Annotated in this window: 48 protein-coding genes (2 of these 48 running past the window's edge); 29 read left to right on the top strand and 19 right to left on the bottom strand. The window is 62.7% G+C overall.

Features of this window, described 5'->3' with window-relative positions:
• The 14 genes from VVD49_RS02965 to VVD49_RS02900 all read left to right on the top strand — a co-directional run.
• A protein-coding gene (locus VVD49_RS02965; protein WP_327597636.1) for a phosphatase PAP2/dual specificity phosphatase family protein crosses the window boundary here: on the top strand, positions 1-233 show its end. It extends 1138 nt beyond the left edge of the window; only the last 233 of its 1371 coding nucleotides appear in the window; the start codon falls outside the window, past its left edge; the stop codon is at positions 231-233.
• Between the two features lie 2 nt (positions 234-235).
• Positions 236-691: a hypothetical protein gene (locus VVD49_RS02960; RefSeq protein WP_327597635.1), complete on the top strand. Its 456-nt coding sequence runs from the start codon at positions 236-238 to the stop codon at positions 689-691.
• 27 nt (positions 692-718) lie between these two features.
• A complete protein-coding gene (locus tag VVD49_RS02955) occupies positions 719-1405 on the top strand; it encodes a lysophospholipid acyltransferase family protein (protein WP_327597634.1) in 687 nt (228 codons plus the stop codon).
• 74 nt (positions 1406-1479) lie between these two features.
• Entirely contained in the window at positions 1480-2394 is a 915-nt protein-coding gene (locus VVD49_RS02950) for a phosphatidate cytidylyltransferase (protein ID WP_327597633.1), read from the top strand.
• A gap of 89 nt (positions 2395-2483) precedes the next feature.
• Positions 2484-3362 (top strand): phosphoribulokinase, encoded by an 879-nt coding sequence (locus VVD49_RS02945; RefSeq protein ID WP_327597632.1) that lies wholly within the window; start codon positions 2484-2486, stop codon positions 3360-3362.
• 86 nt (positions 3363-3448) lie between these two features.
• On the top strand, positions 3449-5266 hold the full coding sequence (locus tag VVD49_RS02940) for an ATP-binding protein (RefSeq protein WP_327597631.1): 1818 nt from the start codon (positions 3449-3451) through the stop codon (positions 5264-5266).
• Between the two features lie 268 nt (positions 5267-5534).
• Positions 5535-7571 carry a transketolase gene (gene tkt, locus VVD49_RS02935; RefSeq protein WP_416384880.1) on the top strand — a complete coding sequence of 679 codons (2037 nt, stop codon included), beginning with the start codon at positions 5535-5537 and terminating at the stop codon, positions 7569-7571.
• 144 nt (positions 7572-7715) lie between these two features.
• Positions 7716-8714 carry a type I glyceraldehyde-3-phosphate dehydrogenase gene (gene gap, locus VVD49_RS02930; RefSeq protein WP_327597629.1) on the top strand — a complete coding sequence of 333 codons (999 nt, stop codon included), beginning with the start codon at positions 7716-7718 and terminating at the stop codon, positions 8712-8714.
• A 39-nt stretch (positions 8715-8753) separates the two neighbouring features.
• Entirely contained in the window at positions 8754-9347 is a 594-nt protein-coding gene (locus tag VVD49_RS02925; protein ID WP_327597628.1) for a hypothetical protein, read from the top strand.
• 44 nt (positions 9348-9391) lie between these two features.
• Positions 9392-10576, top strand: a complete 1185-nt coding sequence (locus tag VVD49_RS02920) for a phosphoglycerate kinase (protein ID WP_327597627.1) — start codon at positions 9392-9394, stop codon at positions 10574-10576.
• 228 nt (positions 10577-10804) lie between these two features.
• Positions 10805-12235: a pyruvate kinase gene (gene pyk / locus VVD49_RS02915; RefSeq protein ID WP_327597626.1), complete on the top strand. Its 1431-nt coding sequence runs from the start codon at positions 10805-10807 to the stop codon at positions 12233-12235.
• Between the two features lie 230 nt (positions 12236-12465).
• Entirely contained in the window at positions 12466-13530 is a 1065-nt protein-coding gene (gene fba, locus VVD49_RS02910) for a class II fructose-bisphosphate aldolase (protein WP_327597625.1), read from the top strand.
• A gap of 362 nt (positions 13531-13892) precedes the next feature.
• Positions 13893-15272, top strand: a complete 1380-nt coding sequence (locus tag VVD49_RS02905; protein ID WP_327597624.1) for a GGDEF domain-containing protein — start codon at positions 13893-13895, stop codon at positions 15270-15272.
• A 251-nt stretch (positions 15273-15523) separates the two neighbouring features.
• A complete protein-coding gene (locus tag VVD49_RS02900) occupies positions 15524-16462 on the top strand; it encodes a hypothetical protein (protein WP_327597623.1) in 939 nt (312 codons plus the stop codon).
• A 33-nt stretch (positions 16463-16495) separates the two neighbouring features.
• On the opposite strand, the gene VVD49_RS02895 is transcribed toward VVD49_RS02900, so the two are convergent.
• The 3 genes from VVD49_RS02895 to VVD49_RS02885 are packed head-to-tail and all read right to left on the bottom strand — an operon-like array spanning position 16496 to position 19017.
• Entirely contained in the window at positions 16496-17647 is a 1152-nt protein-coding gene (locus VVD49_RS02895; RefSeq protein ID WP_327598936.1) for a discoidin domain-containing protein, read from the bottom strand.
• A gap of 2 nt (positions 17648-17649) precedes the next feature.
• Entirely contained in the window at positions 17650-18744 is a 1095-nt protein-coding gene (locus VVD49_RS02890; protein ID WP_327597622.1) for a WD40/YVTN/BNR-like repeat-containing protein, read from the bottom strand.
• A gap of 3 nt (positions 18745-18747) precedes the next feature.
• Positions 18748-19017, bottom strand: coding sequence for a MoaD/ThiS family protein (locus VVD49_RS02885; RefSeq protein ID WP_327597621.1), 270 nt, complete (start codon positions 19015-19017; stop codon positions 18748-18750).
• Positions 19018-19277: 260 nt separating this feature from the next.
• Between VVD49_RS02885 and VVD49_RS02880 the strand changes: the two genes are divergently transcribed.
• Complete coding sequence (locus VVD49_RS02880) at positions 19278-19928, top strand: response regulator transcription factor (protein ID WP_327597620.1); 651 nt, start codon at positions 19278-19280, stop codon at positions 19926-19928.
• On the opposite strand, the gene VVD49_RS02875 is transcribed toward VVD49_RS02880, so the two are convergent.
• The 3 genes from VVD49_RS02875 to VVD49_RS02865 all read right to left on the bottom strand — a co-directional run bounded on the left by VVD49_RS02875 (position 19899) and on the right by VVD49_RS02865 (position 30365).
• The gene (locus VVD49_RS02875; protein ID WP_327597619.1) at positions 19899-21923 is read right to left on the bottom strand and encodes an ATP-binding response regulator; all 2025 of its coding nucleotides are present in this window, start codon (positions 21921-21923) and stop codon (positions 19899-19901) included. The genes VVD49_RS02880 and VVD49_RS02875 overlap by 30 nt on opposite strands.
• 19 nt (positions 21924-21942) lie before the next feature.
• Complete coding sequence (locus VVD49_RS02870; protein WP_327597618.1) at positions 21943-28290, bottom strand: hemagglutinin repeat-containing protein; 6348 nt, start codon at positions 28288-28290, stop codon at positions 21943-21945.
• A gap of 305 nt (positions 28291-28595) precedes the next feature.
• Entirely contained in the window at positions 28596-30365 is a 1770-nt protein-coding gene (locus VVD49_RS02865) for a ShlB/FhaC/HecB family hemolysin secretion/activation protein (protein ID WP_327597617.1), read from the bottom strand.
• A 234-nt stretch (positions 30366-30599) separates the two neighbouring features.
• Between VVD49_RS02865 and VVD49_RS02860 the strand changes: the two genes are divergently transcribed.
• The 4 genes from VVD49_RS02860 to VVD49_RS02845 all read left to right on the top strand — a co-directional run bounded on the left by VVD49_RS02860 (position 30600) and on the right by VVD49_RS02845 (position 32695).
• Positions 30600-30872: an oxidative damage protection protein gene (locus VVD49_RS02860; protein ID WP_327597616.1), complete on the top strand. Its 273-nt coding sequence runs from the start codon at positions 30600-30602 to the stop codon at positions 30870-30872.
• A 119-nt stretch (positions 30873-30991) separates the two neighbouring features.
• Positions 30992-31888, top strand: a complete 897-nt coding sequence (locus tag VVD49_RS02855; RefSeq protein WP_327597615.1) for a phosphoribosylaminoimidazolesuccinocarboxamide synthase — start codon at positions 30992-30994, stop codon at positions 31886-31888.
• A gap of 61 nt (positions 31889-31949) precedes the next feature.
• Positions 31950-32333, top strand: a complete 384-nt coding sequence (locus VVD49_RS02850; protein WP_327597614.1) for a hypothetical protein — start codon at positions 31950-31952, stop codon at positions 32331-32333.
• Positions 32318-32695 (top strand): hypothetical protein, encoded by a 378-nt coding sequence (locus tag VVD49_RS02845; RefSeq protein WP_327597613.1) that lies wholly within the window; start codon positions 32318-32320, stop codon positions 32693-32695. Before VVD49_RS02850 ends, VVD49_RS02845 begins: the two co-directional genes overlap by 16 nt.
• Before the next feature lie 6 nt (positions 32696-32701).
• On the opposite strand, the gene VVD49_RS02840 is transcribed toward VVD49_RS02845, so the two are convergent.
• Together VVD49_RS02840 and VVD49_RS02835 are read right to left on the bottom strand one after the other, a co-directional pair.
• A complete protein-coding gene (locus tag VVD49_RS02840; RefSeq protein WP_327597612.1) occupies positions 32702-33028 on the bottom strand; it encodes an AzlD domain-containing protein in 327 nt (108 codons plus the stop codon).
• Positions 33025-33741 carry an AzlC family ABC transporter permease gene (locus VVD49_RS02835; RefSeq protein WP_327597611.1) on the bottom strand — a complete coding sequence of 239 codons (717 nt, stop codon included), beginning with the start codon at positions 33739-33741 and terminating at the stop codon, positions 33025-33027. The genes VVD49_RS02840 and VVD49_RS02835 overlap by 4 nt, the downstream gene beginning before the upstream one ends.
• 102 nt (positions 33742-33843) lie before the next feature.
• On the opposite strand from VVD49_RS02835, the gene VVD49_RS02830 reads away from it, so the two are divergent.
• Complete coding sequence (locus tag VVD49_RS02830) at positions 33844-34719, top strand: AEC family transporter (RefSeq protein WP_327597610.1); 876 nt, start codon at positions 33844-33846, stop codon at positions 34717-34719.
• A gap of 33 nt (positions 34720-34752) precedes the next feature.
• On the opposite strand, the gene VVD49_RS02825 is transcribed toward VVD49_RS02830, so the two are convergent.
• Both VVD49_RS02825 and VVD49_RS02820 read right to left on the bottom strand, forming a co-directional pair.
• Positions 34753-35784 carry an acyltransferase gene (locus VVD49_RS02825; protein ID WP_327597609.1) on the bottom strand — a complete coding sequence of 344 codons (1032 nt, stop codon included), beginning with the start codon at positions 35782-35784 and terminating at the stop codon, positions 34753-34755.
• Position 35785: 1 nt separating this feature from the next.
• Complete coding sequence (locus VVD49_RS02820) at positions 35786-37219, bottom strand: rhomboid family intramembrane serine protease (protein ID WP_327597608.1); 1434 nt, start codon at positions 37217-37219, stop codon at positions 35786-35788.
• 123 nt (positions 37220-37342) lie between these two features.
• Here VVD49_RS02820 and VVD49_RS02815 point away from each other — a divergent pair, with 123 nt between their 5' ends.
• The 3 genes from VVD49_RS02815 (at position 37343) to VVD49_RS02805 (ending at position 41134) form a co-directional block, all read left to right on the top strand.
• Positions 37343-38230: a DMT family transporter gene (locus VVD49_RS02815; RefSeq protein WP_327597607.1), complete on the top strand. Its 888-nt coding sequence runs from the start codon at positions 37343-37345 to the stop codon at positions 38228-38230.
• A 112-nt stretch (positions 38231-38342) separates the two neighbouring features.
• The gene (locus VVD49_RS02810; protein ID WP_327597606.1) at positions 38343-39824 is read left to right on the top strand and encodes a sensor domain-containing diguanylate cyclase; all 1482 of its coding nucleotides are present in this window, start codon (positions 38343-38345) and stop codon (positions 39822-39824) included.
• Between the two features lie 200 nt (positions 39825-40024).
• On the top strand, positions 40025-41134 hold the full coding sequence (locus VVD49_RS02805; protein WP_327597605.1) for a hypothetical protein: 1110 nt from the start codon (positions 40025-40027) through the stop codon (positions 41132-41134).
• A 24-nt stretch (positions 41135-41158) separates the two neighbouring features.
• Here the strand turns inward: VVD49_RS02805 and VVD49_RS02800 are convergent, their stop codons facing one another.
• From VVD49_RS02800 to VVD49_RS02790, 3 genes are all read right to left on the bottom strand, one after another.
• Positions 41159-42598, bottom strand: coding sequence for an MFS transporter (locus tag VVD49_RS02800; protein WP_327597604.1), 1440 nt, complete (start codon positions 42596-42598; stop codon positions 41159-41161).
• A gap of 144 nt (positions 42599-42742) precedes the next feature.
• Positions 42743-44752, bottom strand: coding sequence for a peptidase U32 family protein (locus VVD49_RS02795; protein ID WP_327597603.1), 2010 nt, complete (start codon positions 44750-44752; stop codon positions 42743-42745).
• The gene (locus VVD49_RS02790) at positions 44749-45378 is read right to left on the bottom strand and encodes a hypothetical protein (RefSeq protein WP_327597602.1); all 630 of its coding nucleotides are present in this window, start codon (positions 45376-45378) and stop codon (positions 44749-44751) included. Before VVD49_RS02790 ends, VVD49_RS02795 begins: the two co-directional genes overlap by 4 nt.
• Positions 45379-45669: 291 nt before the next feature.
• Here VVD49_RS02790 and VVD49_RS02785 point away from each other — a divergent pair, with 291 nt between their 5' ends.
• Positions 45670-45969 carry a DUF2325 domain-containing protein gene (locus tag VVD49_RS02785; RefSeq protein WP_327597601.1) on the top strand — a complete coding sequence of 100 codons (300 nt, stop codon included), beginning with the start codon at positions 45670-45672 and terminating at the stop codon, positions 45967-45969.
• Positions 45970-46091: 122 nt separating this feature from the next.
• Here the strand turns inward: VVD49_RS02785 and VVD49_RS02780 are convergent, their stop codons facing one another.
• The 3 genes from VVD49_RS02780 to VVD49_RS02770 all read right to left on the bottom strand — a co-directional run bounded on the left by VVD49_RS02780 (position 46092) and on the right by VVD49_RS02770 (position 49551).
• Complete coding sequence (locus VVD49_RS02780) at positions 46092-47519, bottom strand: DUF4832 domain-containing protein (protein WP_327597600.1); 1428 nt, start codon at positions 47517-47519, stop codon at positions 46092-46094.
• Positions 47520-47582: 63 nt separating this feature from the next.
• A complete protein-coding gene (fghA, locus tag VVD49_RS02775; RefSeq protein ID WP_327597599.1) occupies positions 47583-48425 on the bottom strand; it encodes an S-formylglutathione hydrolase in 843 nt (280 codons plus the stop codon).
• A 7-nt stretch (positions 48426-48432) separates the two neighbouring features.
• Entirely contained in the window at positions 48433-49551 is a 1119-nt protein-coding gene (locus tag VVD49_RS02770; protein WP_416384879.1) for an S-(hydroxymethyl)glutathione dehydrogenase/class III alcohol dehydrogenase, read from the bottom strand.
• Positions 49552-49853: 302 nt separating this feature from the next.
• Between VVD49_RS02770 and VVD49_RS02765 the strand changes: the two genes are divergently transcribed.
• Positions 49854-51131 (top strand): glycoside hydrolase family 43 protein, encoded by a 1278-nt coding sequence (locus VVD49_RS02765; RefSeq protein ID WP_327597598.1) that lies wholly within the window; start codon positions 49854-49856, stop codon positions 51129-51131.
• Positions 51132-51353: 222 nt separating this feature from the next.
• Positions 51354-51854, top strand: a complete 501-nt coding sequence (locus VVD49_RS02760) for a hypothetical protein (RefSeq protein ID WP_327597597.1) — start codon at positions 51354-51356, stop codon at positions 51852-51854.
• Positions 51855-51929: 75 nt separating this feature from the next.
• Here VVD49_RS02760 and VVD49_RS02755 read toward each other — a convergent pair whose 3' ends face one another.
• Positions 51930-52433, bottom strand: a complete 504-nt coding sequence (locus VVD49_RS02755; protein WP_327597596.1) for a ribonuclease HI family protein — start codon at positions 52431-52433, stop codon at positions 51930-51932.
• A gap of 140 nt (positions 52434-52573) precedes the next feature.
• Here VVD49_RS02755 and VVD49_RS02750 point away from each other — a divergent pair, with 140 nt between their 5' ends.
• A complete protein-coding gene (locus VVD49_RS02750; RefSeq protein ID WP_327597595.1) occupies positions 52574-54616 on the top strand; it encodes a site-specific recombinase in 2043 nt (680 codons plus the stop codon).
• A 104-nt stretch (positions 54617-54720) separates the two neighbouring features.
• Here the strand turns inward: VVD49_RS02750 and VVD49_RS02745 are convergent, their stop codons facing one another.
• On the bottom strand, positions 54721-55767 hold the full coding sequence (locus tag VVD49_RS02745; RefSeq protein ID WP_327597594.1) for an Ldh family oxidoreductase: 1047 nt from the start codon (positions 55765-55767) through the stop codon (positions 54721-54723).
• Positions 55768-55925: 158 nt separating this feature from the next.
• Positions 55926-56345: a hypothetical protein gene (locus VVD49_RS02740; protein WP_327597593.1), complete on the bottom strand. Its 420-nt coding sequence runs from the start codon at positions 56343-56345 to the stop codon at positions 55926-55928.
• Between the two features lie 323 nt (positions 56346-56668).
• Between VVD49_RS02740 and VVD49_RS02735 the strand changes: the two genes are divergently transcribed.
• Together VVD49_RS02735 and VVD49_RS02730 are read left to right on the top strand one after the other, a co-directional pair.
• Positions 56669-56860, top strand: a complete 192-nt coding sequence (locus VVD49_RS02735) for a hypothetical protein (protein ID WP_327597592.1) — start codon at positions 56669-56671, stop codon at positions 56858-56860.
• A gap of 55 nt (positions 56861-56915) precedes the next feature.
• Positions 56916-57671 carry the 5' portion of a DMT family transporter gene (locus VVD49_RS02730; RefSeq protein ID WP_327597591.1) on the top strand. The gene runs 171 nt beyond the window's last position, so only the first 756 of its 927 coding nucleotides appear in the window; the start codon lies at positions 56916-56918; its stop codon lies beyond the right edge, outside the window.

Here is a 57671-nt window from a genome sequence, read left to right as displayed (position 1 = left end):
AGCTTGAAGTCGGGGCTGACAAACTCGAGGCATTGCGCCGCAGGGGGACGGTGCTGGTGTGCTGCGCACTGGGCTTTTCGCGCAGCGCGGCCGTCATTGCCGCATGGCTGGTGCGTTACCGTCATGTCCCTGCTGCGGATGCCGTGCGCAGCGTGCAGGGGCGGCGTCCGCAGGTGGTGCTGAGTGCAGAAGTCATCGCGCGCTTGCAACAGGTTTCGGTAATCCAGGCATGAGCATGCAACCGCACAGCAGCACGCGCCTGAGCGACGCTGAACGCATGGCCTGCGCGACGACCGCAGCTTTCCTGCGGAGCGTGCTGGGCTTGCGACCGATGAGCCTTGGCGTTGCGGCACTGAGCTTCGCGGGCTTGTACCTTTGCAGCGGGGCGACGGTTACGCTGCTGTTTCTGGGCTGTTTCCTGGCGACTGTGCCAGTGCTGTACCTGCTGTTCCGCGTCGAACTGGATGCCGGCCTGTTCGAGCGGCTGGCAGCACCTGAAGCGGGGGAGGAGCCATTGCCGTCGATGGATCTGGCGCTGCTGAAGCTCGGCTTGTTGAAAGCCGTGGCGCCGCGTCCGCTCGATGACCGCCTGCGCGGCACGCGCCGGCTGGCGCTGCGCACGCTGAGCCTGATCGCCGCGCAACTGGTTGTGTTGTGCGTGGCGGTGATTGTCGTGGCATCGATGAAATAAGAGACAAGAAGTGGAGAAAGCCGAAGCATGACTTCCCGTTCAACCTCAGCCAGGCCGTCGCTGCTGTCGCGCTTCATAGCGCGCATCGTGGCCCTGTTCCTGATTGCACTGGTGCGCCTCGTCACTGGCGCACAGGCGCGCTGGACAGGTACTGCGCCGCTGCCGCAACAACGCCTCTACTACGCCAACCATTCCAGCCATCTCGACTTCCTGTTGCTGTGGGCCTTGTTGCCACCACGCCTGCGCTGGCAGACGCGGCCGGTGGCGGGCGCCGACTACTGGAACAAGAGTGCGGTGCGGCGTTACCTGATCCGCCATGTGTTCAATGGCGTGCTGGTCGAGCGCGGCGGTGACTCGAAGACGGGGCCGAATGGCGAACGCCTGAACGATCCGCTGGCGCCGATACTGGCCGCCGTTGCGGCGGGCGATTCACTGATCTTCTTTCCCGAAGGCACGCGCAACGCCAACGAGGAGATGCTGCCCTTCAAGAGCGGCTTGTTTCATATCGCGCGGCAGTGCGCGCAGCTCGAACTGGTGCCGGCGCGCATCGAGAATCTCAACCGCGTCATGCCCAAGGGCGAGCTGCTGCCGCTACCGCTGGTATGCACGATCAATTTCGGCGCGCCTGTCGTGCTCCAGGCGGATGAGCCGAAAGAGCAATTCCTGACGCGAGCCCGCGACGCCATCATCCAGATGATTCCGCGCGCGGCCTGACCTCCATCGACTATCCATCCGAACCCATGAGAATCGACTCCTACGTTCCTGAAGCCGCGCGTGAACAGACCCTCATGCTTTTCGCATGGATCGGCGGCGTGCTGCTTCTCGCCAGCCTGATCGGCGCCTTGCTGCGCTGGAAGCTCGGCGCGGAGAACAGCGTCGTCGCCAATCTGAATGCGCGCATCAATGCCTGGTGGGTGATGATTGCCGTCATCGGGCTCGCCCTGTTGGGCGGGCGCACCGGTGTGGTGGTGCTGTTCGGCTTCGTGTCGTTCTTTGCGCTGCGTGAATTCATCACACTCAACCAGACGCGACGTGGTGACCACCTCGCGCTGGTGACCAGCTTCTTCGTGGCCCTGCCGTTGCAGTACATCTATGTGGGCCAGAACTGGTACGGGATGTTCTCGATCTTCATCCCGGTCTATGGCTTCCTGTTCCTGCCCATCCTGGCCTGCTTTGGCCGTGATACGACGCGCTTCCTGTCGCGCAATGCGGAGACGCAATGGGGCTTGATGATCTGCGTGTACTGCATCTCGCATGTGCCGGCCCTTCTGGCGCTCGACATTCCCGGCTACGCCGATCGCAACATGCTGCTCGTCATCTTCCTGATCCTCATCGTGCAGTCGAGCGACGTGCTGCAGTACGTGTGGGGCAAATTGTTCGGCCGCCACAAGATCGCGCCGAACCTGTCGCCGTCGAAGACGGTAGAGGGCTTCGTCGGGGGTGTCGCAAGCAGTACGGTGCTGGGAGCCGCATTGTTCTGGATCACGCCTTTCAGCCCCTGGCAGGCCGCGCTGATTGCCTTGGTGATCACGCTGATGGGGTTCTTTGGCGGACTGGTGATGTCGGCGATCAAGCGTGATCGTGGCGTGAAGGACTGGGGCAACATGATCGAAGGCCACGGCGGGATGCTCGACCGGCTGGACTCGGTGTGCTTCTCGGCGCCGATCTTCTTCCATCTGGTGCGCTTCCACTTCGCCGTTTGAGCCTGTAGGACGCGGCGATTGATCGCGAGAGTGTCCGCCGTACGCGACTCAGGCTAAGATGGGCCTCACTCCCATGCACGAGGCCGCGCATGTCCATCCTGCATCCCATCATCGCAGTCACAGGCTCGTCGGGCTCCGGCACCACCACGGTGTCGAAGTCGTTCGAATGGATCTTCCGTCGCGAGAACGTGGTGGCTGCGCGCGTTGAGGGCGATGCGTTCCACAAGTACGACCGCGCAGCCATGCGTGTGCAGATCGAGGAGGCCGAGAAGCTCGGCCAGCGCGGGCCGAGTCATTTTGGCGTCGCCGCCAATCATCTGGACCGGCTGGAGGCCTTGTTTGATCAGTACGGGCGCCTGGGCACGGGCGAGCGCCGCCGCTATCTCCATGATGACGCCGAGGCGTTGGCCGCAGGCCTGGCGGGTGGCAGCTTCACGCCCTGGGAGCCTCTGCCGGAACCGACCGACCTCTTGTTCTACGAGGGCTTACATGGCGGCGTGGTGACCGGGTCGGTGGATATCGCGCGCCATGTCGATCTGCTGATCGGTGTCGTGCCCATCACCAACCTGGAATGGATCCAGAAGATCCATCGCGATACGAAAGTGCGTGGCTATTCCATGGAGGCGGTGCAGGACACCATCCTGCGGCGCATGGAGGACTATGTGCACGTCGTGGTGCCGCAGTTCTCGCGGACCCACGTCAATTTCCAGCGTGTGCCGGTCGTCGATACTTCCAACCCCTTCATTGCACGCGAAGTGCCGACGGCCGATGAGACGCTGGTGGTGATCCGCTTTCGCGAGCCGCGCGAGGTGGACTTCCCCTACCTGCTCAACATGATCGACGGTTCGTGGATGAGTCGTGTCAATACGCTGGTCGTGCCAGGCGGCAAGCTCGATCTGTCGATGCAGATCATCCTGACACCCTGGATCCTCGGCTTGCTGGAACGTCGCGCTGGCGCCACTTACTGATCCGGTCAGGGTATTGCGCAGGGATTGACTGCGGTCAGTTCTGATACCCTGAACGCCGATCCGTAATACCTGCACAAGGAATGCGCATGACATCGTTGTCACCGACGGGGCCAGAGGTGAGTGTCGATTCGCAGGAAGTACGCCTGCTGCGCAATGTGTGGCGTTTCATGTTGTTCGTGGTGGTCCCGGCGCTCATCATGAGGCTCATCTTTCTCGGCAACGATATCCGCTGGAACTGGATCGCGGTACCCAATATTGCGCTGGTCGGGCTGGGTGTCAGATATGCATTGCGCGTGAATCGCGTGTGGCTGGCAACGCAGATCCTCTCGTGGGGCCTGTTGGCAATGCTGGCCATCCAGTGCATGTTCGCGACCGGCATACGCTCCCCGGCTGTCATGGCTTTTCCCGTGGTGCTGACCGTTGCAGGCTGGCTGCAGGGACGCCGCACCGCCATGGCCATGCTGGTCGTCACGGTGGCGTGGTTGAGCGGGCTGACGCTGTTCGGCCGCCACTGGGAGGACATGCCGATGCGTGCCAGCGGCACCTACTGGCTTACGGCGGTGATGGTGTGCGGGCTGGCATGCGTACTTGCCATGCATCTGGCCGAGAGCAACCGGCGCAAACATGAGGCTGAGCGCCTCGCTGCGGTGGAGCTGGCCAGTCGCCTGGACGAACTGCAGAAAACGCGCGACAAGCTGGCCACCCTGTTCCATCTCAATCCGACGCCGATCAGCGTCAGCCGTATCGATGACGGCACCTACTACGATACCAATCCCGCTTGGGCACGCATCTCCGGTTGGTCGCGCGAGGAGATGGTGGGCAAGACCTCGACCGAGCTGGGTATCTGGCTATCGCCGCAGGAACGGCAGGATTTTGTCGAGGCGCTGCGTCACGAAGGGCGTCTCCTGAATTACCTCGCACGCTTCCGCACGCGCAGCGGCGAGGTGCGTCATTTCCTGATGAGCTCGGAACTGGTCGAGTACGACGGTCACCCCTCGATCTTCTCGGCCTTCGTCGATATCACCGAACGGCGCGCTGCTGAGGAGTCGCTGGAGCGACTCAACGCGGAGCTGGAGCAACGCGTGGCCGAGCGCACGCAGAGCCTCAGCGAGGCGCTGGATACCTTGCGCCGCGCGCAGGACGAGCTCGTGCAGTCCGACAAGCTGGCGTCACTTGGTTCGCTGGTCGCAGGTGTGGCGCACGAACTGAATACGCCGATCGGCAATGCGGTGCTGATTGCATCGACGCTGGCGCAGGACGTACAGGGCGTCAGCAGCGCCCTGCATGACGGAGGCTTGCGCAAATCCGCGCTCGAGTCCTTCATCGGCGACACCGGACATGCCATTGGCCTGCTCGATCAATCCCTGACGCAGGCGCGCGACCTGGTCAGCAGCTTCAAGCAGGTGGCGATCGACCAGAGTTCGGAGCGGCGCCGCAGCTTCGCACTCGACGAGCTGGTGCGCGATATCTGCGAGACCGTGCGGCCCAGCATGCGCAACCACCACTGGCGCCTCGAGACGGAGCTGGCGCCCGACGTGGAGATGGACAGCTATCCGGGGCCGCTCGGCCAGGTCATTACCAACCTGGTCCAGAACGCGTTCTTCCACGGCTTGCAGGAGAACATGCCTGGCCTGGTCCGCGTCGAGACACGTCCGCTCGAGGACGAGCAGACCGAGATCTGCGTTAGCGACAACGGGCGTGGCATCCCGCCGGAAAATCTCGGCCTGATCTTCGACCCGTTCTTCACCACACGGCTCGGGCAGGGCGGTTCAGGGCTGGGGTTGGCCATTGTCTACCGGCTCGTGACAACCTTGCTCGGCGGCCGCATCAGCGTGGATTCGACGCCCGGCGAAGGAACGCGCTTTACTGTCGTACTCCCCTGCAAGGCTCCCGTGGGCGCTTGAAGGGCGTACCGCACGCTGGTTGCTGGAGGTGTGCGTTCTTTTCGGCTGATATGCTGGGCCGTTCATCGCTGCCGCCGGCGCACCATCTCGCTGCTTGCCGCCATCTTCGAAGGCGTTGTGCTTGCAAGTAGCTTCTGCGTCGCAGCAAAGTCAGGCATTGCGGACAGATTTCACGGATAATCACGGGTTTCCAGCCAGACCGCTGCCTGATTCGCGTTCCAAGCCAGCCCGCAGCAGCCTTAGTGAGTCCTTTTCGAGTCCCTTCAGCATGCCGAACACCTTGAAGACCCCTGCATTCAATCCGATCACCGGTGCCATCCGCGCGTTGGCCATGGACGCTGTACAGCAAGCAAACTCCGGCCATCCAGGCATGCCGATGGGCATGGCGGAAATCGCCGAAGTGGTGTGGCGCCAGAATCTGCGCCACAACCCGGCCAATCCGCTGTGGGCCAATCGTGACCGTTTTGTCCTGTCGAACGGCCATGGTTCGATGCTGCATTACGCGCTGCTGCACTTGTCGGGCTATGACCTGCCAATCGACGAGTTGAAGAAATTCCGCCAGCTTGGTTCGAAGACCCCGGGCCATCCGGAGGTGCACTACACGCCGGGTATCGAGACCACGACGGGGCCGCTGGGCCAGGGGCTGACCAATGCAGTCGGCTTTGCGCTTGCCGAAAAACTGCTGGCCGGCAACTTCAATCGCCCCGGCCATGAAGTGGTCGACCACCACACCTATGTCTTCCTCGGCGACGGCTGCCTGATGGAAGGCGTCAGCCACGAAGCGGCTTCGCTGGCGGGTACCTGGGGGCTGGGCAAGTTGATCGCCTACTACGACGACAACGGGATCTCCATCGACGGTGAAGTCGAAGGCTGGTTCACCGATGACACGAAGAAGCGTTTCGAAGCCTATGGCTGGCAGGTCATCGGCCAGATCGATGGCCACGACGCCGCGGCACTGGCTGCCGCGACGGCCGAAGCGAAGGCTGACACGCAGCGCCCGACGCTGGTGATCTGTCGCACTACTATTGGCGCTGGCTCGCCGAACAAGGCTGGCACGGCGGATTCGCACGGCGCACCGCTCGGTGCCGCCGAAATCGCGCTGGTACGCGAAGCCATTGGCTGGGCCCACGCCCCGTTCGATATCCCAGCTGACGTGTATGCCGCGTGGGACGCCAAGGTCGCGGGCGCAAAGGCTGAAGCCGAGTGGAATGACAAGTTTGCGGCCTACGCCAAGGCCCACCCCGAGCTGGCCGCCGAATTCACGCGTCGCCTTGCTGGCGAACTGCCAACGGGTTTCCAGGCCGCTGCAGCGGCCCTGATCGAGAAGGTGCAGATCAAGGCCGAAACCATCGCGACGCGCAAAGCCTCGCAGAACGCCATCGAGGCGTTGGCACCGGCATTGCCTGAACTGCTGGGTGGTTCGGCCGATCTGGCCGGCTCCAACCTCACGCACTGGTCTGGCAGCAAGGAACTGGCTGCGGGTTCGGGCGCTGACGCGACGGGCGTCAATTACATCAACTACGGCGTGCGCGAGTTCGCCGAGTTCGCGATTGCCAACGGTATCGCCCTGCATGGCGGCTACCTGCCTTACACCGCGACCTTCCTGGTGTTCTCGGATTACTGCCGCAGCGCGATCCGCATGGCGGCGTTGATGAAGATCCGCCAGGTCATGGTGTTCACGCACGATTCGATCGGCGTGGGCGAAGACGGCCCGACGCACCAGCCAGTCGAGCACACGGCATCGCTGCGCCTGATCCCGAACCTCGATGTCTGGCGTCCGGCCGATACGACCGAGACGGCTGTTGCCTGGACACATGGCCTGCAGCGCGCCGATGGCCCGACCGTGCTGGCGCTGACACGCCAGAACCTGCCCTTCACTGCGCGCTCTGCCGAGCAGATCGAGCAGATTCGTTGCGGGGGTTACGTGTTGTCACCAGCCAGTGGCACGGAAAAGGCAGTGCTGATTGCGACCGGCTCCGAAGTCGGCGTGGCGCTGGCGGCGCAGAAACAACTGGCCGAGCAAGGCATCGGCGTGCGCGTGGTGTCGATGCCCTGCACGCGCCTGTTCGACCTGCAGCCAGCTTCCTACAAGTGCGCTGTGCTCGGCAGCGGCTTGCCGCGCGTGGCCATCGAAGCGGGTGTAACAGACGGCTGGTACAAGTATGTCGGCCTCGACGGGGCAGTCGTCGGTATGGATACTTTTGGTGAGTCCGGCCCGGGGGCAGCCTTGTTCAAACACTTCGGTTTCACGCCGGAAAAGGTGATCGGGGTGGTGAAAAGCCTGCTCGGGATCAAATTGGACTGATGTAGCTGATATAAACTTCAAGGTCCGCGTACCCGGCTTTTCCCCCGGTCGGGTATTGCACGCACGAGGCGCTCACGCGAGTGAAGTACGAAAGCGGCACGCGGTGTTGGTGGAATGTTGGACTGGCTTGAGGAGAATCACTCAATGGCAATCAAAGTTGGTATCAATGGTTTTGGCCGCATCGGTCGCATGGTGTTTCGTGCAGCGGTAGAGAATTTCCCGGAAATCGAGATCGTTGCCATCAACGACCTGCTCGAACCCGATTACCTCGCGTACATGCTCAAGTTCGACTCGGTGCACGGCCGCTTCAATGGCGATGTGCAAGTCGACGGCAATACGTTGATCGTGAATGGCAAGAAGATCCGCCTCTCCGCCGTGAAGAACCCGGCCGAGCTGAAGTGGAATGAAGTCGGCGCCGACATCGTCATCGAATCGACCGGCCTGTTCCTCGACAACGCGACCGCTTCCGCCCACCTCACGGCTGGCGCCAAGAAGGTCGTGCTGAGCGCGCCGTCGAAGGACGACACGCCGATGTTCGTGTACGGCGTGAACGACAAGTCCTACGCTGGCGAAGCCATCGTCTCCAACGCATCGTGCACCACCAACTGTCTGGCGCCAGTGGCCAAGGTGCTGAACGACACCTGGGGCATCAAGCGTGGCCTGATGACGACCGTGCATGCTGCAACGGCAACGCAGAAGACCGTCGATGGCCCGTCGAACAAGGATTGGCGCGGTGGTCGCGGCATTCTGGAAAACATCATTCCTTCGTCGACTGGCGCTGCCAAGGCCGTCGGCAAGGTCATCCCTGAGCTGAACAAGAAGCTCACCGGCATGTCCTTCCGCGTGCCGACTTCCGACGTTTCGGTGGTCGACCTGACGGTCGAGCTGAACAAGGAAGCGACCTACGAAGAAATCTGCAAGGCCATGAAGGCTGCTTCCGAAGGCGCCATGAAGGGCGTGCTGGGCTATACCACCGAGAAGGTCGTGTCGACCGACTTCCGTGGCGAATCCTGCACCTCGGTGTTCGACGCCGATGCCGGCATCGCGCTGGACGGCACCTTCGTCAAGGTCGTCGCCTGGTACGACAACGAATGGGGCTACTCCAACAAGGTGCTGGAGATGGTCCAGGTCGTGGCCAAGTAAGAATCGGGCGAGAGAGGCGAGCTGGAACAAGGGGGCGCGATGCACAGGAAAAACATCCGGGGTCTGATAGGTGTCGCGATGCTTGCGGCATTGGCAGGATGTGCTTCCAAGGGCGACGCGCCTGCTAACAGCGCAGCCTCATCTTCCGTTGCGTCACAACCGCAGGCGGCAACGCCTGCGGCCAAGGCCCAGCCCGCCACGCCAGCGACCAAGGCGCAGGCCTCGTCGGCGAGCAGCGCGGCTGGTGGAGTCGGCCCCGGCATGAACGCCAGGGGCGAAGTCGTCGACTCGTCCAAGGTTGAAAGCGGTTTCGGCACCAAGGTGAAGGTGGGTGAAACCGAGGGCGAGATCACCGGCAAACCTGCCGCGGGCAGCAAGTTCGGCAAGCTCAAGATCGGTATGTCGATGAAGCAGGTGACCGATCTGATCGGCCAGCCTTCCGACCAAGGGGCTTACATCACCGGCAAGGCTTTCATTCCCTTCTACTACGGTGGTGATCGCCATCGCTACGAAGCGGTGTACAAGGGCACGGGTCGCCTGATCTTCGCGGGTGAGGGGGGCTGGGGTGGCAACTGGGGTAACGGGACCTTGATCTGGATCATCCACAATCCCCGTGAACCGGCATCCCGCTAAGCCCACCAGACATACTTCGCCCCTAATCCACGCAACAGCCCGCCATGCAATTCAAGAAACTTTCTGATCTGGACCTCGCCGGTAAGCGCGTCTTCATTCGTGCCGATCTGAACGTGCCGCAGGACAACAACGGTGCCATCACCGATGACACACGCATCCGCGCTTCAGTGCCTGGCATCAAGCTGGCGCTCGACAAGGGCGCTGCCGTGATGGTCACCTCGCACCTGGGGCGTCCTACCGAAGGCGATTTCAAGCCAGAAGATTCGCTGGCGCCAGTGGCTGCACGCATGAGCAACATCCTCGGCCAACCGGTTCGTCTCGTACAGAACTGGGTCGATGGAGGCTTCGAAGTGAAGCCGGGTGAAGTCGTGCTGCTCGAAAACTGCCGCGTGAACAAGGGCGAGAAGAAGAACAGCCCCGAATTGGCTGCCAAGATGGCCAAGCTTTGCGATATCTACGCCAACGACGCTTTTGCGACCGCACACCGTGCCGAAGCGACGACCGAAGCGCTGGCTCAGGCCGCCCCGGTTGCCTGTGCGGGCCCGCTGCTGGCCGCCGAGCTCGAAGCGCTGGGCAAGGCCTTGCTGTCGCCAGAGCGTCCGCTGACGGCCATCGTCGGTGGCTCCAAGGTGTCGACCAAGCTGACGATTCTCGACAGCCTCGCCGACAAGGTGGACCAGCTGATCGTCGGCGGCGGCATTGCCAATACGTTCTTGCTGGCTTCAGGCCTGCCGATCGGCAAATCGCTGGTCGAGGCAGATCTGGTCGAGGAAGCCAGGCGCATCATCGCCAAGATGGCAGCACGTGGTGCCTCCGTGCCGATTCCGGTCGATGTCGTGACCGCCAAGGAGTTCTCGGCAAGCGCCACGGCCACCGTCAAGGCGGTCGCTGACGTGGATGCCGATGACATGATTCTGGACGTTGGCCCGCAAACGTCAGCCAGGCTCTGCGAGCAGCTCGAGGCAGCCAGGACCATCGTCTGGAACGGACCGCTGGGTGTGTTCGAGTTCGATGCTTTCGCCAATGGCACCAAAGTGCTGGCCGACGCCATTGCTACGTCGAGCGCCATGTCACTGGCCGGTGGCGGCGACACGATTGCCGCCATCGCCAAGTTCGGTATCAGTGACAAGGTGGGCTATATCTCCACTGCAGGTGGAGCTTTCCTCGAGTTTCTGGAAGGCAAATCCCTGCCAGCCGTTGAAGCGCTGGGTCAGCGGTTCAGCAAGTAAGCAGCACAACGCGCCGGTCGTCGTTTGACCGGCGCAGTTTTTTGTCATGCACACGCATGTTCATGTACAACCCATACGATGAAGAAAACAGAAGGTTTGGCAACAAAACCAGCCAGGAATCTGGTTGGGAAACCGACAAGAAGAACCGGCGGCAAGCCTGCGACAGGCGTCAGCGTCGCCGTTAAGACCCCACCCCCAAAACACACAACTTCTTACGAAGGAGTCAGGATGCAACGTCATACCAAGATCGTGGCCACGCTCGGCCCAGCCTCCAATGATGCAGATGTTCTGGAGCGCCTGATCCGCGCAGGCGTCGATGTTGTGCGACTGAACTTCTCGCACGGCAAGGCTGAAGATCACATCAACCGCGCCAACATCGTGCGCGAAGCTGCGCGTCGCGTCGGCAAGCCGGTCGCCATCCTCGCTGACCTGCAAGGTCCGAAGATCCGCGTCGGCAAGTTCGAAAATGGCAAGACCACGCTCGAGAAAGGTCAGAAGTTCATTCTCGACGCGGCTTGCGAGCTGGGCAATGACGAACGCGTCGGCCTCGACTACAAGGATCTGCCGAAGGACGTGAAGCCCGGCACCATCCTGTTGCTCAATGATGGCGCCATCGTGCTTGAGGTCGAGCGCGTTGTCGGTAGCGAGATTCACACCGTCGTGCACTACGGCGGCGATCTGTCGAACAACAAGGGTATCAACCAGAAGGGTGGCGGCCTGACCGCGCCCGCGTTGACCGCCAAGGACATGGAAGACATCAAGACGGCGGCGCTGATCGGCATCGAATACGTCGCCGTGTCCTTCCCGAAGACGGCTGCCGACATGTACATGGCGCGCACCCTGCTGCGCGCTGCAGGCAGCAACGCGCTGACCATCGCCAAGATCGAACGTACCGAAGCGGTCGAGCCGAAGAACCTGCGCGAGATCCTCGAAGCCTCCGATGGCGTGATGGTGGCGCGTGGCGACCTGGCTGTCGAAGTCGGCGAAGCTGCCGTGCCGGCCCTGCAGAAGAAGATGATTCGTCTCGCACGCGAGATGAACAAGCTGGCCATCACCGCGACGCAGATGATGGAGTCGATGATCACCAGCCCGGTGCCGACCCGCGCCGAAGTGTCTGACGTGGCCAACGCCGTGCTGGATGGTACCGATGCGGTGATGCTGTCGGCTGAAACGGCTGCCGGCAAGTACCCGGTCGAAGTCGTCGAGACCATGGCCCGTATCTGTGAAGAAGCGGAAAAGTCCTACCCGGTGACGCTGGGCCAGGATTTCCTGACGCGTACCTTCACGCGTATCGACCAGTCGATCGCCATGGCCGCATTGTTCTCGGCGCATCACCTCGGCGCCAAGGCCATAGTGGCTCTGACCGAATCCGGTTCGACGGCGCTGTGGATGAGCCGCATGCACTCCGGCATTCCGATCTACGCGCTGACCTCGCAGCAGGACACCATCGGCAAGATGGCCCTGTTCCGCGAAGTGCATCCGATCCTGGTGCCGCACATCACCGATTCGCGCGAGCATCTGCTGCGCGAAGCCGAAATGACCCTGATCAAGCACAAGCTGGTGCAACCGGGCGACGTGGTGGTGATCACCGTCGGTGAGCCGCTCGGTCAGTCGGGTGGTACCAATAGCCTCAAGATCGTCCGGATCGGTGAAAACTGAGTCTGGCGCCTCTGATGCACCCAACAAAAAGCCCGCATACGTGCGGGCTTTTTGTTGGGTATGCGGTTTGCTGCCCGCATGTGCCGTTGCGTGTGGCGTATTGCACGTGCCAGCGCTGCCCATTGGTATCAACGTGCATGGTTAGCACGCACAGGGCAGGCTACAATTGGTCACCCAGAATATTTTCGCCATCCTTTTAACCTTCAACAATATTCAGACGGAGAAGTTTCATGGCTCTCGTTTCAATGCGCCAGTTGCTCGATCACGCAGCCGAAAATTCGTATGGCTTGCCAGCGTTCAACGTCAATAACCTCGAACAGGTCACGGCCATCATGGAGGCCGCTGCCGAGCTCGACAGCCCGGTGATCATGCAGGCTTCGGCAGGTGCGCGTAAGTACGCCGGTGAAGCTTTCCTGCGCCACCTGATCTCCGCCGCCGTCGAAGCCTATCCGAACATCCCCGTCGTCATGCACCAGGATCATGGCCAGTCGCCTGCCGTGTGCATGGCTGCGATCAAGTCCGGCTTCAGCTCGGTGATGATGGACGGCTCCCTGCTCGAGGACGGCAAGACGCCTTCGTCGTACGAATACAACGTTGCCGTCTCGCAGGAAGTCGTGAAGTTCTCGCATTCCATCGGCGTGACCGTGGAAGCCGAGCTCGGCTGCCTTGGCTCGCTCGAAACCGGCATGGCTGGTGAAGAAGACGGCATCGGTGCAGAAGGCAAGCTCGACCATGCATCCATGCTGACCGACCCGGAGCAAGCCGTCGATTTCGTGAACCGCACCCAGTGCGATGCGTTGGCGATTGCCATCGGTACCTCGCACGGCGCCTACAAGTTCACGCGCAAGCCGACGGGCGACATTCTCGCCATCGACCTGATCAAGCGCATCCACGCGCGCCTGCCGAACACCCACCTCGTGATGCACGGCTCGTCCAGCGTGCCGCAAGACCTGCTGGCGATCATCCGCGCGCATGGTGGCGATATCGGCGAAACCTATGGTGTGCCGGTCGAAGAGATTGTCGAAGGCATCAAGTACGGTGTGCGCAAGGTGAACATCGATACCGACATCCGCCTCGCCATGACGGCGGCGATCCGCAAGTACATGGTCGAGAACCCGAGCAAGTTCGATCCGCGCGATTACCTCAAGCCTGCACGCGAAGCTGCCAAGCTGATTGTCAAGGCGCGCTTCGAAGCCTTTGGTTGCGCAGGTCAGGCCAGCAAGATCAAGCCGATCGCGCTCGACAAGATCGCAGCGAAGTACAAGAGCGGCGAGCTGGCACAAAAGACGAACTGAGTTCGGCGCACTTCAATAAAAAACCCGCGTTCATCGCGGGTTTTTTATTGCCGCCATTCTCCATCACAGCTCAAGCTTGCGCGAAGAGGGCGCCATATCCATGACGATTCCATTCCCGGAGTAGGCAGACAGGCTCCGCTCAGGATCGGAGCTGGGTTGGAGTAGAAGGGCCCAACAACAGGTACGTCGGACGATGCAGATCGGGTAGATGTGGCTCTGTCGTCGGACCTTTTGATCGCGCCGCACGGAGGGCTCTTGGGCGTGCTGACTACAGATTGCCGCCGTGGACCCGTAATCCCGGTATTGGGGAGCCGGCCTGTCGGGCCGGGGCGCTGTCGTGCAGAAAAACGGGGTGACGACGCATGAGCTTACGGATCAAATTCATTCTGGCTTTGCTGCTGAGCAGCCTGGCGGCAATGGCGCTGGTCGGCGTGGTGGCCAATCAGCGGCTCGCGCAGAAGTTTGGCGATCTGGTCTTGCAGGACGCTTCGCGTGCATTCCGCGAAGACGTCGTCGCTTACATCGGGCAGTACGGGAGCTGGCAGGCGGCTATCGCGCAAGAGAGTTTCCGCGCCTTCGTGACGCGCACGCGGGGTCTCGACGGTCGATCTCCCGGCGTGCCCGGCACTCCGCCTCCGCCGCGCATGGATCGCTCCGCGTCGGGCCCGCCGGCTGGCGCCATGCCACCTCCGGGGCGCCAGCGACCACCTTTCCGCTTCCTGCTCGTCGACCCAGCCGGGGTCGCGCTGACCAAGTCGAGCCCTTACGAGGTAGGCGATGCGGTAGCGCAGGAGGACAGACGCAAGTCGCTGCCCATCGTCGTCAAGGGCGAAACAGTGGCCTACATGGTGCCGCGCGGTGAGGTGATCTATTCGGACATGGACCGTGGCTACATCGCAGCCGTTCGTGACGCGCTGTTGTTTGGCTGCATCGCGGCGGCTTTGCTGGCGATCGGACTGGGCTTGTTCCTGGGCACGCGCCTGTCATCAAGCCTGCGAACACTCTCAAATGTCATCGAGCAGACGCAGAAAGGTGCTCTGGGTCTGCACGCCGCGGTGCGGTCAAACGATGAGGTCGGCGCTCTGGCCAGGGCCTTCAACCAGATGAGCAGCGAACTGGCGCACAGCCACGAGAAGTTGCGCGCTTCTCACGCGCAGATAGAGGCGCAGGCCGCGGCCATGCATGAACTGAGCGTGCGTGATTCGTTGACGCATCTGCATAACCGTCGTCACTTCGATGAACAGGCCGGTGAGCTGTGCGCGAAGTCACGACGCAGCGAACGACCGCTGGCCGTGATGATTGGCGACATCGATCACTTCAAGCAGATCAACGATCGCTTCTCGCATGCCGTGGGTGATGCAGTGCTGCGACAGGTGGGCGAGGTTCTGCGGCAGAACACTCGTGCGACCGATCTGGTGGCGCGCTACGGTGGCGAGGAGTTCGTCATCGCCTTTGCTGACACTTCGCTGGATCAGGCTGCCATGCTCTGCGACAAGCTGCGCACAGCCATTGCGGCGCATGCGTGGCACGAGGTGCATCCCGACCTGCGGGTGACGATCAGTATCGGCGTTGCGGCTTTGAGGCGTGATGACAAGCTCGACAAGGTGCTGGGCCTTGCGGATGACCTGCTCTATCTGGCGAAGGCCTCGGGCCGCAACCAGGTTCGCGCCGAGGTGCTCGATGCGGCAGCGCTTACCGACGAAACTCCGGTGGCGGAGGAGGCGGGCAACGCTCGTCTATAGGTCGGCGCGGTGCTGAGGCCTGGTAGGCCGGCCCAAGACGGGCATCGATATGGACACCTCTTCGATCACGACGATTGCATAAGCCGAGTAAGTTCGAACCACGTGACGAGTTTAGGCGTGGTTTTGACAATATTGTTGCGAAGTAGAATAGCTGCGAGCTTGTGCTGGGCCAACCAGCTGCCACTCAGCAAGAGCCTCCGCGAGGGAGGCCTTTCTGTCCTGTTACCACCCGCCACGAGGCTGCGATGTGCATGATCCGTTTCCGACTATTCGCCAGAAGTCTGCTCTGCATTGCCGTGCTGGGCTGCGCCCAGGCTGCACAGGCGCAATGGGCCAACAAGGCCGAGATGCTGGCTCGTATTGAGAAGGACTGCCCCTTTCCGAAGCAGAACGCTCAATACCAGAACATCCTGGAAGCCAAGCCCGACGCCTCGGAAAGCGCACTCTTGTTTGTGTTTCTTTACCCTGTTGGCATGATGACTGCGAGCCCTGCCTGCAAGATTGCCCAGACCCGCAATGCGGTGGATGGTCTTGGCCATGTCCTCAAGCAATTTCCGCAATCTAAAGAACTGTCCTCGACGCGTCTCGAACATGCTGTTGCTGTTGTCAGGCTCGCTGGCTTGACGAACGCCCCGGACGTGCAGAAACACATCGCAGCGCTTGAAAGCGCGGCCCGCGCCAATCTCGCGGATACATCCGAAAGCACGGGGATCGGCGAGACCGTCGTGCTAAGCGTGTCGACCATCGTCCCGATGATCGATAACACGGACATTGCACTGCAGTTGCTCGAATTGGCGCGCACCTTGGCCCAGGAGCGTCTGGCTGCTGGCGACGATCTCGAAGCGTGTCTTGCAGGCATCTATGACCAGATGTCGAGATTGCAAAGGCCCGGCTCGCCTGAATACCTTGCAAGTCTGAAGAGCGAACTTGGCTTGGTGAAGGCCCGCCCGGATTCGGCGTACAAACTGCTCGACATCGCTTCCATCTCTGTGCGCATGGATGATTTCGCAGGTGCGATGGGAGCATTGCAGGCACTGGAAAGTGCAGGCGCCGTGGATGACGGGGCCTGCAACTTCATCATCCACAGCTCGGAATTGGTGCGCCTGCTGCAAACGTCCTATCGGCCGACGGTGCAGACCTTCATGCAGAAACACTGCCTGAAAGTGCTTCAGGCTGCTGCACGCCCGTAATCAAGGGCGCTTGCCCGGCGACCAGACCCCTGTCTAGCCCGGCGCCGCCTTCACATCGTCCGGCCCCACGTCACAGGCATCGCTCTGCCACTGCTCACCGAGCGACAGCAGATGCTCGCGCTCGACACGCAGGCCGTTGCAGATCAGCGGCGTGCCGGGCTTGTAGGCCGCGATGCGCAGGCGGCGGATCGAGGCCTTGTCGCCCTTGTGCAAGCGCACCTGGACGACGGCACCGCGGATTGCCCCGGCCAGAGAGACTTCATCCAGGCGGATGCGCAGGTTGCTGGCCATTTCCACAGGGTAGCCGTTGAGGGATTCGGCATAGCCCGAGAAGACGAACTGGCGCAGGTTGAGCGCCGAGTCCGGCATGTTCAGGCGGAACAGCGCGCCGTAGCGCCCGAAAGCACTGCCGCCGATGATGTTGACATCCTTGTTGCCCTGGTCGGCGTATGCCTGGATGACGGCGGACTGCTGGATCAGCGTCGGGCAGTTGTTGCGCCAGTTCACGTTCTCCAGCGTGCAGGCGCCATCGCAGCTGACGTAGCTGTCGATCAGCGTGGTGTTGCGCAGGCGCGCGCCGTCGGCCAGCACGAACAGCGGTGCGGCCGGTCCGGATTTGCCGCAAGGCTGGCTTAGCGTGAGGCCGGCGCAGTCGAGATCGCCGACGACGGTGACGCTGGGGGTGCCCGGCAGCGGCATGCAGGCGCTGGTGCCGCTGCCCCACGCTGCGAATTCGGAGACCATCGGTGCGCCCTCGGCGGGGCTGGTGGTGACGATGCGCACACCCTCGGCCCAGGTAGGTGGCAACACGATCTTGTCGCGCGGGATGCCGATGCCGCTCAGCACCGGCTGCCAGGTGCCGCGGCCAAGCACTTCGATGCGCCAGCCGCGGATGCGTGGCCGCGGTTCGCTGACGCGTACGGCGCGCAGCAGGGCAGGGGTCTGGAACGTGATGGCCAGCCACTGGCCGGGCGCGGCGCTGTCGGCCTCCCAACGGGTGTCGGGGTTGTCGTCCATGGCCTGCATCGCCCCGCTGGCGCCGGCCGCGCTGGAGGCCGTGATATTGCTGCCCCTGACGACTACATCAGCGAGGGCCAGCGGGCATTGCAGTGCCATGGCAGGCAGGAGTAGCAGCAGGAAAGCGAACCTGTGCCAGCGGCGCTGCTGCGCGCGCGCGTCGCGCATTTTCAAACGATGGCCTCGAAACGTACGGCGAAGATCGGCGGCAACGTGTTCGAAAGCGTCTGCCAGTTGTCGCCGCCATCGTCGCTGACCCATAGATTGCCCGTGGTGCTGCCCATCATCAGATGCTGGCCGTCGTCGGAGACAGCCAGCGCATGGCGATAGATCAGGTCATAACAGTCCTTCTGCGGCAGGCCATTGCGCAAGGTCTCGAAGCTCTTGCCGCCATCGCGTGTGCGATTGACGCACAGCGCAGCATCGACCGGGACGCGCATCTGGTCGCTGACTGCAGGCACGAACCACGCCGTGTCCGCGTTCTGCGGATGCGCTGCGACGGCAAAGCCGAAACTCGAAACGGGAGCTTTGATCTCCTGCCACAAGGCCCCCGCGTTCGTCGAACGCCATATGCCGCTGTGATGCTGGCACCACAGCGTGTCGGGCGCAGCTGCGCATTGGGCGATGGCGTGCGGGTCCTGGATGTTCTGGTCATCGGCGCGATCCGGCGGCATGTAGCCTGCACTCATGCCCTTGGCGCGCAGCGCCCAGGTCAGGCCACCATCGCGCGTTAACCATGCGCCACCGCAGCTGATGCCGAGCAGGATGCGTTGCGTGTCCTGCGGGTTGATGCAGATGGAGTGAATGCCGGGTGTGTCGTAGCCGCCGCCCATCCATTCGCGTCGCTCATCGCGGTCCCACAACGACTCGACAAGTTGCCAGGAGTCGCCGAAATCTTTCGAGCGGAACAGGCCGCCGGGCAGGGTGCCAGCCCAGATCACGCCATCAGCTGCGGCGAGCGACCAGATCTGCACGAGCTTCCACGGGATCTCGTCCTGCGCGTCTTCGGGCTGGGCCGGGTAAGCGGGCGCGGCGACTTCGTGCCAGCTGTCGCCCCAGTCGTCCGAGGCGTGACACTTCACGCCGAAGTGGCCGAGGTTGAGTGCGGCGATCATCGGGTGGTCGTGCCCGCCCGGCAGCACCATGCTCACCGGTTCACCGACGAAACTGCTGCTGGCAATGTGCCAGCCGGGATGACGCGTACTGGTGTCGAGGATGAACTGGAAAAGTCCCTTGCGGGTGGCGACCCATGCGCGATGCGACATTGCCTAACCTCCGGATAGAGCCTGCAGTACATAGACCTCGCTGGTCGGCGCCAGCGGGTGCGACAGATCCTTGCGGTCGCGGATCATCTTGCCATCGACGAAGACCGCGACATGTTTGCGCACATGACCCTGCTCGTCGAGCACATAGCCACGCAATTGCGGATTCTCGGCGAAGCTCGCTTCCAGTGCTTCCCGCAGATTTTCTGCAGGTGCTTCGACCTCGGGCACATACGTGAAACGTTGCAGCTGCTGCGTCAGGACGATGCGGGCCATGGCTGATCCGTGAGCGGTGCGGTGAGTATCAAGCCTAGCGTACTGCCACGAAGCTTGAAACCCTCAAGGCAGGTCGTGGAGTGTCCTCGTAGGTCGGAACAGGCAAAGACGGCGCAGCGCCTTCCGACATCTTGGCCTTGCGCGAACGAAAGTGCTTTGTTTGGCGTGATGGTGTCGGAAGGCGCTGCGCTTTTCCGACCTACCTGGCTGGCGTTGAATGCTATCTTTGCCATATCCGGTATTTCCATCGAACAGGTCCGATGATGGCCACCCTATCTGGCAGCGCCCTGGTTGTCGAAGATCACCCGCTCTATCGCGATGCGCTGATGCAGCTTGCGCGCACGCTGTTCGGCGATGATGGTGCCATTGCTGCCAACTCGGCCGAGGAGGGTTTGCGGCGTGCCGCGAATTGTCCTGACCTGTGCGTGGTCTTGCTGGACCAGGGCTTGCCGGGCATCAACGGCACGGAAGCGATCAATACCTTCCGGCAGAAGTTTCCCGAGGTGGCGGTGATCGTCGTGTCCGCTTCCGAGGATCGCCGCGAAGCCATGTCGGCGCTGCACGCCGGTGCGCGTGCTTTCGTCTCCAAGGCGGTATCGACCGAAGTGCTGGCCAGCGCCATCCAGCGCGTCTTGTCGGGCGAGATGGTGACTGCCGAGTGGATCACGCCGACCGCCAGCGAGGCGGCCAGCGCACCGTCTGCTGCGCTGCTGACACCGCGGCAGAGCGAGATACTCACGCTGCTGGCGCGCGGTCATTCGAACAAGGAAATCTGCCTGCGTCTCGATCTGGCCGAGGCGACGGTCAAGATGCACGTGTCATCCATTTTCCGCACGCTCGGCGTCGCCAACCGCACGCAGGCAGTGCTGATGGGGCGTCAGCTAGGGCTGATCAGCGGCACGGACGCGTAGCAGGTCGACCAGCTCACGGCGCAGGCCGATCACGTCGATGGGTTTGTGCAGCACGGGCAGTCCCGTCGCGGCGATCTTGCGCAGGCTGTCTGGCCCGGTATCGCCCGTGAGCAATAGAGCCGGGATGTCGCTATTGAACTCATTGCGCAGCGCTTCGATCACCATCGCACCGTTGTCGCCCGCGCCGAGACGGTAGTCGCAGAGAATCGCGTCCGGCGCGCGCGGGCTGGCTGCCAGCTTGGCAAGCGCTTCGTCGCGGGACGCAGCCACCACCACGATGCAGCCCCACTGATGCAATAGCGCTTGCGTAGCGGTGCGCACCAGCTCCTCGTCATCGACCACGACGACCAGGCTGCCGGCGACATCGCCTGCCTGACGGATCATCGTCGAGAAGCCGGCGTCGGGCACATGCGTCGGTTCCGCCTCTACGCGTGGCAACTCGAACGCGAACACCGAGCCGCGCCCCGGTTGTGAGCGCACCGTGACAGGTGCTTCCAGTAGCGTCGCGAGGCGCTTGACGATGGCCAGACCAAGACCGAGGCCTTTCGAGCGGTCGCGTTCGCGATTGCCGGTCTGGTAGAACTCCTCGAAGATGCGCCGCTGCTCGTGCCCGGCAATGCCGATGCCCGTGTCATGAACACAGAGTTGCAGGCGGTCACCGTGGCGTCGGCAGCCGACGAGAATCGTGCCGCTCTCCGTGTAGCGCACGGCGTTGTGCACGAAGTTACGCAGGACGCGCTCGCTGAGGGCGATGTCGCTGTGCACGAAGGCCGAGCAGGGCACGACCCGCAGCTTGAGGCCCTTGGCCATGGCTTGCGGGCCGAACTCGCCGCGGATGCGATCGAGGATGCTGGCGACCGGGAAACTCACCAGCTCCGGTGTCACGGCTTGTGCATCGAGGCGCGACACATCCAGCAGCGCGCGGAACATCTCGTCCATGGTGCCGGCGCACATGCGCACATTCCTCACCATGGCGCGGGCCGTGTTCGACAGGTCGAGGCCGTCGAGCGAACCGAGGTACAGGTTGAGTGCGTGCATGGGCTGGCGCAGGTCGTGGCTGGCGGCAGCGAGGAAGCGTGACTTGGCCTGGTTGGCGGTCTCCGCTGTCTCCTTCTCGACCGTCAGCGAAGCGACCAGATCCTTGTTCTCGAAACGCAGTTGCAGCGAGCGCAGGAACATTTCGTTGAAGGTCCACACGAAGCGCAGCGCGATGACGAGAAAGAGGCCGATGCCGGTCGCGACAGCCCATTCCAGATCGGCGTTGCGCACGAACAGGCCGATGATGGACAGGCCCAGCGACGGCAGCACGAATGCCAGGAAGGTCGGGTAGGAGGCGTGATAGCTGAACATCGATGCGACCGCCATCATGACCACCGCATAGACGAAAAGCATCTCATAAGTGAACTGCCCGGCAGGTAGCAGGAAGAATGACGCCAGCCCCCACAGCGAACCCGACAGGCCGGCGCCGATGAGTGCCTGCCTGAGCCAGTGGCGGGCCAGCGCGGCGTCGAAAGTCTGCTTCTGGTATTGGCGCCAGCTGAGCAGGCGATAGGTTGTCAGCACTGCGGCGCAGCCCAGCCAGATGCCCAGCGGCAGTATCGGTGTCACGCGTGAGAAGACGAGGGCAAACAGACAGGCGACGAGGAAGCCGAAGAAGGTCGCCGTCGGGATGTTGCGGTGGATGAGGCGTGCCTGCTCGACCAGCGTGGCCTCGGCAACGAGTACGGTGCCTGTCTGCGGTGCCGTGGTGTTGCGCGGACCGACGAGGGGCACCGGGGTGATGAGCGTGGTGCCGGTACTCGACGCAGCCACTTTCTTCACGCCGGCGGGGCGCGTGGCGCTGGCGGCGTCACGCTGTTGCCCAGACTTCTGTTCCTGCAACCGGGCCACGATGCGCTGCGATGACAAGGACAGGCCGGGCGCAGGGGCGTGCGCGCCGCGCTGGATGCGTGGTGCCGGAGGCGTCGGCGTCGTCATGTCTGTCCTTGTTTCCATATCAGTGCATGCCTCCATCCTACTTCGAAGTGGTGGCGCTCGCAGCCTTGGTCTTGTTCGCCTGATTCTCCTTGATGCTCACCGAGGTGGTTGCCGTCGAGCTGTGCGAGCCGTGCTTCATCCCTGCAGCGCCGAGCGGGCCGCCCTTGCCACTGACTATCGAGATGCCACCGGCCGTTGAGGAGTCCTTGCTGCTGGAGACGACATCCTTCTGCACAACACCGCCGCCTGCAGTGAGCGTTGCCTTGCCGCCCACATCACCCTGCGTGCCTTCGAGTGTCGTTTTGCCACCCGACTTCACGTTGAGGTTGCCACCGGTCTTGATGTTCGAGACCTTCTGCGTGGTCGAGGAAGCATCCGAACCGGACCCGGTGACGGCGGCCGTGCCGATGTCCTTGCCGTCATGCTTGAAGCCCGACTGACCCTTGGAGCCCTGGCCCGACACCGTGACATTCAGCTGCGACTTGTTCGACTCCGTGGTGCTGGTGGCGGCGAGCACGTCGACCTTGCCCTTGGCATCGATCGTCGTGTCCTTGCCGGAGGTGAGGTCCGTGCCTTCGAGCTTGACGTTCTTGCCCGACGTGATGCTGATGTTGTTGCCGGCGGTGATGCTGCCCGTGACGGCGGTGCTCGACTTGTTGTCTTCCGAACCACCGCTGTAATTCACCGTGGCGTTGGCGGCATCTTTGCTGGCACCGACCGTGCCGCCTGCCGAGTAGTTCGAGCTGCTGCTGTTGTCGGTGTTATTTGCTGCCGTCATATTGACGCTGCCGCCGGCATCGATCTGCGCATCGCCCTTGGCACCGAGCTGCGTGCCTTCGAGGTTGGTATCGCCGGAGGTCTTGATCTTCAGGTTGCCACCTGCGTTGATCTTGCCGACGACGGCTGTCGAGCTGTCGCTGCTGCCTTGCTCGTTGCTGTGGCTGGCGCTGACTTCGCCACCGGGCTTGCCGCTCATGTCGACACTGACGCGTGCGCCGACGTCTGTCTGGCTGCTGCTGTTGGTACTGCTCGTCGTGTTGCGTGCGGCGTCGACCGTCAGCTTGCGTGCCGAGATCTCCGTGTCGCCCTTGCTGGAGAGATCGGCACCCTCGAGGCGTGTATCCAGCGTCGAGGTGCTGCTGATCTTGCCGCCCGACTTCACGGTGGTGACCACGGCCTGACTGGCATTGCTGCTGCTGTTGCTGTCCTTGGTCTGGTGCGCGTAGTCGATGCCGACGGTGGCGCCGCCCGCTGCCGACACGGTGCCTGCAGCGCTGCCCTTCTTGGCGTCTTCATACGCGGTGCCGAAACCGTACTGCACGCTGATGCCGACCGAGTTGGAATCGGTATGCGAAGTGGAGGTTCCCGATTGCTTGTTCTCGGCAGCCAGCATCTCGATGCTCTTGGCCTTCTGCGTAAAGTCGCCACCGGTGGTGATCTGCGTGCCCTGGTCGGTGATCTTGTCGGTGGCGGTGCGGGTTATGTTGCCGCCGGAGGTCAAGGTGCTCACGCGTGCCGTGCTGCTCGAGCCAGTCTCGTCCGTGGTCGTCTTGCTGTTGGTATAGCCGAAGCCCGAACCGTTGGCGTTGGCCGACATGCTCATGCCCTGGCTCTTCGATTCCGTGTGGCTGACCGTGTCGACACTGTTCTCACCGGCCAGCACCTTGATCGATTTCGCGTTGAGGTCGAGGTTGCCACCGGTAGCGACATCCGAGCCCTTGACCGTGAGCGTGTTGCCAGCCTTGAGCGTGCCGTTGCCGCCGATGTTGATGCCGGAACCGACGCTGGTTGTCGTTGTCGGGACCGTGGTGGTTTTGGTGTCATTGAAGCTGACGCCGCCCATGCCGGAATCGATGGACTCGGTACGGCTCGTCGTCGTGGCAACCGACTTGTCCTGACGGTCGATGATGTTTAGATTGCGTTTGGCATCGACCGTGGCATCGCCTGCGACATTCACGGTGCTGCCCGCTACCGTCACGTCACGGCCACTCTTCACGTTGAGATTGCTGCCGACATCGAGTGTCGTGCCGATCTGCTTCGTCGTATCGGTGCGGGTGGCTGTCCAGCTGTTGCTGTTGGCGCCGATCTCGCTTGAGCCGGTCAGCGTGCTGGTGTGCTTCTCGACTGTATCGAGCACCACGTCGCGGCCCGCCTTGATGCTGGCAGCTTCGCGTGCCTTGACGTCGGCACCCGCCAGCTTCACGTCGTTGCCGGCGTCGATCGTGAGCTTGCCCGCTGCGATGCTGGCCTTGCTGACATTGTCGGCCGCGACGCTTTGCTCGTTGACCACGCTGCGCACGTTGATGTTGTCACCCGCCTTGAGCGACATGTTGCCGCCGGCGCTGGTGCTGGAGCCAGCGATGACGATGTCGCGTTTCGCGTCCTCCTTCAGCGAACCTGTGGCTTCGATGCTGCCTTGCCGGCCGACCTGGCCGTTCGACTTGCCATCGGCGGCAGCGTCGGTGATGGCGATGTCATTGCGGATGCTGCCCTTGGTCGAGGTCAGGGCGATGTTGCCGCCCTTGATCGTGCCGCTGGTGTTGACGATGTCGCCTGTCGTCTTCACCGTCAGTGCATCGCTGGCGATGATGGTGCCGCCGATGTTCCTGAAGCTGTCGCCGCTGGCAACAATGACCTTCGCATCGATCACAGCGCCGGTGGCGATGGCGTCACGCGTGGCAGCCGCCAGATACACGACCGGCGCCAGCACCTTCTGTCCATTCACTTCCTGCTCAACCATCCACACCAGATCGCTCTTCAGGCTGGCTGCCTGCGCGGCCGTCAGCGGCTGACCGATCTGCAGGCCGAGTGCATACGACTGGGCGTAGGCCGAATCCATCAGTGCCTGCATCTGCGCGGCGCTGCTGTCGTAGCCGGCGAGCAGGTTGCGGCCGGTCTGCGCGATGAGTTCGTCGCGAATCAGCTTGGCTTCGTAGTTGGCATCGCCGAGGCGCTTCTGGATGAGGTTGGGGTCATAGCCGAACAGGCTGAACAGGTACTCCGAACCATAGCCGCCAGCGCCCTGGCTGAAGCGTGGATTGCTCTCGATCAGATACTGACTGTTCGGGTTCTTGCTGGTGACGAAGAAGCCGTTCGGGTTGGTGGGGAGCGCGGTGTTGAGACCGCTGAAGGTCTGGCCGCGCGCGCCCGGCACATAGACGCCCGCTCCTGGTGTCGTCGTTACACCGGGTGCGCTCGGCGTCCTGTTTTCGTTGCTCCTGGTGGTGCCGATATTGCTCAGGCTGCCGTTGATGACGAGGCTGTTGGCCTTGATCTGGGCGGAGGCCGGCGTGCTACCCGTCGTTGTGACATAGGCATAGGCTGAGGCGCGGGCATTGTTCCAATCGGTCTCGCCGCCAGCGGACAGGCGTGGCCAGATAGTAGTCTGCTGACCGATCATGGATTCGGAGAAGCTGGGGTAGCCCCCGGACAGTCCGCCGACATTGCACCAGCAAGTCACGTTGCCGGACTCTGCGATCGGGTACAGGCTCGCTCCTGTGGCGTTCAGCAGGTAGTTGTACTCGGTCAGGGTCTGAGGCACGTAGAGGTCCCAGTCGGACCCGGTGATGTCGCTCATCCACAACTTGTTGGTCGTCGTAGTGGTCAGGTTGATGCTGCGATTCTCGAAGGGATTTGGTGTGGTGATCGTCACATCCGGCGCCGAGATCAGCGAGCCCACATTCGAACCCGTGCCGCCGATGTTCAGGGCGATCGCATTGCCACCGATGAGCTTGGCGCTTTGCAGCCCTGTCGCATTGCTGAGGACTTCGCTTGTCCTGACGGTCGAGGTATAGACAATGTTGTACTGGCCACCGCCACTATTCCAGTAGTTCTGCACGTAGACGTTGAACGGACCTTCCGAGGCACTGGTGCCGGCGGCTGGCTGCATGCCGCTGACGTAGCCATTGCCGTTGATGTAGTCGGTCCTGGTGGTAACGGTTGGCATGCCCTCAGCGTCGTTGCTGATGGTGTTGGTAAAGTTGCCGCGCGTGTCGATGTCGATCTTGTTGGTGGCAATGATCTCGTTGTAGTTGGTGAAGTTGCCGACCTTGAAATCGAGGTTCGTGCCGCCGACGGCACCGCTGCGGTGGTTGATGAAGTCCCACGCGCTGGTGCCGGTGCGGGTCAGCACCGACAGCTTGTTGCCGGCATACAGGGCACCGTGGTTGTCGACATTGCCTGCTGTCGTGGTGAGATTCAGGTCACCGTTGCCGGACGACACGCCGCCGGTCGATGCATTGTTGATGCTGCCTGCTGTCAGCGACAGGTTGCCGTTGCCGTAGATCAGACCATCATTGTTCAAGGCACCTGTGACGTTGATGCTGCCGGCATTGTTGCCGGTGGTGGAGGTGAGAATCGCTGCATCGACGCCCTGGTTCGACAGGCTGGTGCCGCTCAGCGTTGCACCGTTGGCGGCCTGGATCACGCCTGCGTTGATCAGCGCTGCGCCGTGGATGGCGAGGCTGTCATCGCTGGTGATAGCTCCGCTGGCACGATTGTTCAGGTTGGAGGACAGCTGCACGTCCACATTCTGCGTGCCCTGGATCTTGCCGCTGTTGTCGAGCGTCGCTGCAACGAGGCTGGTGCGGTTGGCGATGACGGTGCCGCTATTGATCTGCGTCGTTGCGTTGAGATTCGCCGTGCCCGCCTCGATCAGGCCTGCGTTGTTCAGCGTGGCGAGCGTGCCGCTGCCGCCGTTGATGCTGAGAGCGCCCGTGCTGACGAGCTTGCCTGCAGCGCGGTTGTCGAGCGACGAAGCGAGCTGCACTGCGAGGTTCTGCGTGCCCTGGATCGTGCCGCTATTGTCGAGGCTATTGCCCTTGAGCGTGGTGCCTGCGGAGAGCAGCGAACCGCTATTGTTCAGCGTGGCTACACTGAGGTTTTCGTTGCCTGCGGCCTGCAGCAAGCCTGTGTTGGTGAGCGACGCTGCATTCAGGCTCACGTCGCCACCAGAGATCATCTGCGCGCCGTTTTCGACTGCGCCGCTGGCCGCGAGGTTGAGGTTGCCTGCGGCATTCACACCGCTACCACCGCCGGCCGCCACCAGCTTGCCGCCTTGTGCAGCCAGCGACATATTGCCGACAGACTTCAGGCTGGCTGCGCCGAGGTCAAGCTTGCCGTTGGTGCTAGCCAGCGACAGATCGCTGCCGCTGTAAGCGCTGCTATTGGTCAGCGTCAGCGAACCGGCGGCGGCGCTCAGCTTGCCGCCAGCGCCCCAGTTGGCGCCGGTGATGTTCGCCGCGCCAGTAACATTGAGATTGGCGTCGCCACCTGAAAAACGCGTGGCGTTTGTGGAGGCATCATTCAGCGACGCAGCGCTGACATTCAGTGCGCCGTCGGCGGTCAGTGTCGCATCGTTCAGATTGATCGCTGCGTTGCCCGCTGCGAGCGACAGGTTGCCATGCGTGGCGAGCGAAGCATTGCTGCCGCTTACGTCGATACCCGCGCCGGCTACTGCGAGATTGCCTTGTGCGCTCAGGCGACCCGCCAGCTGCACCTTGCCCGCAGCATCGATGGTGAAATCCGCGGCCGTTGCGGCCGCATCGCCGAGCATGCGCACGCCGACACCGGCTTCGCTGGCCACGATCTTGATGCGGTTCGCATACATGCCGCCGAGAGCGGTGGAGTCGACCGCATATTCCGGTGTACCGCCCGCGGCAGTGTTCATGTTGCCGCTGCGGTTGGTGTAGTCCCAGTTGCCGGAGCCGGTGCTGATGTTCAGGTCCTGTGCGTTGACCTGCGCATCGATCTTCACCGAGCGCGTCACGATGTCGAAGAAGCTCTGTGCCTTGCCGTCGAGACCGAGGCCGCTGATCTGCACGTCGCCGCCGTTGACCTGGAAGCCGGTCAGACTGCCGTTGGCCCCGAACACCGGCGTGCCGGTGGTCAGCGAAGCGCGATCGGTGTTGATGAAGCCGCAGCCATTGCAGCTGATGCCGAACGGGTTGGCAACGACGACATTCGCCTTGCCACCGAGGACTTCGATGTAGCCATTGAGCTGGCTGCGGTTCGGCGAGACGACTTCATTGACGATGATCTTTGCCTGGCTAGCGAGGTTCGGATTGCCATACACTTGACCAGCCAGTTGCGAGTTGCGGGTGACCTGCGACATGTCACCGTTGTTGAGTACGGCGCCGCGGTTGTCGACATTGAACTGGTTGTACTGGTTGTGCGATACGCCGGCTGCATTGGGGTTTGCGATGTTCACCACCGGGACGCCGTTCGGCGCGAGGCTCACGCCGGTGTTGCCGTTGGCGGCGCTCATGCCTGCAGGGTCGGCAGCCCAGCCGAGGGAGGGGGTCAGCAAGGCGGCCTGGATCATGGCGATGGAAACAGCCGTGAGGCGCAATGGCGTGCGGTTGCTGGTGCGGTTTGTCGTTTTCATGATGGCTTCCTTCGTAAGTACCTTGCTGATGTGCTCACAGTAGCCATCGACTCTCTTGCTGCCAGCTATACGAAAGTATGGTGAGGGGGCTATACCGACCCTGTTTGCCCCTTGGGGCGGGTGGCGAGCGTGATGGAATTCACGCTTTCTTAGAGGCAACAGGACGGAGCGGTGTGCGTAGGTCGGAAAAGCGAAGCGCCTTCCGACATCACAGCGTCCAACAACGCACTGGCGTCGATGTACGGTCTGGATGTCGGAAGGCGCTTCGCTTTTCCGACCTACAACGCCGCGGAGACGGCGAGTGTTCAAATGAAAAGACTGAGCCTTGCGAAGGTGGAGCTGCTCTCGCGCGGCATGAAGTCAGGCTTGCTCAGCGGGCGCGCGGTGAAGATGTCGAACGAGCCGTAGCGCCCATTCAGGCTCACGCCGACGGCCACGCCGGAGAGGTTGCCGGCCGGTGCGTCAGTGCCGGCGTAGCGCATGCTGGTGCGGCCGAAGTCGACTCCGACATACGGGCGCAGACTCAGTGAGCTATTGCCGGCCCATGACACGGGCAGACGCACGCCGAGGTCGTTGCGCAGGTAGAAGCCGTTGTCGCCGGAGAGGTTGGTGTCGACGAAACCACGCACCGTGTAAATGCTGCCGACGAGGATCTGCTCCGAGCCGTACAGCGCGTTGCGCGATTGCTGGCCGACCAGCGTGCTGCTGAAGCTGGCGTCGTAGTTGCCGACGCGGAAGGGCAGGGCAATGCTGGCGCCATACTTGTACTTGAGGAACTGCGCACGCGGTGCTTCGCGCGGCAGGTAGTCGGGGTCTTCCAGCGCGTCGAGTTCCTTGAGGCCTTGCGACAGGCCGAGGTCGATGCTCACCAGACTGCCGAGCACGGTGGCGGTGTAGTTGAAGTCGGCGTCGAACAGGGTCAGGTTACGGCTGCTGACGTCGAGCAACTGGTCGTCGAGGTAGTTGCGCGTGCTCTTGGTGCTCAGCGTGCCAGCGAGTGAGGCGCGTTCGCTGCTGCTGCGATAGATGACGCGATCGAAACGTGCCGAGCTGATCGTCGAGCGTCCGCTGCTCTGCAACTCGTAGCCGCTGGCGGTGGTGATCTGCGTGACGTAGCGTGACTTGCTGAAAGCCAGCGACAGCGTGTTGTAGCCGAGCGGCAGGATGTAGGCGACGCTCTCGGTGCGCGACAACTGGCTGTCGTCATGTTCAGGCACGCTCTGGCGGTAACTCGCGCTGAGGAAGTCGTTGAAGCCGAATACGTCGTCGACGCTGGCGCTGATGCCGACCTGCGTCTTGCCCGTGGCTTTCGAGCCTTCGTTATCCACGCTCAGGCTGGCATGAAACGGTGAGGCCGGCGTGTTCTTGACGAGCACCGTGCTGCCGCCGGCCTGCTCACCGGGCACGATGTCGAAGGTGGCGTTGTTCGATTGCAGGCGATTGATCTGGTCGAGGCCCTGTTCGAGGTCGCGGATGTTGAGGATCTCACCGTTCAGGCCGGGCAGCACGTTGCCGATCGACACGCTGCGCTTGTCGCCATCCTGCACGCTGACTTTCTCCACCGTGCCTTCGACGACGAGGATTTCCAGACGGCCTTTCGACAGATCCTGTTTCGGGATGTAGGCGCGCGTCGTCACGTAGCCCTGGCGGATGTAGTACGTGGTTATGTCCGATACCAGCTTCTCGATGTCACGCACGAACAGGCAGCGCTTGAGGTAGGGCGCGGCGAGCTCTTTGCGTTTCGATTCGGACAGATGCGTACCACCGCTGATGACGATCTCCTTGATGTCGCGACACACCGTGTCGGTGTCGCTCTGCTTCGGTACCGGCGTTGTGCTCTCGCTGCCCCTGGGTGCGGGCAGGGCGCGCTGGTCGCGTTCCATCTGCTGGCGCTGGCGCTCGAGTTCTTCGCGCTGCAGGCGGGCGGCTGCATCGGCAGCGCCGCCTGCGTTGGCCGGAATGGCAGGAGTGGTCTGGGCAGCGGCAGATGCGCAGGCCAGCACGGCAAGAGCGGCGACGAGACTGCTCGCCAGCTGGGTCTTGCGTGGAGTTGAAATCGATCGGAGGGGGGACATGGCAGCAGCCTGGGTAGTGGAGTGATTCGGGAGTGATTCCACAGTACCCAGCGCGCACGGCCCTGCCAGCTATACGAAAGTATGCAGGGCTGAGCGTTTGCCCCTTCGGTCAGGGATGTTTCGTGACATTTCTCACGGAAAGCGGGCTCGCCAATGAATTCGCCAATGGGTCGATCCGCATGCCCTGCCGCAGTAGAATGTCGGCCATCCCCGATTTTTCAGAAGGACAGTTCCATGGCCCGAATGGTCAAATGCATCAAACTCGGCGTCGAAGCCGAAGGTCTCGACCTCCCGCCAATGCCCGGCGAGCTGGGCAAGAAGCTCTGGGAGAACGTCTCCAAGGAAGCCTGGCAAGGCTGGATCAAGCACCAGACCATGCTGATCAACGAAAACCGTCTCAACATGATGGATCCCAAGGCGCGCAAGTACCTGACCGAGCAGATGGACAAGCACTTCTTCGGCAGCGGCGCCGACGCCGCCGTGGGTTACGTGCCGCCGACCAAATAAGCCAGAGTTGTTCCGGCCCGCGGCAAGCTGCCTGCTGCTACCAGCCCTCGTCGTGCCGGGTTAAAATGGCGCGCAGGCCGTCACGCGTGACGGCCTCTTCATTTTTACGGAGTCCTGTCATGAGTCAGCCCCAGTTCGAATCGTCCATCAAGAGCCTGCCCCTGCTTGCCCGCGGCAAGGTGCGCGACATCTACGCGGTGGATGAAGACAAACTGCTCATCGTCACCAGCGACCGCCTCTCCGCTTTCGACGTGATCCTGCCCAACCCGATCCCGAAGAAGGGCGAAGTGCTGACGAAGACCGCGCTGTTCTGGTTCGACAAGCTCAGCCACATCCTGCCGAACCAGCTCACCGGCATCGCACCGGAAGATGTCGTCGCTGCAGACGAGCGTGATCAGGTCATCGGCCGCGCGCTGGTTGTGAAGCGCTTGAAGCCGCTGCCTGTTGAAGCAGTGGTGCGCGGTTACATCATCGGCGGCGGCTGGAAGGACTATCAGGCGACCGGCAAGGTCTGCGGCATCACGCTGCCGGTAGGCCTCAAGCAAGCCGCGAAACTCGAGAAGCCGCTGTTCACGCCCTCGACCAAGGCCGAGGCGGGCACGCACGACGAGAACATCGACTTCGAAGAGTGCGCCAGGCTGCTCGGCGCCGAGCGCGCTGCCGAAGTGCGCGACGCCGCCATCCGTCTCTATTCCGAAGCGCGCGATTACGCCGCAACCAAGGGCATCATCATCGCCGACACGAAGTTCGAGTTCGGTCTCGATGCTGCCGGCACCCTGCACATCATCGACGAAGCGCTGACGCCGGATTCGTCACGCTTCTGGCCAGCCGACAGCTATGCTGAAGGCATTTCGCCACCGTCGTACGACAAGCAGTTCGTGCGTGACTACCTCGAAACGCTCGACTGGAACAAGACCGCACCGGGCCCGTCGTTGCCGGATGAAGTCGTGGCGAAAACCAGCGCCAAGTACATCGAAGCGTATGAGCGTTTGACGGGCGGCCATATCGCCGCGTGATGCATGTTGCGCCAAGGCCCGCACCATCGATGGGCCAGTGCGCAGACAAGGGGAGGAGAAAATGAACCTGCGTAGTCTTGCTGTCTCGCTGGTGATTGGTGCAGTCATGTCCGGCTGCGCTATTTCGACCAATACCATTCGGGGCCGCTATCTGCAGACCGGCCCGGAAGATGCCGTGACCTCCGAAATCGAGATCGATGGCTTCGCTGGCGACACGACGGAATCCTGTCAGGCATTGCTGATGAGCTTTCCCTCCAACGTGCGCCGTATTTCGCGCTGCATGGAGGCCAGCGTCAACCTGCCCTATATCGGCAAGGTGGCGTACCCCTTCTACAACGCCACCGTCATTGTCTCGGGCAATACGCTGAAGTTCTGCGAGGAGGCCGTAAACCGGCTGCGCCCCAACAAACAGCTGAAGGTGACGCAAGAATGCGCCAAACGCTGATCGGCGCCGCTTGCATCGCCTTGGTGACCGCAGTGCTGGTGGCCTGTCAGAGCGTGCCGATCAACGGGCGCTTCCTGCAGGAGCTGGATGGCAATGGTCGCGTGACGATGCAGATCGAGACGGCGACGCCCGGCTCCTGCAAGGTGTTCATTGACATGTCGGATTGGTATGTCTCGCCTTCGCGCACGCGCTGCGTTGCAAACAGCGTTGCACTCCCCTGGTCTGCGGAAATCTATTCGCCGATCCTGGACTTCACCGCCATCTATTCCGGCGAATCGGAAGAGGCCTGCCAGCGCCATGTGAAGAAAGTCATGGCCAGCAAATCCCCGCCCGAGCTGCGCAAGGCCTGCCACAAGGTTTAGACCTTTTTACTGTTGCAACCACTGTAGCAGCCACAGCGCCGTCATGCCGGCGGCGATGGTCGCCATCACCGAGCGCGACAGGTACGCGACGAAGATCGCCAGCAGACCCGCCCACAAGCGCAGATTGTCAGCGGCGGCATGCGCCACACCGTCACGCATCAACAGTTCCGGTGCGACCAGCGCGGCAAGCACCGACATGGGTACGTAGCGCAGCAGCGCATGCAGGCGCTCACTGCGTGGCAACCAGCGCTCGCCGGCGATGAATGACAAACGGATCAGGAAGGTGCACAGGCCTGACACGAGCAGCGTGAGCAGCAGATAGTCGTCGCTCATACCGGCTCCTTCCGGTCCAGCTTGCGCGAGGCCAGGCCCGCTGCAATGCCGGCTGCGGCGGCAAGCAGTATCCAGAGCTTGTACGGCAGCGGCTGGGCCAGCACGGCGACGATGCCTGCCACGAGTGCCGCACTCATCTCGCTGCGACGATGGATCGCCAGCACCAGCAAGGCGATGAAGGTCAGCGCGATGGAGAAGTCGAGCGACCAGCTGGCGGGAATCGCCGCACCGATCAGCACGCCACCCAGCGTCGACAACTGCCAGCCGCTCCACAGGGTGAGGCCCGTACCGAACAGGAACCAGTGACGCTGCGCGCCCGGCGGCCCATCGCGGAAGCGCACGAGCGCCGCGGCATAGGCTTCGTCGGTGAGCAGGTAAGCAAGCAGGATCTTCCAGCGCCAGGAGAGGCCACGCAGCCATTCCGCCACGCTGGCGCTGTACAGCGCATGGCGCAGGTTGACCACGCCCACGGTGGCGCAGATGACAGTGGGCGGCACGTGTGCGCCCCATAGCTGCGCGAAGACGACCTGCGAAGCGCCGCCGAACACGATGGACGACATCGCCACCACCGCCCATGCCGGCAAGCCCGCGGCAAGGCCCAGCACGCCGAACATCAAACCGAATGGCACGACGCCGAGCAGCAAGGGCAGCTCGGCGCGAATGCCGCTGCGGAATTCATCTCCTGCGCTGAGGTCGCCTTTGCTGTCGCTCATGTGGCTCTTATCGATTTTCGCAAGACGGGATTATGACGTGCCTGCAGATGAGGTCACGGCGGGTCCGCTAGAATCACTCTTCCCCAGCAGCAGGCCGCAGCCATGCTCGAGCGCATCATCTCGATTCTCTTCCCCGTGTTTTCCATCACCGCCATCGGCTATTTCGTCGCGCGTCGCGACAAGCCCGACATGTCGGTTGCCAACAAGCTGACCATGGACGTGTTCGCGCCGGCGCTGGTGTTCGGCGCGCTGGCAAGTCGCGACTTCCACGTCGCGCAGTTCTGGCGACTGGGGCTCGCCATGCTGCTCATCACCATTGCGTGTGGCGTGGCAGGTTACGTACTGGCGCGCGCACTGAAGGAAGACTTCCGCACCATCGTGCCGCCAATGATGTTCGGCAACTCGGCCAATCTCGGCATCCCGCTTGCCGTGCTGGCTTTCGGCGACAGCGCGCTGCAGCCTGCAGTCATCCTCTTCATGGTCTCCAGCCTGCTGCATTTCGGTTACGGCGGCTGGCTGCTTGATCACAAGGTGAATCTCGGCAATCTGTGGAAGGTGCCATCGGTCATCGCAACGCTGCTCGGTCTGGCTGTGTCATTGAGCGGCATCGTCTTCTGGCAGCCGCTGGTGATTGCGCTCAAGCTGCTCGGCGATATCGCCATTCCGCTCATGTTGTTTGCGTTGGGCGTGCGCATGACCGATGTGAGCCTCGATGGCTGGCGGCTGGGCGTCATTGGCGGTATCGCGAGGCCCATCATCGGTGGCGTTATCTCAGCCGTGTTTGCATGGCTGTTCGACCTGCACGGCCTGCAGGCCGCGTTGCTGATCATCTACGGCGCGCTACCGCCGGCCGTCATGAACTACCTGTTCTCCGAGCGCTACGGGCAGGAGCCGCACAAGGTGGCTTCCATTGTCCTGCTGGGCAATCTCATTGCGATTGTCGTGCTGCCCATCGTGCTGGCGTTCGCGCTGAGTTAGCGGGTTGGCGAATCGGGTGTGCGGGAGCCCGGCTCAAGTCACCAGTCGGCGGCTGACTCGATATCGAGAGAGTACGAAAGCTGCGAGCGTCGACAGCAGAAACACGGCCACGGGATAGGCGCAGTTCCACCAGAAACTGCTGGCGAAGCGCTCGTCTGCGATCTTCAGGACATCCACGAAGATGGCGTGGATGGCATATATGCCGAGCACCAGCGGGCCGATGCGTGACAGGGCGGGTGCGTCGAGCAGGCGGGTCCCGGAGAGGCCGATCATGGCCACGCCGAGGCCGTAGAGCCAGGTCGCTGCGACAAAGTCGTGCCACATATTGCTTGCCCAGTAGTGGTGGAGAAGCTGTATCTCCAGCAGCTGCAGGATTGCGCCTGCAGCCGTGATGGCCAGGCCGTAAGGCAGCCAGGACGTTCTCGGTCCGATGCGCTGCAGAACGTAGCCGGTCACGAAAAAGACAAGACCGAAGAACGGCCCCTCGCGAAAATTGAAGTGGATGTGGAAGCCGATGGGCGTGTCCGCATAGGCGCCGCCCATGAGGCCGACGGTGAACAGGATCAAGGCCAGTGCGATCAGGCCGCTTCGCAGCTTCAGTTCCAGCATCACGGCACTGATCGCCACGCACCACAGCAGCGAGACAAGGAACCACAGGTGCGCCTTCGTGCTTTGCAGGAGCAGCGTAACCGGCCTTGCCAGAAGTTCCGCAATCCTGTCGTGCATCAACGCCGGGATGCCTGCGAACCCGGCTTTGGCCACCTGTTCGATGTTCGTGGGCAGGAGGTAGATCAGCGACCAGCAGATGAGCAGGGTGGCAATCCGTTGCGCCATCTTGCGCGAGGGCGGGAGGGGCGACTCAGTCTCTCCGAATTTTCTGGCCCAGAAGAAACCGGACAGGATGAAGAAACAGGGAACGGCGAAGCGCGCGAGCTGATTGATGACCAGCCCGGCATCGAACACGCTGCCTGGCAGCGCCGAATGGTTGAAGGGTTCGGTGTGGATGACGATGACGGCGAATATCGCAATCAGGCGGATCACATCGACACTACCTGTCCTGCTCACTTCAGCGCCCGACAAACAAAGCGTTGAGCTCAATTGCCCGACCACGTTCGCCCGCATTTGCCAGAAAGTCGGCGCTGCGCCTGGCGGCTTCACTGCTACGCGGATCGCGTGGCGCGGTGGCATGCAGCAGGCGCACGCAACGCTCGAGCTCGGGCAGGTTACGCTGCCGCATGAAGCGCTCGCAGAGCATGACGAGCGTGCTCACGCGGATACGCGGCACGGGCTGTGCTTTCTGCAGGTAATTGCGGAAAGTGTCGAGCACCAGTGCGTGGGTTTCGTTCTTGTGGCCCGGCATGCGCAGGATCTGGGCGACCGTGATGTGATAGGCCTCGCTGGCGGGCGCCAGGGCTGTGACGTTGAGGCATTCCTGCAGCACGGCCGGATCACCTTGCGCCTCCTGCGCGACTTGCGCATAGGACTTACGCGCTTCGTCATAGCTCATTGCCGCCATCTGACGACGCGCGCGGGCGAGTGCGCCGCTGACGACGGTGCTCTCACTGCTGGAGTCCGATTGCCCGGCAGCGACTTGCGCGAGCCGTCGTGCGGCGCGGCCGCGCAGTGGCCAGGCGAGTAGCGCACCCATCAACAGGCCACCGAAATGGGCGCCGTAGGCGACATGCCCGTTTCCGAGCCAGAACAGCTGCACCAACTCGTTGGCGATCCAGATGGGCAGGGCGAGCAGGGCCGGGGCGCGGATGACGTCGAAGTACACGACGATGGAATAGAAGAAGGGAATCTTCTGGCGACCGAGCAAGGTGGCAAAGGCGCCCATGGCGCCGGCAATGGCGCCGGAAGCCCCGAGCAGGCCGGCAGCGTCATGGTTGAGCAGCAGGTGCATGCCGAGCGCGGCGAAACCGGCGCACAGATAGATGCCCAGGAACAGGAAGGTGCCGATCAGGGCTTCGACGGCGGGTGCGATGAGGATCAGCACCAGCATGTTGCCGAAGATGTGATCGAGGTCGCCGTGCAGGAACTGATGTGTCAGCGCGGTCAGCCAGGAGGGGTGCTCGGGGTCGTAGTGGTAGCGATTAGTGAAGACCTTGGCCAGCGCGGCCTCGTGGTTGCTGCGTGCCTGTTGCCACAGGCGGTAGTCCGGGTGGCGTTCGGTGACGATCTCGCCGGCATGCAGTTTCTGCATGAAGGCTTCGTTGTTCTCCATGTGCTGCACGGCTGGCCCGACCTCACCGGCGGCGGCGAGATCACGGATGCTGTCGGCGTCCTGCTGTTCTTTCTGGCTGCGCAGCCAGGTTTCGTAGAGCGGTAGTTCGATTCTGGGCAGAGGGCCCTTGCTGTATTGCTCGATCTCGGCAGCGTAGCGCGCCTTGTCGCCGGACTGCAGGCCGAAGAAGACGAAGCAGTTGATCAGGACCAACAGGCAGACGCCAAACGGGAAATGGGCACGGGTGATGCCGTGCAGATAGGGCATGAGAACCATGATGCGATGCTAACAGCCGCCCACATCCGAGAAAACCCGCAAAGCCTTGCTTGTCGCGTGCGGCCGACGGAATGGCGGGATCGGCGAACGGCTATACTGACAGGCCCGAATCCGGAGTTGTCGGTGTCTTCTTCTCCGTCTGCACGCGCCGTTGGCCTGGGTTTTGCTGCGCTGGGCGCGCTTGGTTTTTCCTTCAAGGCCATTTTCATCAAGGCCGCCTACGCCTATGGCGTCGATGCGGAAACGCTGCTGGCGCTGCGCATGGGCTATGCGCTGCCGTTCTTCATCGTCATGGGCCTGTACATCGCGCGCACCGAGCCGATGCGTCTGACGCGCAGTGACAAGCTGATCCTGGTGTTGCTCGGTTTCCTTGGTTACTACGCGTCGAGCTATCTGGATTTTCTCGGCCTGCGCTACATCACGGCCTCGCTGGAACGCCTGATCCTGTTCCTCTACCCGACCCTGGTGCTACTGCTGTCGGCGGCTTTTCTCGACAAGCCGGTACGACGCGGCATGCTGGTACCGCTGGCGATATGCTATACGGGTATCGCTCTGGCCGTCGGCCACGATCTGCAGATCGGTGGCAGCAGCGTGGCGCTCGGCTGCGCCCTGGTATTCGCCAGCTCGCTGTCGTACGCCTCCTACCTGATGCTCAGTGGCGAGGTGGTGCGGCGTCTCGGCTCGACGCGCGTGACCGCCCTGGCGACCGGCGTGGCCTGTGCGCTGAGCCTGGGGCAATTCTTCGCCGTGCGCCCCGTCGTCGCCCTGGTGCAACCCTGGCAAGTGCACGCGCTGAGCATCTGCATGGCGATCTTCTCGACGGTGCTGCCGATCTGGCTGGTGTCCGAGGCCATTCGCCGGCTGGGTGCAGGCCCGGCTTCCATGGTGGGGACGCTGGGTCCGGTATTCACCATCCTGCTGGCAGCCCTGATCCTGCATGAGCCGTTGGGCCTGATGCAGCTGCTCGGTGCTGCGCTGGTGGTGTTCGGGGTGTCGCGCCTGCGTGTGTGAGCAGCGGATGCGTGGGCAGCATGGGGTCGGCACGATGTGGCCGACAGGTGCGAGAATGCGGGTACACACATATCGCCATGCATGCAGGCGTGGCAGCTAAGGACAGGTCTTGTTGACGAATGGCGCAGAGGGGCAGCGCAAGGCCAGTGGCAAGCGACGCCTGATCGTGCAGTTGAGCGCGTTGCTGGCGCTCGGTTTCGTGCTGACCAGCGTGATCAGCTACGTGGTGTCGCGGCGCGAGATCCATGTGGCGATCGTCGAGCGCGAATTGCCGCTGACGTCCGACAATATCTATTCAGAGATCCAGAAGGATCTGATCCGGCCCATCTTCATCTCGTCGATGATGGCCAGTGATACCTTCCTGCGCGACTGGGCGCTGGATGGCGAGAAGAACCTGCCCGCGCTCACCAAGTACCTGAGCGAAGTCCGCACGCGCTACGGCACCTTCAGCAGTTTCTTCATCTCGGAGCGCACACATAGTTACTACCATGCGGATGGCATGTTGCGTGCCGTCTCCGAGAGCGACCCGCGCGATGCCTGGTACTTCCGTGCGCGTGCCATGCGCGACCCTTACGAAGTCAATATCGATCTGGATACGCGCACGCCGGAGACGATGGCGGTGTTCATCAACTACCGCATGTTCGACTATGCCAACCAGTTCATCGGTCTGACAGGCGTTGGCCTGACGGTGGATACTGTGCGCCGTCTATTGCTCGACTACCGGCAGCGCTATCAGCGCAGCGTGTATTTCGTGGATAGACAGGGCAAGGTGATGCTGTTCGGTACAGACCCGGTGCACGGCGTGCAGAGCATCCAGGAGGTGGAGGGGCTGCGTGACATGGCGGCGCAGATTCTCGGCAACGCTGCGACGAACAGCGCCAGTCACTCCTATCAATATCGCAGCAAGGGGCACGACTACTTGCTCAACGTGCGCTACATGCCGGAGATGAAGTGGTTCCTGTTCGTCGAGAAGCGCGAGGACGCGGCCTTGTCAGGCATCCGCCGCACGCTGGTCATCAATCTTGTCGTGTGCGGCCTCATCCTCGCGGGCGTGTTGTGGCTGACCAGCATGACGCTCAACCGTTATCAGTTGCGGCTGGAGGACATGGCGACGACGGATCGCCTGTCGGGCCTCTTCAATCGCCATGCCTTCGATGTGCTCATCCAGCAGGCGCTGGCGGAACATCGCCGCAACGAGCGTCCGTTGTGCGCCTTGCTGATCGACATCGATCACTTCAAGGCGGTCAATGATCGCCATGGCCATCTGAGTGGCGACCGCATGATCGCGCACGTCGCCGGCCTGATCCGGAGCAACCTGCGTGAATCCGACATTGCCTGTCGCTGGGGGGGCGAGGAGTTCCTGCTGTTGCTGCGGGATTGCAGCCTGGCGCACGCCCTCGTGATTGCCGACAAGCTGCGCGAGCAGGTCATCGAGCAGCCCTTGGCCGATGCGGCGGGTGATATCCACGTCACCGTCAGCGCCGGGATCAGCGAGCTGCGCGATGAAGACACGCCAGAGACGCTCGTCGAGCGTGCCGACCGCGCCTTGTATGCCGCCAAGCGCGCAGGGCGCAATTGCGTCGAGAGTGCCTGAGGCTGTTCCTGCGGGCGGTTGCCACGCGCGCCGTCGCCACAGTTTTTTACCGATCCAGTGCGTCTCAAGCGTCGTTCCCTGACAAAAGGCATTGACTTTGCTGCGGTGCAGCATCATGGTTAACCCTATAGCCTGTCTTTCTGCCACGCAGCGGTGCAGGGACTCGTCGGCCCGACGGGGGAGCAGCAAGGAGTCAGATCATGGGTGCATTGGGCGGAGTGGATTCGCGGCCAGCGTTGCTGCCAGACACGCGACAGGACGAAGGCGGAGCGGGCGGCGCGGTAGGTTTCGCGCTCGGTGGCCTGGGCGGCGGTAACGCGTTTGGCGCCGGGTTCCTGGCGGCAGCACGTGAGCGGCGTATCCGCCCGACAGCCATTTCCTGCACATCCGGCATGATTGCGTGGACCGCGCACTTCCTGGCCGGCGACGATCTGCGTGAAAAGCTCCGCGAGCATCTGGCGGAGATGCCCAAGGCGCCCGATTCCGTGCCCTTCGGCAATCAGTGGGTGCTGGCCAAGGGCTTGCCCGGCGTGTTCCGCCCGGCGATGCAGGAATACTGGGAGCGCTGGTCCTTCCTCTCGCCTTTCTCCGAACCCAAGGAGTGGGCCGACCGGCTCATGCCGGCGCAGACCTGGGTGCCGACGCGCTCGTCCGAATATTTCGAATTCGTCGCCAGCACGCTCGCGCAGAGTCATGTTGCCGTCATGTTCAATGCGTTCTGTCCGCCGACCGGGCAGGAGATCCTGTTCATCAATGCCGCTGCGCGCGACAAGCTCGGCGTCGACTGGCATGACCAGACGCCGGAAACGATCTACATGCCGATCACGGCCGAAGGTGTCGAAGCGGCCCTGCATCTTTACAGCTACGGGTACGAGCGCACCTATTTCGGCATGAACCTGATCGATGGCGCCTATCACCGTCAGTTCATTCTCAACGAGCTGTGCGAGCTGGCGCGCCCGGCGCGGCCCGAGACTCTGTGGATCGTGCGGCCGCAAAATTCGCGCTGGATAGGCGCGATGCCCGAGAACTACTTCGAGCAGCGCGACATGGAAACCGAGATCGGTATGAACAGCTCGTATGCCATGCAGATTTCACGCATCGAGCTTATCAATCGCCTGGCGCGCGAAGGCCGGCTGACCGATGACGCCTACGGCCACATCCAGCTCGAACCCTTCCAGTTTGTCGGCAAGCGTGGCTACTTCGATTACTTCATCGAGAGCGAGCACGTGTTTGATACCGCCTATCACCGTGCGCTGGATCAGTTCGTCGCCCGGCATGGCTGGATGGCAGACAAGCTGGCCACCAGCTGAGCTTCGCCTGCTGCCTGCAAACGCTCAGGCGGCGGCCTTGCCGGACAGGGTTGCGCCTGCATCGGGCGGCAGACGGAGCAGCCAGAACAGTGACGACAATGCGACCAGCCCGATGCAGACGAAGGCAATCGAGAAGTCCACCGCCATGAGCACCGGGTGGCCCATGAAGTGCTGCGCGGACTGCAGGCAGGCGGCGCCAATGGTGACGCCCATGCCTGCCGCGAGTTGCTGCGTTACGCTGGCAAGGCCCGTTGCCTGGCTCATCTGGGGTGGGTCAATGTCCGCATAGGCCAGGGTGTTGAGGCTGGTGAACTGCAGCGAACGCAGGCAGCCGCCGAACAGCAGGATCGCCATCATCAGCAAGTGTGGCGTCGTCGGCTGGAACATCGCGATCACGGCCAGTGACAGGGATACGAACACCGCATTCCAGATCAGCACCTGGCGGAAGCCCCAGCGCTTGAGGATGCTCGCCGCTGCCGTCTTCATGCCCAGCGCGCCGATCGCTGTCGCGCAGGTCAGCGTGCCGGACTGGAACGGCGTGAGGCCGAAACCCAGCTGCATCATCAGCGGTAGCAGGAAGGGGATGGCGCCGATGCCGGCACGGAAGAAGAAACCACCGACCACACCAGCGCGGAAGGTGGCTGTGCGAAACAGCGATAGCTGCAGTAGCGGGTGGGGCGCGCGTTTCGCGTGATGCAGGTACAGCGCCATGATGATCGCGCCCGCCGCTACACAGCCGAAGGCGACCGGTGTCGACACGAGGTGCCGCCCCAGTGTCGCGAAACCCATCATCAGCAGCGCGAGCCCGAAGGCCGAGAGTACGAAGCCGCGCACATCCAGCGCGCGTACATCGGCTTCCTTCACCTGTGGCACGTGCTTGTAAGCCATGTACATGCCCAGAATCGAGATCGGCACGTTGATGAAGAAGATCCAGCGCCAGTGGAAGTAGGTGCTGATGAAGCCCCCCAGCGGCGGCCCGATCACCGGGCCGAGCAAGGCCGGGATCGTCAGGTAACTCATCATGCGGACGAGCTCCGCCTTCTCCGTCGAACGCAGGATCACCAGCCGCCCGACCGGAATCATCATCGCCCCACCCATGCCCTGCACGAAGCGGGCTGCAACGAAGCCGCCCAGCGTGCTTGAGAACGCACACAGCATCGAGCCGAACATGAACACGCCCATCGCTGTCTGGAACACCGTCTTCGAGCCGAAGCGGTCCGACATCCAGCCACTCACCGGGATGAAGATTGCGAGGCTGACGAGGTAGGAGGTCAGTGCCAGCTTCAGCGCGACCGGGTCCTCCAGCAGATCCCGCGCGATCACCGGCAGCGAAGTGGCGATGACGGTCGAGTCCATGTTCTCCATGAACAGCGCGCTGGCGACGATGACCGGCAGCAAGGGCACCATGCGACCGAAGAAGCGGAATTCGGGAAAATCAGCTTTCGGGGCGGAAGGGTCGGTCACGGTAAGCTGGACGGTACGTGGAAGGGCGCTAGCCTGGTGCGGTTCGGGCTTGTCGCCGCACAGAAAAAAGTAGAGGCGAAAGGGCTGGCGTGCATGATGCCCCGGCCCTCGCCAGGATGACAGGCGCTGATCACGAGCAGCCCGTCAGATTGCAGGTGCTGCCGGGCGCTTCTTGTGGAAGGTCACCGGCACTTCCACCGTGCTCGGCGGCGGGCCGTCGAAGATGTGCTTCCTGATCTTGCTCATGACATGCATTTCGCATGGCTTGCAGTCGAAGCGTAAGGTCATGCGCTCGTTGCCATTGATCAGTGTCATCGGCTCGGCGCGCACCTGGCCCTGCACGCCCTGTACGCCCTTGGCCTGCTTGGGACAGAGATTGAAAGAGAAGCGCAGGCAGTGCTTGGTGACCATCACAGGCACTTCGCCGTCTTCCTCGTGCGATTCGTAGGCGGCGTCGATGAGCTCGACGCCATGCTTCGTGTAGAAACGGCGCGCGGCCTCGTTGTAGACGTTGGCGAGATAGCTGAGGGACTTCTCGGGATACGCAATGGGCGGGTCGATGGCGGGCGTACGCGTCCAGCGTGGCAGGCGTGCTGCGCGTTCGGCTTCGAGCGCGGCGACGGCGTCGCGGCGCAGTTGATTGATGAGGGAGGCGGGCGCAAACCAGGGCTGTGACCACACGATGTCGATCTCGCGCGCAGCGAAGATCGTGTTGCCGAGTTTGGCGAGGTTCTCGCGCAGGCCGCTCTCGGCACGCTCGGCATGCTGTGCTGGTTGCCTGGCGTGGTCGACGGTCACGTAGGCGCAGGCGCCGGTCTCGTCCGCGAGGGTCAGCGAGAAGCCGTCGTCGGTCTCGGCGAACAGCAGGTCGAGCGCGATGCGGCGCTCGGCGGATTTCTTCAGCAGGGCCTGTTCCCAGGCGTGGTCGCGGTTGCGCGAGATGGCGGTGCCGACACGCAGGCCGGCGAGTTCCTTCATCGCCTGGTTGGGTTCGACGCGCCACCGGCCGAGTTCGATCCTGTTGCCGGCGTGGTCTTCGTCCTGCCGCGTGCCGAGCTGCTTTACGACATTGGCCTGCATGCCGCGCACTTCGCGCTTGTTCATGTAGGTGAGGCCGTCGCTGTTGGCGAGCGGCTCGGTGGCGGCCAGCTCGAACCAGTCCGGGCCGATCTTCGTTACTGTGCCCAGCGGCAGGCCGACGTGCGTGGGCGCGTCGAAGGCGCCGATGTCGATCTTGCGGCCGGTGACGAAGTAGTCCGTCGCGCTGCGGTTGAAGGTCTTGTCGGTCTCGGGCGTGAAGCTGAAGGCGCTGGCGCCGTGCGAGGACTTCGCCAGCTCGGGGCGTTGCGTGAGGAGCTCGTCGAGGAGCAGACGGTAATGAGCAGTGATGTTCTTCACATAGCTCATATCCTTGTAGCGGCCCTCGATCTTGAAACTGCGGATGCCGGCATCGACCAGGGCGGCGAGATTGGCGCTCTGGTCGTTGTCCTTCATCGACAGCAGGTGTTTGTCATAAGCGACGACGCGGCCCTGCGAATCTTCCAGCGTGTAGGGCAGGCGACAGTCCTGCGAGCAACTGCCGCGGTTGGCGCTGCGACCGGAGTGCGCGTGGCTGATGTAGCAGTTGCCGGAGAAGGCCACGCACAGCGCGCCGTGAATGAAGAATTCCAGCGCGATGGCCGGATCGATGGCTTCGTGGATAGCCTTGATCTTGTCCACCGTGAGTTCGCGCGCCAGCACGATCTGTGAGAACCCCGCCTGGCTGAGGAACTTTGCCTTCTCGACGGTGCGGATGTCGCACTGCGTGGAGGCGTGCAGCTGGATAGGTGGCAGGTCGAGCTCGAGCAGGGCCATGTCCTGGACGATGAGGGCATCGACGCCTGCGTCGTAGTACTCACGCACGAGCTTGCGGGCCGCGTCCAGCTCGCTGTCATGCAGGATGGTATTAAGCGTCACCATGATGCGGCTGCCATAGCGGTGGGCGAACTCCACCAGTCCGGCAATCTCGCTCACCGAGTTTTCGGCGTTGGTGCGCGCTCCGAAGGCCGGGCCGCCGATGTAGACGGCGTCCGCGCCATGTAGCACGGCTTCGCGACCTATCTCCGCTGTGCGCGCAGGCGAGAGCAGCTCGAGCTGGTGGGTGGCGAGGCTCATGCCTGTTTTCCCGTGCGACGGGTCTTTGCGACCGCTGGCTTTGCCGATGTGCGGGCTGGAGCCCTGGGTGCCGGTTTCTTGCGCGTGATGGCTTTCTTTGTCGCGGCAGAGCTTGCCTTGCCGGCCTTCGGCAGTGGCGGCGGGGTCAGTCGCTTCTGCGCGAGGATGCTGGCATGGCGTTTCGTACCGACCAGGCGTGCGTACCTGGTTTCGATGTCAGCGCGGTCGATCGACTCGTTCTTGCGGGCGAGGCAGGCACAGACGAATGCGCCCTCGTCTCCGTACTTGTTGACCGACCAGCCGATACCGCCGTTCTGCGGACAGCCTGTCCAGAACGCAACCCAGCGCCAGTCGGGATAGGTGCGACCGTCCTTGGTGCGCGTGGCATTGGCCAGACGCACGCCGACGACGCCAGAAGTGTTGCGCGTGGTCTTGCGGTCTCGTGAGGACATCGGTTCCGGCAGCGTCGGCAGGATTTCCTTGACCCATTTGCGCGCAGCGCGATTGGCCTTCTCCCAGGTGCCGTAGCGGGCCAGCGTGAAATTGGCCTGATAGCGCGTCTTCTGGCGATTGATGCGCGCCATTACGCATTTTTCCTGCACGTTCTGGGTAAGGTAAAGGGGCATGTGATCTCCTCGGCTGCAATGCCGGGTTAGTAGTGCGGCTCGGGCGACTGAGCTGCTGCGGGCCAACCTGCTAGTTTACTCGCCTTGCTGCCTCGACGCGAAGCCTTGTTCACGAACATGCGACCGTGATTTGTTGCAATTGGTTTCCTGGGCACGCCAGCCACGCCGTCTCGCGATGCCCTGTGCAGTGGAAGCATTTTCCAGAGTGGAATATCTACTGCACATCAAAATGGTTTGTCGGCACGGTGGGCGGGCCTAGCCTTCAATCACGTATTCCGTGAGGAGCAGTAGATGAAGGCACTGATCGTAGGGGCTGACCGGGTCGAGCCGATTCGCGAAGAACTGGAGCGTGCTGGCCATTTCGGTATCACCCGTACCGAGCACTGGTCGGGTCGCAAGGTCGGGGATGTGCGCCGCGCCGTCTCCGATGACACGCGCCTGATCGTCGTCATCTGCGACCGCATCAATCACAAGTTGCTCGACCATGTGCGCAAGCAGGCCAACAAGCTGGGCGTGCCGACACTTTACTCGCGCCATTCGCTGGTTGAGATCCGCGACAAGCTGGCTCTATTGAAGCCGGTCGCGCATTGAGTTGGATCTTGCAGGTCAGAAAAGCGACGCGCCTTCCGACATCGGTCGCGGTTTACAAGCCTGTGCGTGTTCCACGTGGATGAATGTCGGAAGGCGCTTCGCTTTTCCGACCTACTGAACTTCTACGGCAAGATGACTTCGCCCAGCGTCAGCCAACCGGTCTGGTCGGCATCCTGGCGGGCGTTGGCGAAGCGCACGGGTTGGCCAGCGGGCAGTGGATTCGCCACGCGTAGCAAGATGCGGTACGAACCGCTGGCGACACCGGTGATGCCAAAGGCATGCCCGACAGCACTGGCTGGCGCATCGGGTAACAAGCCATTGAGCGTGTGCTGCGATTTTCCGGCGAACAGTAACTGCCCCTTGTCGTTGAGCAGGGCAAATTCCAGCGGCCACGCGTAGTAGAAGGGCGCAACGCCACGGTTCTCCATCTGGAGCGTCAGCTCTAGCGTCTTGCCAGCCGGTTTGTCGGCGAGCGCGAACGCAACCCTCGACACATGGAATTCGTAACCCATGCGTCGCACTTCCTCGATTGCACGCCGGCGTCGCTCCGGCGGGTTGCCGGCCTTGAACATGCCACTGTCCATCAGCCAGCTGACGTGGGTTGCCTCCACGCTCTGGCGGAAATTCTCGATGCGTGCATCGTCAGGAGATATGTCGAAGACCTTGCCCCATGCCTCCGGCCGGATCTCGCCACCAATCGGTTGTGTCTGCCATTTGCGCAAGGCCGCTTCGCCCGCCTTCTGCGTCAGCGGCACGAAATGCCAGGCGTTCTTCGCGCTGAGCGTACCCCATGCAAACGAGTCGTCGTGGTAGCCGAATGCGCGAGTCGCATTGGAGACGTAGCGCACATCGTTGTCGCCGGCCGGGTAGCGCAGCAATACCGGCGTGACATGGAAGGCCGCCGCATAGGCGTCCATGACTTCGGCTTGCACGGTCTTGCTGGCGAATTGTGCGTCGAGCGGGTAGTCGTGCCATTCACCCCAGTGGCCAAGCAGGCCTGCCGTGATGAAACCGATGCGCGGATCGCCGTCGTAGCGCGTGCCGAATGCGGCGATGAAGTTGCGCAAGGCGCTGCGCAGGGCCGGGTTCTCGTAATCAGGTGTCTCGATGTCGACCGGCGGCCGTGGCGGCGTGCTCGCGCGTTGTGATCTGAATATCTGCAAACCGCCATCGATGAGGAAGGCGGGCAGGCTGTCCTTCTTGCCGGGGTATTCGGTGTAGAAGCGCAGTACGGCCTGATGGCCACGCCCTGCAATGTCGCCCAGCAGGCGCTCGAGCGCGCTCCAGTCATAGCGGTCCGGTCCCGTCATGACTGCTGACAAGGCCATGTAGCTGAACTCCATGCTGTACGGGAAGCCATCCGGGTTGGCCGGATTCGCGTACGGCACGAGGCCCTTGAGCGGATTGTCGGCTGGCGCAGGGACGTAGGCTTGCGGCTGCCACGCCGGCTCGGTCGCCAGTGCCGCACTCATGCTTGATGCCAAGCTGCACGCGAGCATCAGGGAGCGCCACAGGCGATCGAATTTCCAGCCTTGCAGGGAACGCAGCATGAGCGAAGGTGTGACGTGGGCGCAGCCGATATGCAGGCTACGGCCGTTTACCGTCAGACTTGATCAGGCCAGCAGCGCACGTGCGTGATGGCGCATGTGCTCTTCGATGAAGGTTGCGATGAAGTGGTAGCTGTGGTCGTAGCCGGCCTGGCGGCGCAGGGTCAGCGGACACTTGGCCTCAGCCGCCGCACGCTCCAGCTGTTCCGGCATGAGTTGCGTGCTGATGAAGCTGTCGGCTGTGCCTTGGTCTACCAGCAAGGGCATCTGGGCGCAGCCCGACGCCAGCAGGGCGCAGGTGTCCCAGGTCTCCCACAGCGCGCGATCCGGGCCGAGGTAGCGACTGAAGGCCTTCTCGCCCCACGGGCTGATCGTGGGATGGCAGATCGGCGAGAAAGCCGACACCGAGCGATAGCGACCGGGATTGCGCAGGGCGCATACCAGTGCACCATGGCCACCCATCGAGTGGCCGGAGATGCTGCGGCTCTTGGTCACGGGCAGGCTGGCCTCGATCAGCTGTGGTAACTCGGTCACCACGTAGTCGTGCATGCGGTAGTGCGTCGACCACGGTGCCTGCGTGGCATTCAGGTAGAAGCCGGCGCCGAGGCCGAAGTCCCATTTGCCCTCCGGGTCGCCCGGTACGCCTTCGCCGCGCGGGCTGGTGTCGGGCGACACGATGGCAATGCCCAGCTCGGCGGCAATGCGTTGCGCGCCCGCCTTCTGCATGAAGTTCTCGTCGTTGCAGGTAAGGCCGGACAGCCAGTACAGCACCGGCACGCGTTGGCCGGCAAGCGCTTGTGGCGGGAGGTAAATGGCGAACACCATATGACAATCGAGCACGCTGGAGCGGTGGCCATAGCGGCGATGCGCACCACCGAAGCAGCGGTTTTCCGAGAGCATTGTCAGCATGTTGTCTTTACAGGTCGTAGTGGATGACGGTGCGGATGCTCTTGCCCTCGTGCATGAGGTCGAAAGCCTTGTTGATGTCGGCGAGGCCCATCTTGTGCGTGATGAAGGTATCCAGCGGAATCTCGCCACGCTGCGCACGCTCCACATAGCCCGGCAGCTCGCTGCGGCCACGCACGCCGCCGAACGCCGAGCCGCGCCAGACGCGTCCGGTAACCAGCTGGAAGGGACGCGTGGCAATTTCCTGTCCCGCGCCGGCCACGCCGATGATGATGGACTCACCCCAGCCCTTGTGACAGCACTCCAGTGCCGAGCGCATGACGTTGACGTTGCCGATGCACTCGAACGAGTAATCGACGCCACCATCGGTGAGGTCGACGATGACCTGCTGGATCGGCTTGTCGAAGTCTTTCGGATTGACGCATTCGGTGGCGCCAAGTTGCTTCGCGATCTCGAACTTCGCCGGGTTGGTGTCCACGCCGATGATGCGCGAGGCCTTGCCCATTACCGCGCCGATGACGGCCGACAGGCCGATACCACCCAGGCCGAAGATGGCAACCGTGCTGCCCGGCGTGATCTTTGCCGTATTGAGCACGGCGCCGATACCGGTGGTGACGCCGCAGCCCAGCAGGCAGACCTTTTCCAGCGGTGCCTCCTTGTTGATCTTCGCCACGGCGATTTCCGGGAGTACCGTGTATTCGGAGAAGGTCGAGGTACCCATGTAGTGGAAGATGGGTTTGCCGTCTTTCGAGAAGCGCGATGTGCCATCCGGCATCAGGCCCTTGCCCTGGGTACTGCGGATGGCCTGGCACAGATTGGTCTTGCCCGAGAGACAGAATTTGCACTTGCCGCATTCGGGCGTGTACAGCGGGATGACGTGATCGCCAACCGCGAGCGAGGTGACGCCGGGACCGATGGCCTCTACGATGGCGCCCCCTTCGTGACCAAGGATGGCCGGAAATATGCCTTCGGGATCATCGCCGGACAGCGTGTACGCATCCGTGTGGCAGACGCCGGTTGCGACCACGCGCAACAGCACTTCGCCCGCTTGTGGCGGTGCGACATCCACTTCGGTGATTTCGAGAGGCTGGCCTGCGGCCCAGGCTACGGCGGCGCGCGATCTGATCATGGTGCTTCCTTGTTCGGCGTGATTCGGGGTGGGCCCTGATCTTACTTTAGCCAAATGAGCTTCTAACGGCTTGCTGCCACAAAGGGCAGGCTTTGCAGCAAGCGCGATCAAGAAAGAGCGGGCCGTGGTGGGTAGGCTGATGGTGTTGCGACACGCAGCGCAGCATCGAAATTTATTGGTGTGCCCCGGCATTGCAACTAGAATCCGTCGAGGGCGACTTCTTTAAATTCGCCTTTAAAACAAATACATACAAAAAAGTATGGCGGGCGATGCCGCACATACATCCTTTGGAGGAGCAGACAATGAGACTCAAACTATGGGCTGGCGCCTGCCTGTTGGGCATGGCGACCACGGCTTTTGCGGCAACTGACTATCCGAGTGGTTATACGAAGTGCGCGCAGGTTGGCAGTGCTTGCGCGATGACGGGTACGCATACGGTGGCGCTCGGCAAGTCCGGGTCCTTCGTGTATGCCACGCTGACCGGCAACTTCACATGCCAGACCTCGCTCTTCCCCTCGAACAGCTTCACCGCCAGCGCATGGTGTTCGGTCGGGCCAACGGCCAGCGGCGGCAGCTCCTCAAGCGTGGCGAGTTCCATCGCTTCGTCGAAGTCCAGTAGCAGTGTCGCCAGTTCGGCCTCCTCGTCGAAATCCAGCAGCAGCTCCAGCAAGGCTTCGAGCAGTTCGAGCAGCGTCGCGGGTGGGCCGGGCAGCGGCTTCTGGCCGCTCAAGGGCGATGTTGGCGCGCACGATCCGACACTCACCAAGGAAGGCAGTACCTGGTGGCAGATGCATACCGGCACCGGCATCCAGGTGCGCTATTCGAACGACAACGGCGTGACCTGGGCCAGCACGCCACAGATATTCCTGAGCCGTCCGAGCTGGTGGAAGACTTATGTGCCCAACCACACGAATCTGGATGTCTGGGCCCCGGACTTGTCGACCTACAACGGCCGCGTGTACCTGTACTACTCGATCTCCACTTTCGGCAGCAATGTGTCGGCCATCGGTCTGATGTCGGCCAGCAGCATCTCGTCCGGCAGCTGGCGTGATGATGGTCTGGTGATCCGCTCGACGGCGTCCAACAACTACAACGCCATCGACCCGAACCTGACGATCGACAAGGACGGCAATCCCTGGCTGACCTTCGGTTCGTTCTGGAACGGTATCCAGCTGACCAAGCTCGACAAGAGCACGATGAAGCCAACGGGTTCGCTGACGACGCTGGCGACGCGCTCGGGCGGCATCGAGGCACCGACCATCATCTATCGCAGCGGCTACTACTATCTCTTCGTGTCGATCGACAAGTGCTGCGCGGGCGTGGATAGCACCTACAAGATCGCTTACGGTCGCTCGACCAGCATCACCGGCCCTTACCTCGACAAGAGTGGCAAGGACATGAAGAGCGGTGGTGGCACGGTGCTGGATGCCGGCAATGACGTATGGAAGGGCCCGGGCGGTCAGGACATCTACGGCACCTCGGTGATCATTCGCCACGCCTACGATGCTACCGCCAACGGTGCACCGAAAATGCTGATCAACGATCTCAACTGGGATTCGTCAGGCTGGCCGAAGTACTGACACATGCTGTGTCATTGAAGATATGGAAACGGGCTGCTTGCAGCCCGTTTTTGCTTTCCTGGGGTGCATGTTGGCACGCACGTTGCGACGCACATCGCAAATCACGAGTGGCTGGGCTATCGTAGGAACGATCGCGCCTCGCCGATGTCTTGTCTGATGCACTCCGGATATGCGTCGCGCAATTCCGTCACCTAATTGTCACCCCTCAGCGAGGTAGATTTCATGCGGATCCGTACTCTGGTGCTGTTGATCGTCGTGGCCTGCAGCATGGCGTTCATCATCTTCAACTGGCAGGCCATTACGGCGCCTGGCAGCGTGTCGCTGGGCGTGACCACGGTGAATGCGCCACTCGGCGCCATCCTGCTGGCGCTGCTGGTCCTCCTGTCGGTTCTGTTCTTCGGTTTCGTGGCGAATCTGCAAACCACGCTGCTGATCGAATCACGCCGTCATGCCAAGGAGCTGGCAGCACAGCGCAGCCTGGCGGACACGGCCGAAGCCTCGCGCTTCACGGAGTTGCGCAACTATCTCGAGACCGCGCTTGGCCAGATCGGCGAGCGCGACGCCGCGCAGCAGGCTATCCTGCTCGACTATCTGGCCAAGCAGGAGGCAACGGTCTTGCGTGTCGTGCAGGAGTCGGGAAATGGTGTTGCCGCGCATCTGGGCGAACTCGAAGATCGCCTGGAGCGCGCAGGCTATCAAGGCAATCCAGAGGGCCGGCACTGAATCTCTGAAGTCTCCCTGGATAATGTATTCGTCATTCTCCAGGGGGCGATCGGGGGCGTGAATGAATCTCGCGCGCTACCGGCGGCGCGCCTGACGTTTCTTCGGGCGAGGCTTCAGGTCGCTCTTGTCGGCCAGGTCGAGCGCCGCGCGCGCCAGCGTGTCAGCCATCCTGTTGCGATGGCGGGGCACCCACACCAGTCTTGCATCGCCAAAGCCCGCCAGCAGCACGCGTGCTTCGTCGAAGACGTGTGCCAGACGTGCAACAGGTGTCGCGCCGGCCAGTTGCGCGACGAGCACGCTGCTGTCGCTATGGATCTGCAGCGGTCGCTGCTCAGCACCCAGGTCATGCAGTAGTTGCAGGGCCGCAATCAAGGCGCGTGCTTCCGCCTCGTTATTGCATCCTGACGCACCGAGGGCGCGCGACAGGGAGTGCTGCACGCCATCGGGTGCGGTTACGACGACACCGATGCTCATGCGTCCGGGGTTGGGGTGGGCAGTGCCGTCGCAATGCACCTGCCACCGTGCTGCCGTCGTTGTCTGGCCTTCGTGCGTTGCTGCGGAATCCGGGGTGTTCGCCATGCCTGGCATGCTACCTGCGATAGGGCACTGAACAAATCCCTGCGAGATGCTGTCAATCATCGGCCGCCGCATGGTGGCGAGGTCAAGAAGTTAAACTGCCTGTTCCGGGCGCAGCCTGATTCACGCCACGAAAGGCACGCATGATTGCATTGCACCCCCTGCTTGAGGATATTGCACGCCGCTACCCCCCCGGCGTAGCGCGGGCTGAAGCCGCAGACAACGATGCTGCGCAGCTGGTTCAGTTGATGCGCCATCTGCGCCCTGCGCGCGGAGAACCAACCGAACAGCGCGAAGGGCGCATCCGTCTGTTGATCGACGTGTTGCGTAGCCGGCCGCAACTGGCGGCGGGCCTGCGCGAGTACCTCTCCTCCTTGCTGGCGGCACGCAATCACTTCTTCGTCTATGCCGAGAGTGGCATCCTCGGTAATACCGGCTTCTTTACCGAGTTGCGACAGCGTATCGGCAATCGCCTGTTGCCCCCGGCGCTCGATCCGCGCTTCCTGCGCGATCTCATCGAGGAGGTGTTCGAGCACAGCGACGACGCCGAGTGGCTGGCCTCGACGCCCCGAGAGCTATGGGCCGAATTGCTGCATACCATCGGCTTCAGTACCGAGACGCCGACGGCAGGGCAGATACAGATCCGCAAGGAGATGTGCGAGAGCTTGCGCGTACTGACGGTGCGCCTTGCAGCGCTCGGGCTGGAGCCCGACCTGGTGCGCTACTACCCGGCGTTGTCCGAATACGAGTCCCCCTTTCTCGCGCAACAACGCGAGTTCGAGACGGTGATTGTCAGCATGCAGGGTGCGCTGCTGGGCGAGTCGGACGAATGGCCGGATAGCGCACATGCCGATGTACTGCTGCAGCAGTGTTGCGACGCGCTGGTGCGCATCCGCAAACTGTCGCACGAAGCGGGCGCCGCAGTGCGCCTGTCCTGGCACTTGACCCGCGCGTTCCAGATCATCGAGCGCATGCGCGAGATGCTGGCCCTGCTCATGCCGAGCCCTCGCGAGGAGCGGGTACAGATAGCTTTTGATTTCTTCTTCTATCTGGTCAAGGCCGAATGCCGCCGCCACAGTGTGCGCGAGCTGGTGACCAGCGTGACTGACCTGTTGTCCTTGCAGGTGACGGAGCACGCCAGCAAGACCGGCGAGCACTACGTGACGCGTGACCGCAGCGAGTTCTACGCGATGTTCCGCGCAGCGGCGGGCGCGGGGATCATTGTTGGCTTCATGGCGCTCATCAAGATGCTGATCGCCATGCTGCATCTGCCTCCGCTGTGGGAGGCGCTCGGTTTCAGTCTCAACTATGGTCTGGGCTTCGTGCTGGTGCACCTGCTCGGCTTCACGATTGCCACCAAGCAGCCGGCGATGACGGCGGCTACGCTCGCCGCTGCGCTCGATCCGCGCAAGCATGGTACGAGTCGGGTAGAGGAGATGAGCGAGCTGATCGTCCAGGTGTGTCGCTCGCAATTCATCGCGATTGCCGGCAATGTGTTGCTGGCCTTTCTCACCTCACTGGGCATCGCCTACGCATGGGTGCAGATCTTCGGCGTGCCCGCTGCGTCGGTAGAGAAGGCGCGCAGCATGCTGCACGATCTGCATCCGCTGTTCAGCATGGCGCTGCCCCACGCTGCGATTGCCGGCGTGTGCCTGTTCCTGTCGGGTCTCGTCACCGGCTACTACGACAACAAGGCAATCTACAACCGCGTGCCGGATCGCTTGCGGCGTGTGCGTTGGCTGCGGCGCCTGCTTGGCGAGGTGCGACTCGAACGACTTGCGGTCTACGTCGAACACAATCTGGGGGCATTGGCCGGCAACTTCATCTTCGGCTTCATGCTGGGCTGCATGGGCACACTGGGCTTCCTGCTCGGCCTGCCACTGGATATCCGCCACGTCACCTTCGGTGCGGCAAATCTTGCGTACGGTTTGCAGGCGCTGGATTTCCAGGTGTTCTGGACCGAGGCGCTGGTGTGTGCCGTCGGCGTGATCCTGATCGGCATGACCAATCTGGCCGTGAGCTTCTCGCTGGCGATGAACGTGGCATTGAAGTCACGCCGTGTGCGCTTCTCCGATACGAAGGGCCTGCTGCGCCTGCTGCTGCGTCGCTTTGTGCGACGGCCGCGAGATTTCTTCTGGCCGCCCAAGGAAGCAAAGGTAAAAGAGGTGCAGGCGCTGGAAGAGTGACGCGCTGCGCTTCGTAGCGCCCGGCGCGCCGACTTCCGGCTTCCGGCAAGCCTTCGTCCGGGCTACCTCAATGCCGGGTGAGCTGAGCTTGGATTGATTTCTTGTCAGCCCAGCACCACGCCGGCTTGTTCCAGTTGCGCCACGATCTCGGCATGCAGCGGCACGCCCTCACGCAGGTTGATCTCCGCCTCGGTCCAGCCGCGTTCTCCGGGGAAGAGGAAGGCTTCGCGCGTGCTGGCCTCCTGGCGCAGGTAGTCGAGGTAGTCGTCGACCTGTGTGTCGAATCCAGCGATGCCATCATCACGGAAGGCGGCGACGTCGAGCGCGATGAAGAGCTTGCTGGCCTCCGTCTCGACTGCGCCGCCGGGGGCGGTGATGTCGCGGCAGAACAGCCCGCTGCCGAGCGCTGCCGTCATGAATTCCAGCATCAGTGCGAGCCCCGCCCCCTTGTGTCCGCCCATGGGCGATACGGCGCCGCCAAGTATGGCTTTGGCATCCGTCGTCGGCTTGCCGTTGGCGTCCACGCCCCAGCCGGCTGGCAACTCCTTGCCTTCACGCAGCCAGGTCGTGACCTTGCCGACGGCCGCCTGACTCATGGCGATATCGAGTACCACCGGGTGCTTGCCCGCAGCACGTGGTACGCCAATGGCCAGTGGGTTGTTGCCGATCACCGGCCGTGTTGCGCCCCAGGCTGCCATGGTCTGGATGGCGTTGGTGCTGCAGAGGCCGATGCAGCCCGCCTGCGCGGCACGCAGCGCATAGGCGTGGGCACGGCCCCAGTGCGTGGTGTGAGTCGCGAGACAGACGCCGACACCGAACTGCCGGGCTCGATCGACAGCAGCCTGCATGGCCGTGGCCGCGACGTAACGGCCGGGGCCGTTGTCGCCATCGAGTACGCAGATGGCGCCGAATTCGCGCGTGAACTTCAGCGCGGGTTGCGCTTTGGACCGGCCTGTGTCGAAGCCGCGCAGCAATGCCGGCAGCATCTTGACGCCATGCGATGGCGTGCCGTGCAGATCGGCCTCCGCCATGATGCGGGCTTCGATACTGGCAATTTCCGGTGACACGCCGTGTGCCTGTAGAGCGGATTGAACAGCCGCGCACAACTGCGCATAGGGAATGCGTGTGGGCTGATCGGTAGCGCTGGACATGATGATTTCCCCTGGAGACGAATCCCTGATTCTAATGGGCCGCACAAGGGACGTATCAATGATTAGTGCAAATGCAATTCAGTCCGGGGTGAGTGCATGCGCGCACGGCCAGCCGCACTTGCATGCAGCTGGCCGTGCGCTTGCGCATCGAACGATGCTTACGGATTGACCGGGATGGTCTTCGATTGCGACGAGGTCTTGCCGCGGGCCGTCGTCGTGACCTTGAAGGTCACCGAACTACCCGTCGTCAGAACGGGGGCGGGGCGTATCGTCAGGGTCGACTCGTAATTGCCGTTGGATTGCGTCTTGCTGAGCACTGCGGTGCCTTCTGTCTGCTCCCACGTATAGGTGATTTCACCTGCGCCGATGCCACCCGTCGTGGCAACCTTTACGTTGAGCGTTGTCTCCGTACCACCCGTGACGCCGCTCGGGCCGTCGAGGGATGTGATCGTGATCGAATCAGGCAGCGCTTCGGGGCCGGCATCGCCGCCACCGCCGCATGCACTCAGCAGGGTCGCGGCAGCGATCATGGCCAGGGCTGCGCGTTTCGGCACGGTTGTGAAGTGATTGGTGTACATGTTCAGCCTCCTTTTAAAATGCAATATGTATATTTATGAACGGAACGACAACGTGTCTGAACATGCGGGCGGGTGCGTGGAGTCGCAAACGCAGGGCACTTGCGGCGTCCGGTCAATCGATGACCCGGTCATGGCATCTTGTCTCGTCACAGTCCGTTGTGTAGCAGGCGACGTGCCCGGCATCATGCAATGCGCTAAGCTTGCGGGCCGATGCAAGGGCGTCTGGTGGAAAGCGCCTGCACGGCCTTGCTGTCGCACGTCGGGATGGTGAGTCGGGGCGCGCCGCGTCCGCGCTTTTTTTGCAAACCTGACAAGGACCCGACGTGAACAAATTCCAATTCATCCTGCTGTCGAGCGTTCTGGTTGTCGTGATCGTGTTCATCGTCAGGCTGGTCGCGTATCGCATGTTCGGCGCTCCCGGCAGCGAACCCGGCCAGCGCACGCCGCAGCCCGCCGCGCCGTCGGATCCGGCAAAGAGCGCTTCGGATGAGGCTGGCGGCAGGGATCGCCAATGAGGTTTCTCGCCTACCGCCTGCCCTGATGGAGACGCCTGCGTCTCCTATCTCTTCCATGCGGGAGCAACCCTCGAATGCCGCCCTGTATCTCGGCGCGTCATTGATCTGGGGTTCGACCTGGCTGGCCATCACTTTCCAGTACGGCGTCGTGCCAGCCACGGCCTCCGTCGCCTATCGTTTCCTGCTGGCCGGTGTTCTGTTGTTGCTGTGGAGTGCACTGCGGGGCGAGCGCATGCGGCTCGGCGCACTCGATCTCGCCTGGGCCGCCTTGCAAGGCGTCTTGCTGTTCGGGCTGAGCTATAGCTGTGTGTATGAGGCCGAGCGCTACATTCCGTCCGGCCTGATGGCTGTGCTCAATTCGAGCATGCTGCCCTTCAATATCATTGGCATGCGTCTGGCATTCGGCAGGCGCTTCACCGCGCAGGCCGTCGTGGGTGCCGCGCTCGGCGTGCTGGGTATCGTGCTGGTGTTCTGGCCTGAGCTGGCCGTTACGCGCGATGCCAGCAGCTGGCGGGGGATTGCCTTCGGGCTGGTGGCGGGACTGCTTGCATCGCTGGGCAACCTGGCCGCTCAACGCAATCGCAATGCGCAAGTCCCGCTGCTGTCGGGAACCGGGATCAGCATGCTGGTCGGTGGCGGCACCGCCTTGTTGATCACCTTGTCGCGTGGGCAGGATCTGGTCTTCGACCTGAGTCCCGGCTACATCGCCTCGCTGCTCTACCTTGCAGTATTCGGCTCGGTGCTGGCTTTTGCCGCCTACCTGACCTTGATGGGGCGCATTGGTGCCGGTCGCGCAGGCTACATCGCAGTG

It is taken from the genome of Uliginosibacterium silvisoli (genome assembly GCF_036017035.1).
GTDB lineage: Bacteria > Pseudomonadota > Gammaproteobacteria > Burkholderiales > Rhodocyclaceae > Viridibacterium > Viridibacterium silvisoli.
Note: the sequence above shows the minus strand (reverse complement) of the source record. Positions and strands in the feature narration are given on the sequence as shown.

What these genes read in the sequence shown, in the direction of transcription:
- VVD49_RS02770 (WP_416384879.1), bottom strand. Translation starts at nt 49,551, where the DNA reads ATGATCAGATCGCGCGCCGCCGTAGCCTGGGCCGCAGGCCAGCCTCTC.
- fba (WP_327597625.1), top strand. Translation starts at nt 12,466, where the DNA reads ATGGCTCTCGTTTCAATGCGCCAGTTGCTCGATCACGCAGCCGAAAAT.
- VVD49_RS02755 (WP_327597596.1), bottom strand. Translation starts at nt 52,433, where the DNA reads ATGGCGAACACCCCGGATTCCGCAGCAACGCACGAAGGCCAGACAACG.
- VVD49_RS02820 (WP_327597608.1), bottom strand. Translation starts at nt 37,219, where the DNA reads ATGGTTCTCATGCCCTATCTGCACGGCATCACCCGTGCCCATTTCCCG.
- VVD49_RS02845 (WP_327597613.1), top strand. Translation starts at nt 32,318, where the DNA reads ATGCGCCAAACGCTGATCGGCGCCGCTTGCATCGCCTTGGTGACCGCA.
- VVD49_RS02925 (WP_327597628.1), top strand. Translation starts at nt 8,754, where the DNA reads ATGCACAGGAAAAACATCCGGGGTCTGATAGGTGTCGCGATGCTTGCG.
- VVD49_RS02750 (WP_327597595.1), top strand. Translation starts at nt 52,574, where the DNA reads ATGATTGCATTGCACCCCCTGCTTGAGGATATTGCACGCCGCTACCCC.
- pyk (WP_327597626.1), top strand. Translation starts at nt 10,805, where the DNA reads ATGCAACGTCATACCAAGATCGTGGCCACGCTCGGCCCAGCCTCCAAT.
- VVD49_RS02850 (WP_327597614.1), top strand. Translation starts at nt 31,950, where the DNA reads ATGAACCTGCGTAGTCTTGCTGTCTCGCTGGTGATTGGTGCAGTCATG.
- VVD49_RS02835 (WP_327597611.1), bottom strand. Translation starts at nt 33,741, where the DNA reads ATGAGCGACAGCAAAGGCGACCTCAGCGCAGGAGATGAATTCCGCAGC.
- VVD49_RS02765 (WP_327597598.1), top strand. Translation starts at nt 49,854, where the DNA reads ATGAGACTCAAACTATGGGCTGGCGCCTGCCTGTTGGGCATGGCGACC.
- VVD49_RS02740 (WP_327597593.1), bottom strand. Translation starts at nt 56,345, where the DNA reads ATGTACACCAATCACTTCACAACCGTGCCGAAACGCGCAGCCCTGGCC.
- VVD49_RS02790 (WP_327597602.1), bottom strand. Translation starts at nt 45,378, where the DNA reads ATGCCCCTTTACCTTACCCAGAACGTGCAGGAAAAATGCGTAATGGCG.
- VVD49_RS02760 (WP_327597597.1), top strand. Translation starts at nt 51,354, where the DNA reads ATGCGGATCCGTACTCTGGTGCTGTTGATCGTCGTGGCCTGCAGCATG.
- VVD49_RS02745 (WP_327597594.1), bottom strand. Translation starts at nt 55,767, where the DNA reads ATGTCCAGCGCTACCGATCAGCCCACACGCATTCCCTATGCGCAGTTG.
- VVD49_RS02960 (WP_327597635.1), top strand. Translation starts at nt 236, where the DNA reads ATGCAACCGCACAGCAGCACGCGCCTGAGCGACGCTGAACGCATGGCC.
- tkt (WP_416384880.1), top strand. Translation starts at nt 5,535, where the DNA reads ATGCCGAACACCTTGAAGACCCCTGCATTCAATCCGATCACCGGTGCC.
- VVD49_RS02940 (WP_327597631.1), top strand. Translation starts at nt 3,449, where the DNA reads ATGACATCGTTGTCACCGACGGGGCCAGAGGTGAGTGTCGATTCGCAG.
- VVD49_RS02795 (WP_327597603.1), bottom strand. Translation starts at nt 44,752, where the DNA reads ATGAGCCTCGCCACCCACCAGCTCGAGCTGCTCTCGCCTGCGCGCACA.
- VVD49_RS02880 (WP_327597620.1), top strand. Translation starts at nt 19,278, where the DNA reads ATGATGGCCACCCTATCTGGCAGCGCCCTGGTTGTCGAAGATCACCCG.
- VVD49_RS02840 (WP_327597612.1), bottom strand. Translation starts at nt 33,028, where the DNA reads ATGAGCGACGACTATCTGCTGCTCACGCTGCTCGTGTCAGGCCTGTGC.
- VVD49_RS02900 (WP_327597623.1), top strand. Translation starts at nt 15,524, where the DNA reads ATGATCCGTTTCCGACTATTCGCCAGAAGTCTGCTCTGCATTGCCGTG.
- VVD49_RS02905 (WP_327597624.1), top strand. Translation starts at nt 13,893, where the DNA reads ATGAGCTTACGGATCAAATTCATTCTGGCTTTGCTGCTGAGCAGCCTG.
- VVD49_RS02780 (WP_327597600.1), bottom strand. Translation starts at nt 47,519, where the DNA reads ATGCTGCGTTCCCTGCAAGGCTGGAAATTCGATCGCCTGTGGCGCTCC.
- VVD49_RS02955 (WP_327597634.1), top strand. Translation starts at nt 719, where the DNA reads ATGACTTCCCGTTCAACCTCAGCCAGGCCGTCGCTGCTGTCGCGCTTC.
- VVD49_RS02890 (WP_327597622.1), bottom strand. Translation starts at nt 18,744, where the DNA reads ATGTCGCATCGCGCATGGGTCGCCACCCGCAAGGGACTTTTCCAGTTC.
- VVD49_RS02885 (WP_327597621.1), bottom strand. Translation starts at nt 19,017, where the DNA reads ATGGCCCGCATCGTCCTGACGCAGCAGCTGCAACGTTTCACGTATGTG.
- VVD49_RS02950 (WP_327597633.1), top strand. Translation starts at nt 1,480, where the DNA reads ATGCTTTTCGCATGGATCGGCGGCGTGCTGCTTCTCGCCAGCCTGATC.
- VVD49_RS02830 (WP_327597610.1), top strand. Translation starts at nt 33,844, where the DNA reads ATGCTCGAGCGCATCATCTCGATTCTCTTCCCCGTGTTTTCCATCACC.
- VVD49_RS02855 (WP_327597615.1), top strand. Translation starts at nt 30,992, where the DNA reads ATGAGTCAGCCCCAGTTCGAATCGTCCATCAAGAGCCTGCCCCTGCTT.
- VVD49_RS02945 (WP_327597632.1), top strand. Translation starts at nt 2,484, where the DNA reads ATGTCCATCCTGCATCCCATCATCGCAGTCACAGGCTCGTCGGGCTCC.
- VVD49_RS02865 (WP_327597617.1), bottom strand. Translation starts at nt 30,365, where the DNA reads ATGTCCCCCCTCCGATCGATTTCAACTCCACGCAAGACCCAGCTGGCG.
- gap (WP_327597629.1), top strand. Translation starts at nt 7,716, where the DNA reads ATGGCAATCAAAGTTGGTATCAATGGTTTTGGCCGCATCGGTCGCATG.
- VVD49_RS02895 (WP_327598936.1), bottom strand. Translation starts at nt 17,647, where the DNA reads ATGCGCGACGCGCGCGCGCAGCAGCGCCGCTGGCACAGGTTCGCTTTC.
- VVD49_RS02860 (WP_327597616.1), top strand. Translation starts at nt 30,600, where the DNA reads ATGGCCCGAATGGTCAAATGCATCAAACTCGGCGTCGAAGCCGAAGGT.
- VVD49_RS02920 (WP_327597627.1), top strand. Translation starts at nt 9,392, where the DNA reads ATGCAATTCAAGAAACTTTCTGATCTGGACCTCGCCGGTAAGCGCGTC.
- VVD49_RS02870 (WP_327597618.1), bottom strand. Translation starts at nt 28,290, where the DNA reads ATGAAAACGACAAACCGCACCAGCAACCGCACGCCATTGCGCCTCACG.
- VVD49_RS02805 (WP_327597605.1), top strand. Translation starts at nt 40,025, where the DNA reads ATGGGTGCATTGGGCGGAGTGGATTCGCGGCCAGCGTTGCTGCCAGAC.
- VVD49_RS02875 (WP_327597619.1), bottom strand. Translation starts at nt 21,923, where the DNA reads ATGGAAACAAGGACAGACATGACGACGCCGACGCCTCCGGCACCACGC.
- VVD49_RS02785 (WP_327597601.1), top strand. Translation starts at nt 45,670, where the DNA reads ATGAAGGCACTGATCGTAGGGGCTGACCGGGTCGAGCCGATTCGCGAA.
- fghA (WP_327597599.1), bottom strand. Translation starts at nt 48,425, where the DNA reads ATGCTGACAATGCTCTCGGAAAACCGCTGCTTCGGTGGTGCGCATCGC.